The sequence below is a fragment of the Pseudomonas sp. NPDC089407 genome, assembly GCF_044900445.1.
GTDB lineage: Bacteria > Pseudomonadota > Gammaproteobacteria > Pseudomonadales > Pseudomonadaceae > Aquipseudomonas.
In genome coordinates, this window is record NZ_JBJDNB010000010.1 from 1 (window position 1) to 56,481 (window position 56,481).

Annotated in this window: 50 protein-coding genes, 1 tRNA gene and 1 pseudogene (1 of these 52 only partly in view); 28 read left to right on the forward strand and 24 right to left on the reverse strand. The window is 63.1% G+C overall.

Annotation, left to right across the window (positions count from 1 at the left end):
* The 8 genes from ACI2KG_RS09840 to ACI2KG_RS09875 all read left to right on the forward strand — a co-directional run.
* Positions 1–417, forward strand: a 417-nt coding sequence (locus ACI2KG_RS09840) for a putative PEP-binding protein (protein WP_404661740.1), incomplete at its 5' end; no start/stop codon positions are given.
* A gap of 103 nt (positions 418–520) precedes the next feature.
* Complete coding sequence (locus ACI2KG_RS09845; RefSeq protein WP_404661741.1) at positions 521–1,513, forward strand: alpha/beta fold hydrolase; 993 nt, start codon at positions 521–523, stop codon at positions 1,511–1,513.
* A gap of 219 nt (positions 1,514–1,732) precedes the next feature.
* Positions 1,733–2,224: a ribonuclease E activity regulator RraA gene (rraA, locus tag ACI2KG_RS09850; protein ID WP_021785500.1), complete on the forward strand. Its 492-nt coding sequence runs from the start codon at positions 1,733–1,735 to the stop codon at positions 2,222–2,224.
* Between the two features lie 27 nt (positions 2,225–2,251).
* Positions 2,252–3,247 carry a zinc transporter ZntB gene (locus ACI2KG_RS09855; RefSeq protein ID WP_404661742.1) on the forward strand — a complete coding sequence of 332 codons (996 nt, stop codon included), beginning with the start codon at positions 2,252–2,254 and terminating at the stop codon, positions 3,245–3,247.
* A gap of 214 nt (positions 3,248–3,461) precedes the next feature.
* On the forward strand, positions 3,462–3,734 hold the full coding sequence (locus tag ACI2KG_RS09860) for a hypothetical protein (RefSeq protein WP_028697557.1): 273 nt from the start codon (positions 3,462–3,464) through the stop codon (positions 3,732–3,734).
* Positions 3,735–3,736: 2 nt separating this feature from the next.
* Positions 3,737–4,561: a mechanosensitive ion channel family protein gene (locus ACI2KG_RS09865; protein WP_004376138.1), complete on the forward strand. Its 825-nt coding sequence runs from the start codon at positions 3,737–3,739 to the stop codon at positions 4,559–4,561.
* A 113-nt stretch (positions 4,562–4,674) separates the two neighbouring features.
* Entirely contained in the window at positions 4,675–5,241 is a 567-nt protein-coding gene (gene sigX / locus ACI2KG_RS09870; RefSeq protein WP_016500791.1) for an RNA polymerase sigma factor SigX, read from the forward strand.
* A gap of 111 nt (positions 5,242–5,352) precedes the next feature.
* Positions 5,353–6,387 carry an OmpA family protein gene (locus ACI2KG_RS09875; protein ID WP_400617604.1) on the forward strand — a complete coding sequence of 345 codons (1,035 nt, stop codon included), beginning with the start codon at positions 5,353–5,355 and terminating at the stop codon, positions 6,385–6,387.
* Positions 6,388–6,569: 182 nt separating this feature from the next.
* Here the strand turns inward: ACI2KG_RS09875 and cobA are convergent, their stop codons facing one another.
* The 5 genes from cobA to ACI2KG_RS09900 form a co-directional block, all read right to left on the reverse strand.
* Positions 6,570–7,310: a uroporphyrinogen-III C-methyltransferase gene (cobA, locus tag ACI2KG_RS09880; protein WP_404661743.1), complete on the reverse strand. Its 741-nt coding sequence runs from the start codon at positions 7,308–7,310 to the stop codon at positions 6,570–6,572.
* A 27-nt stretch (positions 7,311–7,337) separates the two neighbouring features.
* Positions 7,338–9,008, reverse strand: coding sequence for a protein kinase (locus ACI2KG_RS09885; protein WP_404661744.1), 1,671 nt, complete (start codon positions 9,006–9,008; stop codon positions 7,338–7,340).
* Between the two features lie 9 nt (positions 9,009–9,017).
* Positions 9,018–10,229 (reverse strand): nitrate/nitrite transporter, encoded by a 1,212-nt coding sequence (locus ACI2KG_RS09890; RefSeq protein ID WP_404661745.1) that lies wholly within the window; start codon positions 10,227–10,229, stop codon positions 9,018–9,020.
* A 433-nt stretch (positions 10,230–10,662) separates the two neighbouring features.
* Complete coding sequence (locus tag ACI2KG_RS09895; RefSeq protein ID WP_404661746.1) at positions 10,663–11,238, reverse strand: ANTAR domain-containing response regulator; 576 nt, start codon at positions 11,236–11,238, stop codon at positions 10,663–10,665.
* 10 nt (positions 11,239–11,248) lie between these two features.
* Positions 11,249–12,463 (reverse strand): CmpA/NrtA family ABC transporter substrate-binding protein, encoded by a 1,215-nt coding sequence (locus tag ACI2KG_RS09900; protein ID WP_404661747.1) that lies wholly within the window; start codon positions 12,461–12,463, stop codon positions 11,249–11,251.
* A gap of 166 nt (positions 12,464–12,629) precedes the next feature.
* Between ACI2KG_RS09900 and ACI2KG_RS09905 the strand changes: the two genes are divergently transcribed.
* Both ACI2KG_RS09905 and ACI2KG_RS09910 read left to right on the forward strand, forming a co-directional pair.
* Positions 12,630–14,048 (forward strand): IS1182 family transposase, encoded by a 1,419-nt coding sequence (locus ACI2KG_RS09905; protein ID WP_404661748.1) that lies wholly within the window; start codon positions 12,630–12,632, stop codon positions 14,046–14,048.
* Between the two features lie 316 nt (positions 14,049–14,364).
* Positions 14,365–15,387 (forward strand): quinone-dependent dihydroorotate dehydrogenase, encoded by a 1,023-nt coding sequence (locus ACI2KG_RS09910; protein WP_404661749.1) that lies wholly within the window; start codon positions 14,365–14,367, stop codon positions 15,385–15,387.
* A 136-nt stretch (positions 15,388–15,523) separates the two neighbouring features.
* Here ACI2KG_RS09910 and rmf read toward each other — a convergent pair whose 3' ends face one another.
* Complete coding sequence (gene rmf, locus ACI2KG_RS09915; RefSeq protein WP_003248687.1) at positions 15,524–15,739, reverse strand: ribosome modulation factor; 216 nt, start codon at positions 15,737–15,739, stop codon at positions 15,524–15,526.
* Positions 15,740–16,300: 561 nt separating this feature from the next.
* On the opposite strand from rmf, the gene rlmKL reads away from it, so the two are divergent.
* Together rlmKL and ACI2KG_RS09925 are read left to right on the forward strand one after the other, a co-directional pair.
* A complete protein-coding gene (gene rlmKL, locus ACI2KG_RS09920) occupies positions 16,301–18,493 on the forward strand; it encodes a bifunctional 23S rRNA (guanine(2069)-N(7))-methyltransferase RlmK/23S rRNA (guanine(2445)-N(2))-methyltransferase RlmL (protein ID WP_404661750.1) in 2,193 nt (730 codons plus the stop codon).
* A gap of 94 nt (positions 18,494–18,587) precedes the next feature.
* Positions 18,588–20,978 (forward strand): diguanylate cyclase, encoded by a 2,391-nt coding sequence (locus ACI2KG_RS09925; RefSeq protein ID WP_404661751.1) that lies wholly within the window; start codon positions 18,588–18,590, stop codon positions 20,976–20,978.
* 183 nt (positions 20,979–21,161) lie between these two features.
* Here ACI2KG_RS09925 and dacB read toward each other — a convergent pair whose 3' ends face one another.
* The 8 genes from dacB to ACI2KG_RS09965 all read right to left on the reverse strand — a co-directional run bounded on the left by dacB (position 21,162) and on the right by ACI2KG_RS09965 (position 30,457).
* Positions 21,162–22,619, reverse strand: coding sequence for a D-alanyl-D-alanine carboxypeptidase/D-alanyl-D-alanine-endopeptidase (gene dacB / locus ACI2KG_RS09930; protein ID WP_400617596.1), 1,458 nt, complete (start codon positions 22,617–22,619; stop codon positions 21,162–21,164).
* 187 nt (positions 22,620–22,806) lie between these two features.
* Positions 22,807–23,151 carry a YggL family protein gene (locus tag ACI2KG_RS09935; RefSeq protein ID WP_201207123.1) on the reverse strand — a complete coding sequence of 115 codons (345 nt, stop codon included), beginning with the start codon at positions 23,149–23,151 and terminating at the stop codon, positions 22,807–22,809.
* A 41-nt stretch (positions 23,152–23,192) separates the two neighbouring features.
* Entirely contained in the window at positions 23,193–26,825 is a 3,633-nt protein-coding gene (locus tag ACI2KG_RS09940) for an ATP-binding protein (protein ID WP_404661752.1), read from the reverse strand.
* Positions 26,826–26,833: 8 nt separating this feature from the next.
* Positions 26,834–27,451 carry a response regulator gene (locus tag ACI2KG_RS09945; RefSeq protein WP_400617594.1) on the reverse strand — a complete coding sequence of 206 codons (618 nt, stop codon included), beginning with the start codon at positions 27,449–27,451 and terminating at the stop codon, positions 26,834–26,836.
* 460 nt (positions 27,452–27,911) lie between these two features.
* Positions 27,912–29,243, reverse strand: coding sequence for a deoxyguanosinetriphosphate triphosphohydrolase (locus tag ACI2KG_RS09950; protein ID WP_404661753.1), 1,332 nt, complete (start codon positions 29,241–29,243; stop codon positions 27,912–27,914).
* Between the two features lie 189 nt (positions 29,244–29,432).
* Positions 29,433–29,762 (reverse strand): hypothetical protein, encoded by a 330-nt coding sequence (locus ACI2KG_RS09955; RefSeq protein ID WP_201207127.1) that lies wholly within the window; start codon positions 29,760–29,762, stop codon positions 29,433–29,435.
* On the reverse strand, positions 29,759–30,133 hold the full coding sequence (locus ACI2KG_RS09960) for a phage holin family protein (protein WP_201207128.1): 375 nt from the start codon (positions 30,131–30,133) through the stop codon (positions 29,759–29,761). The genes ACI2KG_RS09955 and ACI2KG_RS09960 overlap by 4 nt, the downstream gene beginning before the upstream one ends.
* 9 nt (positions 30,134–30,142) lie before the next feature.
* Positions 30,143–30,457 carry a YqjD family protein gene (locus ACI2KG_RS09965; RefSeq protein ID WP_404661754.1) on the reverse strand — a complete coding sequence of 105 codons (315 nt, stop codon included), beginning with the start codon at positions 30,455–30,457 and terminating at the stop codon, positions 30,143–30,145.
* A 324-nt stretch (positions 30,458–30,781) separates the two neighbouring features.
* Here ACI2KG_RS09965 and ACI2KG_RS09970 point away from each other — a divergent pair, with 324 nt between their 5' ends.
* From ACI2KG_RS09970 to ACI2KG_RS09990, 5 genes are all read left to right on the forward strand, one after another.
* Positions 30,782–31,990, forward strand: a complete 1,209-nt coding sequence (locus tag ACI2KG_RS09970) for an ammonium transporter (RefSeq protein ID WP_404661755.1) — start codon at positions 30,782–30,784, stop codon at positions 31,988–31,990.
* Positions 31,991–32,063: 73 nt separating this feature from the next.
* Positions 32,064–32,303, forward strand: a complete 240-nt coding sequence (locus ACI2KG_RS09975; protein ID WP_404661756.1) for a glutaredoxin family protein — start codon at positions 32,064–32,066, stop codon at positions 32,301–32,303.
* Positions 32,304–32,411: 108 nt separating this feature from the next.
* A complete protein-coding gene (locus tag ACI2KG_RS09980; protein ID WP_404661757.1) occupies positions 32,412–32,843 on the forward strand; it encodes a D-Ala-D-Ala carboxypeptidase family metallohydrolase in 432 nt (143 codons plus the stop codon).
* A 65-nt stretch (positions 32,844–32,908) separates the two neighbouring features.
* Positions 32,909–33,217 (forward strand): transcriptional regulator, encoded by a 309-nt coding sequence (locus tag ACI2KG_RS09985; protein WP_404661758.1) that lies wholly within the window; start codon positions 32,909–32,911, stop codon positions 33,215–33,217.
* 51 nt (positions 33,218–33,268) lie between these two features.
* Positions 33,269–34,153, forward strand: a complete 885-nt coding sequence (locus tag ACI2KG_RS09990) for a pseudouridine synthase (protein ID WP_404661759.1) — start codon at positions 33,269–33,271, stop codon at positions 34,151–34,153.
* Positions 34,154–34,316: 163 nt separating this feature from the next.
* Here the strand turns inward: ACI2KG_RS09990 and ACI2KG_RS09995 are convergent, their stop codons facing one another.
* Positions 34,317–35,882 carry a methyl-accepting chemotaxis protein gene (locus tag ACI2KG_RS09995; protein ID WP_400617587.1) on the reverse strand — a complete coding sequence of 522 codons (1,566 nt, stop codon included), beginning with the start codon at positions 35,880–35,882 and terminating at the stop codon, positions 34,317–34,319.
* 551 nt (positions 35,883–36,433) lie between these two features.
* Positions 36,434–39,175: an aconitate hydratase AcnA gene (acnA, locus tag ACI2KG_RS10000; protein WP_404661760.1), complete on the reverse strand. Its 2,742-nt coding sequence runs from the start codon at positions 39,173–39,175 to the stop codon at positions 36,434–36,436.
* A 224-nt stretch (positions 39,176–39,399) separates the two neighbouring features.
* On the opposite strand from acnA, the gene rlmM reads away from it, so the two are divergent.
* The 3 genes from rlmM to pdxB all read left to right on the forward strand — a co-directional run bounded on the left by rlmM (position 39,400) and on the right by pdxB (position 42,325).
* On the forward strand, positions 39,400–40,464 hold the full coding sequence (rlmM, locus tag ACI2KG_RS10005; RefSeq protein ID WP_404661761.1) for a 23S rRNA (cytidine(2498)-2'-O)-methyltransferase RlmM: 1,065 nt from the start codon (positions 39,400–39,402) through the stop codon (positions 40,462–40,464).
* Between the two features lie 415 nt (positions 40,465–40,879).
* Positions 40,880–41,122 carry a sulfurtransferase TusA gene (gene tusA, locus ACI2KG_RS10010; RefSeq protein ID WP_012271322.1) on the forward strand — a complete coding sequence of 81 codons (243 nt, stop codon included), beginning with the start codon at positions 40,880–40,882 and terminating at the stop codon, positions 41,120–41,122.
* Positions 41,123–41,182: 60 nt separating this feature from the next.
* A complete protein-coding gene (gene pdxB, locus ACI2KG_RS10015; RefSeq protein ID WP_404661762.1) occupies positions 41,183–42,325 on the forward strand; it encodes a 4-phosphoerythronate dehydrogenase PdxB in 1,143 nt (380 codons plus the stop codon).
* Positions 42,326–42,545: 220 nt separating this feature from the next.
* Here pdxB and ACI2KG_RS10020 read toward each other — a convergent pair whose 3' ends face one another.
* Complete coding sequence (locus tag ACI2KG_RS10020) at positions 42,546–42,719, reverse strand: PA1571 family protein (protein WP_404661763.1); 174 nt, start codon at positions 42,717–42,719, stop codon at positions 42,546–42,548.
* A gap of 209 nt (positions 42,720–42,928) precedes the next feature.
* Between ACI2KG_RS10020 and ACI2KG_RS10025 the strand changes: the two genes are divergently transcribed.
* The 3 genes and pseudogenes from ACI2KG_RS10025 to ACI2KG_RS10035 all read left to right on the forward strand — a co-directional run bounded on the left by ACI2KG_RS10025 (position 42,929) and on the right by ACI2KG_RS10035 (position 46,537).
* Positions 42,929–44,686, forward strand: a complete 1,758-nt coding sequence (locus ACI2KG_RS10025; RefSeq protein WP_404661764.1) for an ABC transporter transmembrane domain-containing protein — start codon at positions 42,929–42,931, stop codon at positions 44,684–44,686.
* A gap of 807 nt (positions 44,687–45,493) precedes the next feature.
* Positions 45,494–45,652 (forward strand): annotated as a pseudogene (locus tag ACI2KG_RS10030) (HAMP domain-containing protein); the annotation flags it as partial.
* 117 nt (positions 45,653–45,769) lie between these two features.
* A complete protein-coding gene (locus ACI2KG_RS10035; RefSeq protein ID WP_404661861.1) occupies positions 45,770–46,537 on the forward strand; it encodes a methyl-accepting chemotaxis protein in 768 nt (255 codons plus the stop codon).
* 210 nt (positions 46,538–46,747) lie between these two features.
* On the opposite strand, the gene ACI2KG_RS10040 is transcribed toward ACI2KG_RS10035, so the two are convergent.
* Both ACI2KG_RS10040 and ACI2KG_RS10045 read right to left on the reverse strand, forming a co-directional pair.
* A tRNA-Pro gene (locus ACI2KG_RS10040) sits at positions 46,748–46,824 on the reverse strand.
* An 80-nt stretch (positions 46,825–46,904) separates the two neighbouring features.
* On the reverse strand, positions 46,905–47,126 hold the full coding sequence (locus ACI2KG_RS10045; protein WP_400617581.1) for a YgdI/YgdR family lipoprotein: 222 nt from the start codon (positions 47,124–47,126) through the stop codon (positions 46,905–46,907).
* Between the two features lie 186 nt (positions 47,127–47,312).
* Here ACI2KG_RS10045 and moaB point away from each other — a divergent pair, with 186 nt between their 5' ends.
* Both moaB and glp read left to right on the forward strand, forming a co-directional pair.
* Positions 47,313–47,852, forward strand: coding sequence for a molybdenum cofactor biosynthesis protein B (moaB, locus tag ACI2KG_RS10050; RefSeq protein ID WP_404661765.1), 540 nt, complete (start codon positions 47,313–47,315; stop codon positions 47,850–47,852).
* On the forward strand, positions 47,836–49,062 hold the full coding sequence (gene glp, locus ACI2KG_RS10055) for a gephyrin-like molybdotransferase Glp (protein WP_404661766.1): 1,227 nt from the start codon (positions 47,836–47,838) through the stop codon (positions 49,060–49,062). Before moaB ends, glp begins: the two co-directional genes overlap by 17 nt.
* On the opposite strand, the gene ACI2KG_RS10060 is transcribed toward glp, so the two are convergent.
* Positions 49,051–50,298, reverse strand: a complete 1,248-nt coding sequence (locus tag ACI2KG_RS10060) for a glycosyltransferase family 4 protein (RefSeq protein WP_404661767.1) — start codon at positions 50,296–50,298, stop codon at positions 49,051–49,053. The genes glp and ACI2KG_RS10060 overlap by 12 nt on opposite strands.
* A gap of 335 nt (positions 50,299–50,633) precedes the next feature.
* On the opposite strand from ACI2KG_RS10060, the gene yegS reads away from it, so the two are divergent.
* Positions 50,634–51,521, forward strand: coding sequence for a lipid kinase YegS (yegS, locus tag ACI2KG_RS10065; RefSeq protein WP_400617577.1), 888 nt, complete (start codon positions 50,634–50,636; stop codon positions 51,519–51,521).
* Here the strand turns inward: yegS and ACI2KG_RS10070 are convergent.
* From ACI2KG_RS10070 to ACI2KG_RS10080, 3 genes are all read right to left on the reverse strand, one after another.
* A complete protein-coding gene (locus tag ACI2KG_RS10070; RefSeq protein ID WP_404661768.1) occupies positions 51,505–52,164 on the reverse strand; it encodes a response regulator in 660 nt (219 codons plus the stop codon). The genes yegS and ACI2KG_RS10070 overlap by 17 nt on opposite strands.
* Positions 52,154–53,050, reverse strand: a complete 897-nt coding sequence (locus ACI2KG_RS10075; RefSeq protein WP_404661862.1) for a sensor histidine kinase — start codon at positions 53,048–53,050, stop codon at positions 52,154–52,156. The genes ACI2KG_RS10070 and ACI2KG_RS10075 overlap by 11 nt, the downstream gene beginning before the upstream one ends.
* A gap of 365 nt (positions 53,051–53,415) precedes the next feature.
* Positions 53,416–53,925 (reverse strand): histidine kinase, encoded by a 510-nt coding sequence (locus ACI2KG_RS10080; RefSeq protein WP_404661769.1) that lies wholly within the window; start codon positions 53,923–53,925, stop codon positions 53,416–53,418.
* Positions 53,926–54,276: 351 nt separating this feature from the next.
* Between ACI2KG_RS10080 and ACI2KG_RS10085 the strand changes: the two genes are divergently transcribed.
* Both ACI2KG_RS10085 and ACI2KG_RS10090 read left to right on the forward strand, forming a co-directional pair.
* The gene (locus ACI2KG_RS10085) at positions 54,277–55,212 is read left to right on the forward strand and encodes a chemotaxis protein CheV (RefSeq protein ID WP_201207172.1); all 936 of its coding nucleotides are present in this window, start codon (positions 54,277–54,279) and stop codon (positions 55,210–55,212) included.
* Between the two features lie 55 nt (positions 55,213–55,267).
* The gene (locus ACI2KG_RS10090) at positions 55,268–56,071 is read left to right on the forward strand and encodes an MOSC domain-containing protein (RefSeq protein ID WP_404661770.1); all 804 of its coding nucleotides are present in this window, start codon (positions 55,268–55,270) and stop codon (positions 56,069–56,071) included.
* 187 nt (positions 56,072–56,258) lie between these two features.
* Here the strand turns inward: ACI2KG_RS10090 and ACI2KG_RS10095 are convergent, their stop codons facing one another.
* Positions 56,259–56,481, reverse strand: partial view of a transglycosylase SLT domain-containing protein gene (locus tag ACI2KG_RS10095; RefSeq protein ID WP_404661771.1) — the 3' end only. Its footprint extends 1,703 nt past the window's final position; only the last 223 of its 1,926 coding nucleotides appear in the window; its start codon lies off the right edge, out of view — the gene reads right to left on this strand; the stop codon is at positions 56,259–56,261.

The window sequence follows — 56,481 nt, forward strand, 5'->3', positions numbered from 1 at the left end:
GTTGTCGACCTGCTCGCCGAAAACGGCCTGGCCCGTGGCGACAACGGCCTGCGCGTGATCATGATGTGTGAACTGCCGTCCAACGCCATCCTCGCTGAAGAGTTCCTGGAATACTTCGACGGCTTCTCGATCGGCTCCAACGACCTGACCCAGCTGACCCTGGGCCTGGACCGTGACTCGGGGATCATCGCGCACCTGTTCGACGAGCGTAACCCTGCGGTGAAGAAGCTGCTGGCCAACGCCATTGCCGCGTGCAACAAGGCCGGCAAGTACATCGGCATCTGCGGCCAAGGCCCATCGGACCACCCGGACCTGGCCAAGTGGCTGATGGAACAGGGCATCGAAAGCGTGTCGCTGAACCCGGACTCGGTACTCGAAACCTGGTTCTTCCTGGCCGAAGGCCAAGGCGCGGCCTGACGCAGTAAAAATGCGGGGGGACGTCTGGCGTACCCCCGCCTGGTTTTTTCCAGGGCGAGCTCCAGCAATGGATCCCGCCCTTTTTTGTGCACCAAGCAACCTTATGCAAAGCAGCAGCACTTTATTTCCCGTGGCCTTGCTCAGTGCCGAGCGCCGCGGTGACCTCAGCGAAGACGTGTACCGGATCAAGGCCGGCAACAGCCCTGACCCCAGCGTCGAGCTGGCCGTGACCCGCCTGGGGCTGGCTGACCAAAGCCAGCCCCAGGGCGTGTCGGTCATTCTTCTGCACGGCAGTTTTTCCAACCGGCGTTTCTGGTATTCGCCCAAAGGCGTCGGCCTTGGCGCCTACCTGGCGCGCGCCGGTTTCGATGTGTGGATCCCGGAAATGCGCGGCCACGGCCTGTCGCCGCGCAACCTTGCCTGGAAGCACAACAGCGTAGCCGCCTATGCCCAGGAGGACCTGCCCCTGATCAATGCCTTTGTGCGCGAGCAGTCGGGCCAGGCGCCGCATTGGGTGGGCCACTCACTGGGGGGCACGACCCTGGCTGCAGCGCTGGGCGGTGGCTTCCTGGAGGCTGATCAAGTCGCCAGCGTGGCGCTGTTCGGTACGCAGATCAGCCGCGTGTACTGGCCGTTGAAAGTACCGCCGCTGGCCTGGGGCGCGAAGCTGGTGCTCAAGCGCTGGGGGCAGATTTCCGGGCCGCGCTTCAAGCGTGGGCCGGAGGACGAGCCGATTGGCCTGGCCCTTGAAAGCATGCGCTGGCATGGCTTGTTCGGGCGCTTTGGCGACAAGAAGCACGACTGGTGGGCCGGGCTGTCCGAGGTCGATGTGCCGCTGCTGGCGGTGGCTGGCGCGGGCGATTTGCAAGACCCGGTGTGGGCCTGTCGCAAGCTGTTCGAACAGTTTGGGGGCGAGCGCAAGCAGTTCCTGCGGCTGGGGCGTGAAGAAGGTTTCGAGGCGTTCGGGCATGTCGACATGCTGGTGAGCAAGGCTGCGCAGGTGCAGGTGTGGCCACTGGTTGAGCGCTGGCTGCGTAATCCGCTGCTGGCGGTGCATGCGTCCACTGTGGCTGCGGAGCCAGTGCCGGTCAGCTGATATGGTTCTGCCTGTACCGGCCCTATCGCCGGCAAGCCAGCTCCCACAGGATTGCCACAGAGTCGCAGACTTGTGCAGTACCTGTGGGAGCTGGCTTGCCGGCGATAGGGCCAGCACAGACAAAACACATATGACCACCCGGTCCCGGATGACTGCAACGGCCTCCAAGGTGTAGCCTTGGCCGATACCCGCTTTCGTTGTGACTGACAGGAGCTTCCCATGCAGCATTACGTAACGCCCGACCTGTGTGACGCCTACCCGGACCTGGTACAAGTGCTGGAGCCGATGTTCAGCAACTTCGGTGGCCGCGATTCGTTCGGCGGCCAGATCGTCACCATCAAGTGCTTTGAAGACAACTCGCTGGTCAAGGAGCAGGTCGAGCTCGATGGCAAGGGCAAGGTGCTGGTGGTCGATGGCGGCGGTTCGCTGCGCCGGGCCCTGCTGGGCGACATGCTCGCCGAGAAGGCTGCCAAAAATGGCTGGGAAGGCCTGGTGATCTACGGCTGCGTGCGTGACGTCGATGTGCTGATCCAGACCGACGTCGGCGTGCAGGCCTTGGCCAGCCACCCGATGAAGACCGACAAACGCGGCATCGGCGACCTCAACGTGGCCGTGACCTTCGCCGGCGTCACCTTCCGCCCGGGCGAATATGTGTATGCCGACAACAATGGCGTACTGGTTTCGCCAAGCCCGCTGAAAATGCCGGAGTGATGCGCAGCACGCGCTGATGGAGCTTTGATGTTCGAGGAAGACAACGCGCAGTGGGGGCTGGTGCATGCCCTGGTGCTCGATGGCAAAGGTGGCGCGCGCTCGATTGCCCGTACCGAACTGGACGACCTGCAACTGCAACCGCAGCAGAGCCTGTGGCTGCACTGGGACCGTAGTCATCCGCAAACCCGCACCTGGCTGCTGCACGACAGCGGCCTGAGCGAGTTCGCCTGCGAGCTGCTGCTGGAAGAAAACACCCGTCCGCGCCTGCTGCCCATGGCTGAGGAGCAGCTGTTGCTGTTCCTGCGCGGGGTCAACCTCAACCCGGGCGCCGAGCCCGAAGACATGGTTTCGGTGCGTATCTTTGCCGAGGCGCAGCGGGTGATCTCGCTGCGCCTGCGGCCGTTGCGCGCCAGTGACGAAGTACTCCAGCAACTGGAGCAGGGCAGGGGGCCGAAATCGGCGTCCGAGCTGTTGCTGCTGATGGGCGAGCTGCTGACCGAAAAGGTCCAGGGCCTGGTCAGTGACCTGGCCGAGCTGGTCGACCTGGAAGAAGAAAAGGTCGAATCCGACGAGCGGTATACGCCGGAGCACGGCAGCCTGCAGCAGATTCGCCGTCGCGCCGCCGGCTTGCGCCGCTTCCTGGCCCCGCAGCGGGAAATCTACGCCCAGTTGTCGCGCAGCAAGTGGAGCTGGTTCGCCAATGCCGATGCCGATTACTGGAACGAGTTGAACAACAGCCTGATCCGCTACCTCGAAGAGCTGGAGCTGACCCGTGAGCGCGCCGCGCTGGTGCTGGAAAGCGAAGACCGGCGGCGCAGCGAGCGGATGAACCGCACCATGTACCGCTTTGGCATCATCACCTGCATCTTCTTGCCGATGAGCTTCATCACGGGGCTGCTGGGCATCAATGTCGGCGGCATCCCCGGGGCGGAAAACCCCTTGGGCTTCCTGTTTGCCTGCATAGTCGTGCTGGGGTTGGCAGTGGGGCAGTGGTGGTTGTTCCGGCGGTTGCGGTGGGTATAGATGTTCGTTGACCTGCTCTGGCCCCATCGCCGGCAAGCCAGCTCCCACAGGGATGGCACAACGCTTGAAGCCTATGGTGTACCTGTGGGAGCTGGCTTGCCGGCGATAGGGCCAGTACAGGCAGACACTTTTCATTTTGAAACATTCGTCCCAACGCGATGTGTGACCCATCGCCCGGCCATCTCGTCTCTGACTGACACTGCGCGAGGTGCCCATGCACGATCCGTTTGAAGAATCCCTGCGCGACCTGCTCAAGGCGTCACCCTCCGGCAACGACCGGGACGACCGGGACGACGCCGCTTGCCTGGGCCGTGTACTGAAAACCGCCAACCGACAGGTCGGTGCCGGTGATCTGTTCAGCCTGCTAGGCCGCTGGTGCCAGGCGCTGCTGATCGCCGTGAACAATGGCTCGGCGCATGTCGCGCCGGTGCGTCGACACTCTTCCCGCAACGCTGCCAGCGGCAGCAAAGCAGATAAGGCCGATTGAATATGGAACTCGATCTATGGACCCAGAGCCTGGTCACCGCAATGACCGCCCTTTGGACCAAGGTAGCGAACTTCATCCCTAACCTGTTCGGCGCGCTGGTCGTGGTGCTGCTCGGTTTCGTGGTGGCCAAGCTACTCGACACGCTGTTGTCCAAGCTGTTGGCCAAGTTTGGCCTGGACCGCCTGATGGCCGGCACCGGCCTGACCAAGATGCTCGGCCGGGTTGGCATCCAGGTGCCGATCTCGACCCTGATCGGCAAGATCGTCTACTGGTTCGTGCTGCTCATCTTCCTGGTTTCGGCGGCTGAATCGCTGGGCCTGGAGCGGGTATCGGCGACCCTTGACATGCTCGCCCTGTACCTGCCCAAGGTGTTCGGCGCAGCGCTGGTGCTGTTGGCCGGCGTGCTGCTGGCGCAGGTGGCCAACGGCCTGGTGCGCGGTGCTGCCGAAGGCATCGGCCTGGAATATTCGGCGGGCCTCGGGCGTATCACTCAGGGCCTGGTGATCATCATCAGTATCTCGGTCGCCATCAGCCAGCTGGAGGTGAAAACCGACTTGCTGAACCACGTGATCGTGATCGGGCTGATTACCGTTGGTCTGGCCGTTGCCCTGGCCATGGGCCTGGGTAGCCGCGAAATCGCCGGGCAAATCCTGGCAGGCATCTACGTGCGCGAGCTGTATCAGGTCGGCCAGCAGGTGCGGATTGGAGAGGTTGAAGGGCACATCGAAGAGATCGGAACGGTGAAGACCACGCTGCTGACCGATGATGGCGAACTGGTGTCGCTGTCCAATCGCGAGTTGCTTGAGCAGCGTGTCAATAGCCGCTAACCGCACAAAAGCTGTTAATGTATGCCGCCGCGAAATTCGACCCACGGGGTCGCGCGGCGACATTGACCTGACTGTCGGCCAGATCCGTTTTGAATAAAGTTCATTCGCCGCCCATGCGTTATGACCCCCGCGAGCTCACCGACGAAGAGTTGGTGGCGCGTTCGCATGAGGAGCTGTACCACGTTACCCGCGCCTATGAGGAGCTCATGCGGCGCTACCAGCGGACCCTGTTCAACGTCTGTGCGCGTTATCTGGGGAACGACCGCGACGCGGACGATGTCTGTCAGGAAGTGATGCTGAAAGTGCTGTACGGGCTGAAGAACTTCGAGGGTAAATCCAAGTTCAAGACCTGGCTCTACAGCATCACCTACAACGAGTGCATTACCCAGTACCGCAAGGAGCGCCGTAAGCGCCGGTTGATGGATGCCTTGAGTCTGGACCCTATAGAAGAGGCGTCCGAAGACAAGGCCCCGAAACCGGAAGAAAAAGGCGGCCTGGACAAATGGCTGGTGCATGTGAACCCGATTGACCGGGAAATCCTGGTGCTGCGTTTTGTCGCAGAACTGGAATTTCAGGAAATTGCCGACATCATGCACATGGGCCTGAGCGCGACCAAAATGCGTTACAAGCGCGCGCTAGACAAGCTTCGGGAGAAATTTGCAGGCCTGGATGAAACTTAGTGGCGTGCAAATATCTCTAACGGATCGGCGAGTTCTGCTAGACTTGCCGTCGAGTTGTCCCCCTTGTTTGTGGTGGGACTGCTTAACTATCACCAGATGGGGATTTAACGGATGAAATTGAAAAATACCTTGGGCTTGGCCATTGGTTCGCTCGTAGCCGCCACTTCGATTGGCGCTATGGCACAAGGTCAAGGCGCCGTCGAGACTGAAATCTTCTACAAGAAAGAATTCTTCGACAGCCAGCGCGACTTCAAGAACGACGGCAACCTGTTCGGCGGTTCGATCGGTTACTTCCTGACCGACGACGTTGAACTGCGTCTGGGCTACGACGAAGTGCACAACGCTCGTGGCGAAGACGGCAAGAACATCAAGGGCTCGAACACCGCCCTGGACGCCGTTTACCACTTCAACAACCCGTACGACGCCATCCGTCCGTACGTATCTGCTGGTTTCTCGCACCAGTCGCTGGGCCAGACCGGCCGTGGCGGTCGTGACCACTCCACCTTCGCCAACGTTGGCGCTGGCGCCAAGTGGTACATCACTGACATGTTCTACGCCCGTGCCGGCGTAGAAGCTCAGTACAACATCGACCAGGGCGACACCGAGTGGGCGCCAAGCGTTGGTGTTGGCCTGAACTTCGGCGGTAGCCCGAAGCAAGCCGCAGCCGCTCCAGCTCCAGTTGCTGAAGTCTGCTCCGACTCCGACAACGATGGCGTGTGCGACAACGTCGACAAGTGCCCAGACACCCCGGCCAACGTTACCGTTGACGCCGACGGCTGCCCGGCTGTTGCCGAAGTCGTTCGTGTTGAGCTGGACGTCAAGTTCGACTTCGACAAGTCGGTCGTCAAGCCAAACAGCTACGGCGACATCAAGAACCTGGCTGACTTCATGAAGCAGTACCCACAAACCACCACCGTGGTTGAAGGTCACACTGACTCCGTGGGTCCAGACGCTTACAACCAGAAGCTGTCCGAGCGTCGTGCCAACGCTGTCAAGCAAGTCCTGACCCAGCAGTACGGCGTAGAATCCAGCCGTGTTGACTCGGTTGGCTACGGCGAAACCCGTCCGGTTGCTGACAACGCCACCGAAGAAGGTCGCGCTGTTAACCGTCGCGTTGAAGCGCAGGTTGAAGCTCAGTCCAAGTAATTGGCCTGAAGTTTCACGAAAAACCCGGCCTCGGCCGGGTTTTTCTTTGCCTGGGATTTGTGTTGCCTGTCCTGGCCTCTTCGCGGGTAAACCCGCTCCCACAGGTTCGACTTGCCTATGGATTTGTACAAAACCCTTGTAGGAGCGGGTTTACCCGCGAATAGGCCAGAACAGGCAAAGTATTATCCAGCTATTGCCACGAGGTCCCGAACCACCTGCTCCCCAACCACCTCCCCAATCACCAGAATCGCCGGGCTACGCAGCCCAAACCCCCGCGCATCCTCGACCATTCTCCCCACATCACTCCTGCATTCCCGCTGCTGCGGCAACGAAGCATTCTCGATCATCGCCACCGGCATCCCCGGCGCCATGCCCCCCTCCAGCAAGCCCTGGCGAACCTGCTCCAGCCGCGCCACCCCCATGTACACCACCAATGTCGTGCCGCCCTGGGCCAGTGCCGCCCAGTTCAGCTCACTGTCATCCTGGGTATGTGCCGTCACCAGCGTCACCCCTCGGCTCACACCCCTTGAGGTCAGGGAAATCCCGCACTGCGTGGCGCCGGCCAGGCCTGCAGTAATGCCGTTGACCAACTCCACCTCGATACCTTGCCCCTGCAGCCACAGCGCTTCTTCGCCGCCGCGGCCGAAGATGCACGGGTCACCGCCCTTGAGCCGGACCACGCAACGCCCTTGCCGCGCGTGGCGCAACATCAGGCGCTGGATGAACGCCTGCGGCGTAGAGCGGCAGCCGCCACGCTTGCCCACGGCAATCACCCGCGCCTGCGGGCAATGTTCCAGTGCCGCCGGGTTGACCAGGTCGTCGATCATCACCACGGCCGCCTGTTGCAATGCACGCACAGCCTTGAGGGTGAGCAGTTCAGGGTCACCAGGGCCGGCACCGACCAGCCACACTTTTGCATTCATCAGGGTTTCCTCATCGGCAAGCTGCGCTCAGCCCTTGAGCAGGGCGAGCAGCATTATCAGGTTGAGTAGCAAGGACAGCAGGGCCAGGGTGCGCCATACCTTCAATGGTTCGCGCTCCAGCAATGGCCGCGGCCGGCCGGGCAGCTCCTGGCGGTCGCCGCGTTCAAGCAGCAGCAACCAGTGTTCGGCGGTTTCGAAGCGTTGCGCCGGGTCGACCGCCACCGCCTGCTGCAGGTTGTGCTGCAACCATTCCGGCAGGTCGGGGCGATAGCGTGCGGCGTTGACCGGCTGGCCGAAGCGAGGGCGCTGGAAGGCTTCCACCTCGCCGTACGGGTAGTGGCCGGTCAGCAGGTGGTACAGCGTTACGCCCACGGCATACAGGTCCTGGCGCGGACCGGGCGGTTGGCCGTCGAACGCCTCCGGGGCGATGTAGGACGGCGTACCGGGCAATTCGTGCAGTGAGTCTTCGGACAGGCCCGGGCAATAGGCCAGGCCGAAGTCCAGCAGGCGCAGCTGGCCATCGCGGCCCAGGTGCAGGTTGTCTGGCTTGATGTCGCGGTGCAGCAGGTTGCGCCGGTGCAGCACGCCGACCGCCTGCAGCAGTTGCCGGGCAATCTCCAGCCATTGCGGCAGGGGCAGTGGGCCGTTGGCGGCCAGCAGCGCCGCCAGGCTTTGCCCGGGGTGTTCGCGCATCACGTAGTACAGGTGCTGGCGCTGGCTGGCAGCGTGCAGCTCGGGGAAGTGCCGGCCGGCGACGCGGCGCAGGAACCACTCTTCCAGCAGCAGCCCCTGGAGCGCGCCGGGCTCCTGCTCGCGTGCCGTGGGCAGGGTCTTGAGCAGCCAGGGTTGCTGCTGGCTATCGCGCACCTGGTACAGCAGGGACTGACGGCTGTGGGCATACAGCTTCTCAACCTGCCAGCCGTCGATCACCTGGCCTTCGCGCAGCGGGCCGGGTACTGGCCATTGCTGCAGTTGCGCCAGGGTATCGCCCAGGTTGGCGGTACCCAGTTGCTCGACTTGCACCAGCAAGGCGCTGGCGTTGTCCTGGCTGCCGTTGAAGTGGGCACTGGCGACCAGGGTGTCGGCGGCCAGTTGCAGGTCAGGTTGCTCGCACAGCACCGCCTGGATGTGTTGCTCGCCCAGGCTGGCCCAGACCCCGTCGCTCAGCAGCAGGTAGCATTCACCCGGTTGCAGCTCGCCCTCCAGGTAATCGACCAGCAGGTGCTGGTCCAGCCCCAGGGCGCGTTTGAGCACATGTTGCATGCCGGGCTGGTCCCACACATGGTCCTCGCTCAGGCATTGCAGGCGCCCTGCATGCCAGCGGTACACCCGGCAGTCGCCCACGTGGGCCAGGGTAAAGCGCCGGCCGCGCAACACCAGCGCGCTGAGCGTCGTCAGCAACGGCTGGCCGTTGCCCTGGGCGCGCAGCCAGCGGTTCTGTGCCAGCAGCAGGCGGTCGAGGGCCTGGGCGACGCTCCAGGTGGCCGGGGTGGCGTAGTAATCCAGCGCCAGCGCCTGCAGGCTGGCCCGCGCCGCCAGGCCACCGTCGGCACACTGGCTGACACCGTCGGCCAGGGCGAACAGGTAGCCTTTGCTGGCGGCCAGCTCCGGCGCCGGGGTGACCAGGCGCAGGGCGTCCTGGTTTTCCGCGCGCGGCCCGGTGGCGCTGGCCTGGGCGAAACTCAGTTGCAGGCTCATCGGCGTGCCTCAAACCCGCGCTGCAGTGACTGCAGCCGAGCCCCAGGTGGTGCGCCAGCGCTGTTTCACGCCATGCAGGCCGAACCAGGCCAGCAGGCCCAGGCTGGCAAACAGCCACAGCCCCAGTTGGTAATCGCCAGTGTGCTGCTTGATGGTGCCTAGCCCGGCCGCCAGCAGGAAGCCGCCGATGCCGCCGGCCATGCCGATCAGCCCGGTCATTACCCCGATCTCCTGGCGAAAGCGTTGCGGTACCAGCTGGAACACCGCGCCATTGCCGGCACCCAGGCCGAGCATGGCACTGACGAACAGTGCCAGGGCCGCCGCTGCAGACGGCAGGTTGAAGCCGACTGCGGCAATGCAGATGGCTGCCACGCTGTACATGCCCAGCAGGGTACGGATACCGCCGAAGCGGTCGGCCAGCGCGCCGCCGATCGGGCGCATCAGGCTGCCGGCGAACACGCAGGCTGCGGTGTAGTAACCGGCGGTGACCGGGCTCAGGCCGTACTGGTCGCTGAAGTAACCGGGCAGGGCGCTGGCCAGGCCAATGAAGCCGCCGAACGTGACGCTGTAGAAGAACATGAACCACCAGCTGTCGCGGTCGCCCAGTGCCTTGAGGTAGTCGGCCATGGCCTTTGGCTTGGGCCGTTGCGGGGCATTGCGCGCCAGCAGGGCGAACACCACCAGTGCCAGCGACAGCGGGATCAGCGCGAAGCCGAACACATTGTTCCAGCCAAAGCCGGCTGCCAGTGCCGGCGCCAGCAAGGCGGCGAATACCGTGCCGGAATTGCCGGCGCCGGCGATGCCCATGGCCTTGCCCTGGTGCTGGGGCGGGTACCATTGCGAGGCCAGCGGCAGCGACACGGCGAATGAGGCACCGGCGAAGCCGAGGAACACGCCTAGCAGCAATGCTTGTTCATAGCTGTGCACGCCAAGGTGCCAGGCAGCGGCCAGGGCGATGATGACGACTACCTGGCCGATCAGCCCGGCGGTCTTGGGTGACAGGCGGTCGACCAGCACGCCCATGGCAAAGCGCAGGATCGCCCCGGCCAGGATAGGCATCGCCACCATCAGGCCCCGTTGTTGTGCACTCAGTTGCAGGTCGGCGGCAATCTGCACCGCCAGCGGGCCCAGCAGGTACCAGACCATGAAGCTGAGGTCGAAGTACAGGAACGCGGCGAACAGCGTGGGCACATGCCCGGATTTCCAGAAGCTGGTACTCATCGAACACCTCACTCGGCAATGCAACGGAACGAAAAAGACGCCGCCACCCGCTCCACGGAAGGTGGAGGGGAGAGCGACGTCTTTGTCGGGATTAAATGGGGCAACCGCCGTTGGCTACCGGTGAGAATTGTTCAGCAAGAGATGGGCCAACTGTGGGCTGGGGTTGGCTTGAGATTTTCAGCGTCTGTCAGATCGAGCGCCGCCCGCGCGGCGCTTCGCGGCACAAGGCCGCTCCCACATCTGTTTCGGGCCAGTTATGCCTGCGCCATTGGCGCGCGACCCTTTGGCGTCCTCCTCGATATCGTGTCGGACCAACAAGGCGGTCTCGCGCTGGTATAGGCGATACTGGCCCGAAACAAATGTGGGAGCGGGCTTGCCCCGCGAAGCGCCGCGCGGGCGGCGCTCGATTTCACAGGCGCCGAAAATGCCATGGCTAGCCCAGCATCTCGTGCATGGCAATGATCTGCTCGGCCACCTGGATCAGCTTCTGCTGGCGGCTCATGGCCTGGCGGCGCATCAGGGTGTAGGCCTGCTCTTCATTGCAATCCTTCATTTTCATCAGCAGGCCCTTGGCTTGCTCGATGCGCTTACGTTCGGCCAGTTGCAGGTCGCGCGCCAGTAGTTGCGCCTTCAGCGCCTGGTCACTTTCGAAGCGGGCCATGGCCACATCCAGAATCGGCTGCAGCCGCGCTGCATGGATGCCCTCGACGATATAGGCGCTGACGCCGGCCTGGATCGCCTGGCGCATGACCCCGGGGTCGTGCTCATCGGTGAACAGCACGATGGGGCGTGGCTGGTCACGGCTGACCAGCACCACCTGTTCCATCACATCGCGGTCCGGTGAGTCGGTATCGATCAGCACCACGTCCGGGCGCACCGTTTCGACGCAGGCGGGCAGGTCGATGGTCAGGCCTGGGGCTTCGGTGACCTCGAAGCCGGCCTCGATCAAGGCTGCCTTGAGGCGCCCGAGTTTACGTTGGGTGTCGTCGATCAGCAGGATGCGCAACATGTTCGTTCCCTCACGCGCCAACACGGGCATCGGGCAGTTCGCCCAGCGCATGCAGGCTGAAGCTGCGGGCATAACCATAAGGGTCGCTGCCGTCCCAGCGGGTGCCGTCGATCAACAGGCTGCTGCGCATCGGTTGTTCAGGGCACGGCACGCCCAGGCTCTGCGCTGCCTCGCGGTACAGCACCAGTTGCTGGACCTGGCGGGCCACGCCGAGGTAATCCGGGTCTTCGCGCAGCAGGCCCCAGCGGCGGAACTGGGTCATGAACCACATGCCGTCGGACAGGTACGGCAGGTTGGCCCGGCCATGGTCGTAAAGGCGCAGGGCATGCGGGTCTTGCCAATGGTTGCCCAGGCCGTCCTGGTAGTGGCCGAGCAGGCGGGGTTCGATGCTGTCCAGCGTGGTGTCCAGGTACGCGCTGCCGCTGAGCAGTTGCGCAGTGCTGCGGCGGTTTTCCGGGCTTTGTTCGATGAACCGGCTGGCGGCGAGGATCGCCTTGATCAGCGCGCGAGCGCTGTTGGGGTATTGCTCGGCAAAGGCACGGCCGCAGGCCAGGACCTTTTCCGGGTGGTCCGGCCAGATCGACTGGCTGGTGGTCAGGGTGAAGCCTTGACCTTTGCCCGCGGCATCGGCTGCCCAGGGCTCGCCGACACAAAAGCCGTCAATGCGCCCGGCCTGGATGTGTGCGGCCATCTGTGCAGGCGGTACCACTACGCTGTCGACGTCGCGCAGCGGGTGGATGCCCTGGCTGGCCAGCCAGTAGTTCAGCCACATGGCGTGGGTGCCGGTGGGGAAGGTCTGGGCGAACGTCAGGCGTGCGCCGTGCTGGTGCACCAGCCGCGCCAGTGCTTCAGGGTTGGTCACGCCCTTGCGTTGCAGGGCCGGGGACAGGTTGATGGCCTGGGCGTTCTGGTTAAGGCCCATGAGCACGGCCATGTCGCTGGCAGGGACGCCACCGATGCCCAGGTGCACGGCGTAGACCAGGCCATACAGGCAATGCGCGGCATCCAGTTCGCCACTGACCAGTTTGTCGCGCAGCCCGGCCCACGAGCCCTGGCGCTTGAGGTTCAAGGTAAGGCCGTGTTGCTGGGCGAAACCTTGAGTGGCGGCAACAACCACCGAGGCGCAATCGGTCAGGGCCATGAAGCCGATGTCGAGGCTGGGTTTTTCGGGTGCGTCGCTGCCGTTGACCCAGGCCAGGGGCGTTGCTCGGGGTACAGTGTTCACAAGGTTCCTCGCCCGTACTGATAAGGCTGTGGGCTGAACCGGTGCAACCGATGTGCCATTTCCAGCCTCTGGCGTCGGCGCGGTTCCTGTGCAGGCTGTGTGAAAACCTTAAATTTTGAGCCAGCTCCTGCAAAATGCCCCGCATCAACGATGCGGGGCATTTTTCATGGCGTACATTCAGGGCGAACCACGGAATCAGACCAGCCTGTTTCCAGTCTCGATTGATGAGCTCATCCCGGCTGACCACCTGGTGCGTGTCATTGATGCGTACGTCGCCCGAATTGATTTGAAGGTGCTCGGCTTCGACAGGTCAGAGCCCAAAGTGAATGGACGTCCGCCCTACAACCCTGCCGATCTGCTCAAGCTTTACCTATACGGCTACTTCTACCAGATCCGTTCTTCCCGTCGTCTCGAAGCCGAGTGTCAGCGCAATGTCGAGGTCATGTGGCTGCTCAACCGTCTTGCTCCAGATTTCAAAACCATCGCTGATTTTCGTAGAGACAACACGGTGGCGTTCTCCGCCACCTGCCGCGCATTTGTGCAGTTTTGTCGAGGGGCGGGCTTGGTCAAGGGGGATCTCGTCGCGATTGATGGCAGCAAGTTCAGAGCCGTAGCCTCCAATCGCCGCCATGTCAGCATCAAACATCTTAAACGGGATCTGGAAAAGCTGGACCAGCGCATTGCTCGATATCTGGCGAGCCTGGATGAGTCGGATGAGAATGAAAGCGCCGAGAAGATCGATACCAACAAGGTCAAAGAGGCCTTGTCCCGCCTTCAGTCAAAGCGCGCTAACAACCTGACCGGTCAAGCACTGATGGAGGAACTGGGGCTTTCCCAGATTATCGTTGGGGAAGACGAGGCGAAGATGATGCGTGCTCCGCAGGGCAACTTTGCGGGCTACAACGTGCAATCTGCAGTGGATGAAGAGCATGGGTTAATCGTGCACCACGAAGTAACCCAGGACAGTGATGACCGCAGGCAGCTTGCCCCGATGGCAACGGCTGTCCAGCAGGTGCTGGATCAAGAAGACGTCACAGTGACTGCAGATGCAGGTTATTCAAACGGCGAGCAATTCCAGGCCTGTGACGATGCCGGTATCACAGCAATCGTGCCGCTCAACCGAGAAAACCGCTCGGCTGAAAACGCCCTCTTTCCTCAGGCTGAGTTCAAGTACGACCCTGAAACCGACAGCTATCGGTGTCCAGCGGGCCAGGTGTTGATACTGAAAAGTATCAATAAGGGATCGGCTAACTACCACGCTCAAGCATCTGCCTGTGGCGGTTGTGCTCTGAAAGGTAGTTGCACGAGGGCGCGACACCGCACGCTGAAGCGCCATCCCAATGAGGCAGCGTTTGAACGCATGACCAAACGCCTGAATGCCAATCCGGACATGATGCTCAGGCGCAAAAGTACGGTTGAGCATCCTTTCGGCAACTTGAAGCAGTGGGCACTGGGAACCGGGCGGTTCCTGCTACGCCAATTGCAGGGAGCCAAAGCTGAGATGGCGCTGGCAGTGACCAGCTACAACCTGAAGCGAACCATCAATATCCTGGGAACCCGCAGGCTGCTGGAGATGCTGGCCTGAGAGGTATCTCTCGGGTATGTGAAAATATCAATCAGAGATCAGCCCTGGCGGGCTGATCTCTGATTCTGAGTTTTCACACAGCCTGTGTAGGAGCGGCCTTGGGTCGCGAAAGGGCTGCGAAGCAGCCCCAGGGTTTCAGCGCAGGTGCACAAATTGATGGGGCTGCTTTGCAGCCCTTTCGCGACACAAGGCCGCTCCTACAAGGGACCGCGTGAACCGATCAGATGAGTGTACGAAGCAGCTCCACGATTTGCTGTCCTGCCAGCCCCGCGCTGGCTATAATCGCCCCCTCACTCACCCTGAGCCTTGCCCGCCCATGTATACCCTGGCCCGCCAGCTGCTGTTCAAGCTTTCCCCGGAAACTTCCCACGACCTGTCCCTGGACCTGATCGGCGCCGGTGGCCGTCTCGGCCTCAATGGCATGCTGTGCAAGCAACCGGCGGCATTGCCGGTTTCGGTCATGGGCTTGAACTTCGCCAACCCGGTGGGTCTGGCCGCTGGCCTGGACAAGAATGGCGCAGCCATCGACGGCTTCGCCCAACTGGGCTTCGGGTTTGTCGAGATCGGCACGGTCACCCCGCGTCCGCAACCGGGCAACCCCAAGCCACGCTTGTTCCGCCTGCCCGAAGCCACGGCCATCATCAACCGCATGGGCTTCAATAACCAGGGCGTCGATCACCTGCTCGGCCGTGTGCGCGCTTCGCGCTACAACGGCGTACTGGGCATCAACATCGGCAAGAACTTCGACACCCCGGTCGAGCGCGCCGTCGATGACTACCTGATCTGCCTGGACAAGGTCTACACCGCCGCCAGCTATATCACCGTCAACGTCAGCTCGCCAAACACCCCGGGCCTGCGCAGCCTGCAGTTCGGTGACTCGCTCAAGCAACTGCTCGATGCCCTGGCCGAGCGCCGTGAGCAGTTGACCGCAACCCATGGCAAGCGCGTGCCGCTGGCGATCAAGATTGCCCCGGACATGAGCGATGAAGAAACTGCCTTGGTGGCCGCTGCGCTGATGGAGTCAGGCATGGATGCGGTGATTGCCACCAACACCACACTGGGCCGTGAGGGTGTCGAAGCGCTGCCGTTTGGTGGCGAGGCGGGCGGCCTGTCGGGCGCGCCGGTGCTGGAGAAGAGCACCCACATCGTCAAGGTGCTGGCCGGTGAGCTGGGTGGCAAGTTGCCGATCATTGCCGCCGGTGGCATTACCGAAGGCCGTCATGCTGCCGAGAAGATTGCGGCGGGGGCGAGCCTGGTACAGATTTATTCAGGCTTCATTTATAAGGGGCCGGCGCTGATTCGCGAGGCGGTAGACGCTATCGCTGCTATGCCGCGGTAAACCTGACAGGGCCTCTTCGCGGGTGCAATAGACAAGATCTGCCAGGGCATAAAAAAGGGCCCCTTCAAGGGGCCCCTGGGCCTTCGCCCGCCGCCCGGATAGGGCGTGCATGGTAAATCGAATTCAGTGTCCTCGATCAGCCAACGGCGTGATTTTCGTTGAGTCTATGGATGCCAGCGGTGCCAGTCATTCCGTCCCAGTTATCACCGCGACCTTCGCGCCAGCCGTTAATCCAGGCTTGGCGAACAGAAGGAAGATTGAACGGGCAAAGTTCGCGGGATTTGCCGGTGACCCCGTATTGGTAGCCACGTGAATATGCTCTTTCCAACGGATCACGCTTAAGTCTTCTCATAGGGTGTTGCCCTCACTTGTTGACTGTAATGTCCCGTCGGCCTCTCCGAGGCCGGGCAGAGTCTTTCTGCCGGTTTGCGCTCGCTGCCGGCGTGGCGAGCTGAAAGTGCCGCCTCGTTGCGAAGCGGCCTGAGACCAGTTCTATCGAATGCGAGTCACGGTGTGAATGATCGATTTGTCATAAGGGCGTAACGTTTGTGAGGGTGAGGGGATAAGTAAATAAATGCGACTCAACCTTGTTTGGCCTTGAGGCCGCTATGATCGGGGTTTGCCGATCATTGACGTCATTTCGCCAGCGTTGCCGGTGAGTGACAGAAATAATTTGAAATGCGACGAAGGGTCACATCGTCCCCGGCATCGCCAGAATTTTTAGTACTGCCTGATGATCTAAGCTGTCTTTGCCACCCGGCCAAGCGCAGATCGGTCAGGTGGCCCGGCCTTTTGCGGCACATGGGTGTGCCGCAAATCGCCACCCGCACGCCTGCTGGAAAGGGGTGCGGGCAAACATCGCGGGGCGATGCGTCGCCTCGTCAGTCAAATAGCCCAAGGCTCTGGAATACTCATGTCGGACCGTTTCGAACTTTACCTCACCTGCCCCAAAGGCCTTGAAAGCCTGCTTGCCGAAGAGGCCAAGGGCCTTGGCCTTGACGAAGTGCGTGAGCACACATCGGCCATTCGCGGCGAAGCCGACATGGAAACCGCCTACCGGCTGTGCGTCTGGTCGCGCCTGGCCAACCGCGTACTGCTGGTGCTCAAGCGCTTCTCCATGAAGAACGCCGATGACCTGTACGACGGTGTCAATGCTGTCGACTGGGCCGACCACCTGGCGGCCGATGGCACCCTGGCCGTGGAGTTCAGCGGCCATGGCTCGGGCATCGACAACACCCATTTCGGCGCCTTGAAGGTCAAGGATGCGATCGTCGACAAGCTGCGCAACCGCGAAGGCCTGCGCCCGTCGGTGGAAAAAATCGACCCTGACGTGCGCGTGCACCTGCGCCTGGACCGTGGCGAGGCGATCCTCTCGCTCGACCTGTCCGGGCATAGCCTGCACCAGCGTGGCTACCGCCTGCAGCAAGGCGCTGCACCGCTGAAGGAAAACCTCGCGGCAGCCGTGCTGATCCGCGCTGGCTGGCCTCGCATTGCCGCTGAAGGTGGCGCGCTGGCCGACCCCATGTGCGGTGTGGGTACCTTTCTGGTGGAAGCGGCAATGATCGCCGCCGATATTGCGCCCAACCTCAAGCGTGAACGCTGGGGCTTCAGCGCCTGGCTGGGCCATGTGCCAGCCCTGTGGCGCAAGGTGCACGACGAGGCGCAGGCACGCGCGCAGGCCGGCCTGGCCAAGCCACCGCTGTGGATCCGTGGCTACGAAGCCGACCCACGGCTGATCCAGCCAGGCCGCAACAACGTCGAGCGAGCCGGCCTGGGTGACTGGGTGAAGATCTACCAGGGCGAGGTCAGCACCTTCGAGCCGCGCCCGGACCAGAACCAGAAAGGCCTGGTTATCAGCAACCCGCCGTACGGCGAGCGCCTGGGTGACGAAGCCAGCCTGCTGTACCTCTACCAGAACCTTGGCGAGCGCCTGCGCCAGGCCTGCATGGGTTGGGAGGCGGCGGTGTTCACCGGCGCGCCGCAACTGGGCAAGCGCATGGGTATTCGCAGCCACAAGCAATACGCATTCTGGAACGGCGCGTTGCCCTGCAAGCTGCTGCTGTTCAAGGTACAGCCAGACCAGTTCGTGACCGGTGAGCGTCGCGAAGCCCAGGCTGACAACGCCGAAGTCCGCCAGCAAGTGCCAGGGGCCAGCGAACCGGCGCGCCTGTCGGAAGGTGCGCAGATGTTTGCCAACCGCCTGCAGAAGAACCTCAAGCAACTGGGCAAATGGGCCCGGCGCGAGCAGATTGATTGCTACCGGCTGTACGACGCCGACATGCCCGAATATGCCCTGGCGGTCGACCTCTATCAGGATTGGGTTCACGTACAGGAATACGCAGCTCCCCGTTCGATCGACCCGGAGAAGGCCCAGGCGCGTCTGCTCGATGCGCTGGCAGCCATCCCGCAGGCACTGGGCATTTCCCCTCAGCGCGTGGTGCTCAAGCGCCGCGAGCGGCAAAGCGGTACCCGCCAGTACGAACGCCAGGCTACTGAGGGACGCTTCCAGGAGGTGAACGAAGGCGGCGTCAAGCTGCTGGTCAACCTCACCGACTACCTCGACACCGGTCTGTTCCTGGACCACCGCCCGATGCGCATGCGCATCCAGCGCGAGGCTGCCGGCAAGCACTTCCTCAACCTGTTCTGCTACACCGCCACGGCCACCGTGCATGCAGCCAAGGGCGGCGCCCGCAGCACCACCAGCGTCGACCTGTCGAAAACCTACCTGGACTGGGCACGGCGCAACCTGGCGCTGAATGGCTTCTCCGAGCGCAACCGGCTGGAGCAGGGCGATGTGATGGCCTGGCTGGAAGCCTGCCGCGAAAGCTACGAGCTGATCTTCATCGACCCGCCAACCTTCTCCAATTCCAAGCGCATGGAAGGGGTGTTCGACGTGCAGCGTGACCACGTGCAGTTGCTGGACCTGGCCATGGCCCGCCTGGCACCCGGTGGTGTGCTGTACTTCTCCAACAACTTCCGCAAGTTCCAGCTGGACGAACACCTGATGACGCGTTACGCGGTGGAAGAAATCACGGCCCAGACCCTGGACCCGGACTTCGCCCGTAACAATCGCATCCACCGTGCCTGGCGTCTGCAATTGCGCTGAGGCGACGAGGTACATTGCACGGCTAATGGCCAATAGCTATAACTGAGTGCAGGGCAAGATAATCCGCAGGACGCTGACGTGACGAGATGGGTGTATGTCAAAGTGTGGCGTGCGTGCGGGGTTACTTGGCCTGCGTACAGAGGCGGTGTCCGCCTGGGCGATGGCGTTGGTTGCATTGGTGGCGGGCGGCCTGTTGACAGCCGCCCTGGCACTGGCCGCGCAAACCTTCTACAAGCAGCAGTTGCGCCAGCGCTTCGAGCTGCTGGCAAGCGAGCGCTTCAGCCGAATAGCCGAGCGCTTTGACGAACAACAGCAGCGCCTGGACGGGCTGCGGCGGTTCTTCAGCTTTTCCAACGACATTACCCCCCGCGAATTCGACGGTTACGCCCGGCCATTGCTGCAGCGTACCCTGGCCTATGCCTGGGCGCCGCGCGTCGAGGCTGCACAGCGTGCCGAGTTCGAACGCCAGGCCAGTATCCATTCCGGCCCGGGCTATGTGATTCGCGATCAGGATGAGCTTGGCCAATGGCAGCGTGCGCCGTTGCGCGACCATTATTTTCCCGTGCTGTATACCCAGTCCGGCGAATCGCCTGGGCTGCCGTATGGCCTTGACCTGGCTGGCCAGGGCGCGCCGCAGGCGGCGCTCGCGCGGGCGCTGGGGCCGGGCAGTATGGCCGTGTCCGAACCGCTGGCCATGTTCGATAGCCACTCGGGCGCGCGCGGCCTGCTGATGGTGGCGCCGGTGTTTTCCGATGCCAACCCCAACGGCGCAGCGGCGGGTTATGTATTGGCCTTGTTGAGCCTGCGGCAGCTGGTCAGCGACGGTCGTCCGGTCGCGGCGGATGACAACCTGGTGGTGCGCATTGTCGATCCGTCGGGGTTGCATGGCCCTGAAGTGATGTTCGATTCGCAGAACCCGGTCGCGCCGTTGGCGCTGGCCAGCCATCAGCTGTTGCACCTGGCCGACCACCCTTTCCAGCTGAGTATCCAGCCGAGCCTGGCCTTCGTGCAGGCCAACCGTTCTTCGGCGGTGCAGGCGGTGGGCTTGCTGGGGGGCTTGTTGAGCGTGCTGCTCAGCGTGCTGTTGTACAGCCTGTTCAGCCAGCGCCAACGTGCCTTGGCCCTGGTCGAGCAGCGTACTGCCGAACTGCAGGTCAGCGAACAGTCGCTGCGTGGCACCCACAACCAGTTGCGCAGCGTGCTGGATGCCGCGACCCAGGTGGCGATTATCGCCACCAACCTCAAAGGGGTGATCAGCACCTTCAACGCCGGCGCCGAACGCATGCTCGGTTACCCGGCCAGCGAGGCAATTGGCCAGTTGCACCTTGAACACCTGGTGCTGCCCGAAGAGCTGAACCTGCGTGCCCATGCCTTGAGCGTGCGCTTTGGACGGCCCATTGCCGGCGGCCAGGCGATGTTTGCCGAAACGGTGCAGGCGCAAGGTGCCGAGCCCGGTGAGTGGACCTTGCTGCGCGCCGATGGCAGCCAATTGGTGGCCAATATGCTGGTCACTGCCATGCTCGACGAGCAGGGGTTGTGGGTAGGTTACCTGGCCATCTGCATTGATGTTACCGAGCGGCGCCGGGTGCATGAAGCCTTGGCGGCGCGTGATCGTTTGCTGGAGAAACTCAGTGCCGAGGTGCCGGGTGGCATTTACCAGTATCGCCTGGATGCCAACGGCCATTCGTGTTTCCCGTATGCCAGCATGGGGCTGTACGACATCTACGAAGTCGACCTGCAGCAGCTGCGTAAGGATGCCACGGTGGTGTTCGAACGTATTCACCCTGATGACCTGGAGCGCGTGCGCCGCTCGGTGCGCTACTCGGCCGAGCACTTGTCGCCGTGGCGTGAGGAGTACCGGGTCTGCCTGCCGCGGGCCGGGCTGCGTTGGGTACGTGGCGAGGCAACGCCGGAAGTGGGTGAGCAGGGCTGCACGCTGTGGCACGGCTATCTGACCGACATCTCCGACCTCAAGGGGGTGGAGGAAGAGTTGCGGGCGCTGTCGGTGACCGACTCGCTGACCGGTATCCATAACCGTCGCTACTTCCAGGAGCGGCTCAAGGTCGAACTGGAGCGGGCCCAGCGCGATGGCCAGGCACTGGCGGTGATCATGCTCGACATCGACCATTTCAAGTGCATCAATGATCGCTTTGGCCATGCTGTGGGCGACCGGGTGCTGCGCAGCCTGTGCCAGCGCATCGGTCAGCGGTTGCGGCGCACCGATGTGTTCTGCCGGTTGGGCGGGGAAGAATTCATGGTGCTGTGCCCGGGCAGCGATGCCGAGCAGGCACGGCTGCTGGCGCTGGAATTGTGGCAAGGCGTGCGTAATGCGCCGGTAGACGGCGTGGGCAAGGTGACGGCGAGTTTCGGTGTGGCCGGTTGGCGGCCGGGTGAGGGTGCTGATGCCCTGCTGTTACGCGCCGATGCCGGGGTGTATGCGGCCAAGCAGGCCGGGCGGGACCGGGTTGAGGGCGAGTCGGCCTGACAGGGTGACTGTAGGGCAGCTCGGTCGGTGTAGGAGCGGCCTTGTGTCGCGATGGGCTGCGCAGCAGCCCTGGGGTTTCAGCTTCGCAGCAAGCATTGCCGGGGCTGCTGCGCAGCCCATCGCGACACAAGGCCGCTCCTACACCGACCGCGTCAGCCGGTCATGTCGTGAGGGGCGGTAAAGTCAGTTGGCTGCGGTGCTGCCGGCCAGCTTCGGCTGGCGATACAGGTCCAGCAGCACCTGGTCCAGCACCTGCGAGGCACCCCACGGTTTCGGGTCGTTGAGGATGGCCGCCACGGCCCAGGTATGGCCGTTGCTGTCGCGGCTGAAACCTGCAATCGCCCGCACGGTGTTCAGTGTGCCGGTCTTGATATGCCCTTCACCGGTCATGGCCGTGCGCTTGAGGCGCTTGCGCATGGTGCCATCCATACCCACCAGCGGCATCGAGCTCATGAACTCGGCGGCGTAGGGGCTCTTCCAGGCGGCCTGCAGCATCTCGGCCATTTCCCGGGTGCTGACCCGCTCGGCACGTGACAGGCCTGAGCCGTTTTCCATCACCAGGTGCGGCGCGGTGATGCCCTTTTTCGCCAGCCACTGGCGCACCACGCGCTGGGCAGCACGGGCATCGTCGCCATCGGCATCGGTGCGGAACTGCGCGCCCAGGCTCAGGAACAACTGCTGGGCCATGGTGTTGTTGCTGTACTTGTTGATGTCGCGGATCACTTCCACCAGGTCAGGCGAGAAGGCGCGGGCCAGCAGGCGGGCACTCTTCGGCACGTTCTCGATGCGGTCGCCACCCTGGATGGTGCCGCCCAGCTCGTTCCAGATGGCACGCACGGCACCGGCGGCGTAGGTTGGGTGGTCAAGCAACGACAGGTACGTTTGCGAGTTGCAGCCGTCACCCAACTGGCCGCTGACCGTTACGCTGATACCGTCGCCCTGGGGTACCGGGTTGTAGCGCACGTCACCGGTGCACTGTTTCGACGCCACGGCCTTGACCTGGTTGTCGATGCGGATGCTGGCAATCGGCGGCTCGACCGCGATGGTGACCTTGCCGCCATCGTTGCGGGCCACGAAGCGCAGGGCCTTGAGGTTGACCAGCAGCGAGTCGGGCTTGACCAGGAAGGGCTTGTTGACGTCGCCGCCGTCGTCGTTGAACTGCGGCAGGTTGGGTTGCACGAAATGGCTGCGGTCCAGCACCAGGTCACCCGTGACGGTGCGCACGCCATTGGCGCGCAGGTCACGCATCAGCAGCCAGAGCTTTTCCATGTTCAGCTTCGGGTCGCCGCCACCCTTGAGGTACAGGTTGCCATTGAGCACGCCGTTGCTCAGGGTGCCGTCGGTGTAGAACTCGGTTTTCCACTGGAAGGTCGGGCCAAGCAGTTCGAGGGCCGCGTAGGTGGTGACCAGCTTCATGGTCGAGGCCGGGTTCACCGAGACATCGGCATTGAACACGGTCGGGGTGCCGGGGCCGTCCAGCGGCAGCATGACCAGCGACAGCGCGGTGTCCTGCAGTTTGTTGGCCTTCAGTGCCTGCTGCACTTTGGCAGGCAGGGTGGTATTGACGGCGGCGGCGTGGCTGGGCAAGGCGAGTGGCAACAGCAGGCCGGCAAGCATGAGGGGACGAAGCGTTTTGATCATAGTGAGTAAGTACCCTGCAGCGAGGGAAAAGGGCTTTGGGGCTGTAAGAGATGATGGCCCCAAGACGTAAAGAGTACGCATTATGCCCCAAGCGTAGCGACGATGCGCCACGTTCGACGGAAAAGCATCGCCAATAAAAAAGCCACCGCGAAGGGTGGCCTTTTCATCAATCAAACCAGGCTGGGTATTACTCAGCCTTGTTGATTGGCTTTTCCGGGTACCAGGCGTCCAGCAGCGGGCTGACTTCAACCTTGGTCAGTTCGCTGCGGCCTTTGAGCCAGGCTTCAACGGCGGCGCGCTGTTCTTCGCTGACCGAGCCGCGTTTGACCGAGCACACCAGGCCGTAATCGTCACCGCCTACATAGTCCAGGCCGTTGGCGTCCATGGCGTCTGCCAGGAACGCGTCGAGGAAAGCATCGATTGCCTGGTCATCCAGATCTTCCTTGAATTCCAGGTTCAGCTCGAAGCCCAATTCCTGAAACTCGTCGACACACAGCTTCTTGCGCAGACGACGGGAGCGGTTTGTGGCCATGAAACAATCCTCTTAGGTAATAACGCCGCGCAGTCTACCAGTTAACACGCCTGGCTGCCTGCCTGAGTATCGTTGCGGGTGGCCAGTTCCTTGGCCAGGGCGCGTTCCACTCGGCACATGTGCCGTGCCAGTGCCTGGCGCCGCAGGCGCACCTGGGCGGTGGACAGGCCGCCGACCTCAAGCGCTTCGCAGGCTGCCATCAGGCAGGGCGCCTCCAGCATGCGTGCGGCACTGAGCACCTTGTGAGCCTGATCGGCAATGGCACCGCTGTCATGCTGCGGATGCAGCGCCATCAGGTGGGTCAGGTCGGCCTGCAGGCTTTGCTGCAAGGCCTGCAGGAAACGCTGGCGATCGTCCGGGTCCGGCCCGACCACTGCGGCCAGGCCATCCAGTTGGTACAGCTTGCGTCGGGGGCGCAAACGGCGGCGCGGGCGAATGCCGGCCAGGCGCTGGCTGAGGGTACTGAGGCTGATAGGCTTGAGCAGGCAGTCGTCCATCCCGGCGCTCAGGCATTTGCGGTGTACCTCCGGCTGCGCGTTGGCGGTGTAGCCGAGGATGGTGCAGCGCGGCCGCTTGCCATGCCGTTCTTCGGCGCGCACGGCAGTCGCCAGCTGGTAACCATTCATGTGCGGCATGTTGCAGTCGAGTACCAGCACATCAAAGTCGCCGGCTCGCCAGATCGCCAGGCCCTCACGGCCGTCGCGGGCGCTGGCGTGTTTCAGGCCCAGGTAGCCAAGCTGTTGCGCCATCAATTGCAGGTTGGCCGGGTGGTCATCGATCACCAGTACGCTCAGGCGTGGGTCGGGCGCGTCGAGGCGCTCGGGCAGCGGTGTGGGTTGCGCAGCCGCATCGACCCGATGCAGTGGCATTTTCATGCGTACCTGGGTACCTACATCTTCCAGGCTCTTGATCGACAGGCTGCCACCCATCATCTCGCACAGGTTGCGGCAGATAGCCAGGCCCAGCCCTGTACCTGCGCGGGCACCCGGGCTGTGCGGGTTGGCCTGGATGAACGGGTTGAACAGGCGTTGCAAGTCGTCGGCATGGATGCCAATGCCACTGTCGCGCACCTCCAGCTCCAGCACGGCGGGTGTGCTGGTACCCTCATCCAGCAGGCAGACGCAGATACGCACCTGGCCATGCTCGGTGAACTTGATGGCGTTGCTCACCAGGTTGGACAGCACCTGCTTGAACCGCAAGGGGTCGAGCAAGGCGTGGCAGCGCGCGGATGGGTCGATTGTAACCTCCAGGGCCAGGCCTTTCTGGCGTGCCTGGCCATCGAAAATGCGCCCCACCGATTCGACCAGGGCAGCCAGGTCGACCACCTCCGGGGCCAGCGACAAGTGCCCGGACTCGATGCGCACGATATCGAGAATATCGCCGATCAGGCCTAGCAGGTCCTTGGCTGAATGGTGTGCCAGCTCCAGCGCGCCAGGGTCCACCCGGCCTTGGTCGGCATGCTTTACCGCCAGTTCGAGCATGCCGATCACGGCGTTCATCGGCGTGCGGATTTCGTGGCTGATGGTGGCCAGGAAGGTGCTCTTGGCCCGGTTGGCATCGTCGGCCTGCTGTTTGGCCTGGCGCAGCTCCATGACCAGTTGGCGGCGCTCGCTGATATCGATCCAGCCACCGATGATGCCCTGCACTTCGCCGAGCGAGTCGCGATAGGGCAGGATCCAGTGGTAGATGGTCAGCTCCCGGCCCTTGATTCGCAGCGGTCGGTCTTTGATCAGCGGCGAGCCTGCGGCCATGACCTGCAGGTAGTCGGCCTGGATTTGCCGGGTCTGTTCGCAGTCGGTGAACAGGCTGGCTTCAAGCTGTTTGCCGATAACCTCTTCGGAGCGGGCCTGCACGGCTTCCAGGTAGCTGTAGTTGCAGCTTTTCAGGCAGCCTTCGCGGTCGCGTACGTACATCGGGTGGGGGGTGCCGTTGAGCAGGGCGCGCATGAATGCCAGTTGATCGTTCAGCGCGCGTTCGGCGCGCTGGCGCTGGCGAATCTGCAGCCGCAGCCGAGCGTTCCAGAGCAAAGCCAGGAGCAACAGCCCGGCTGTGCCCATCACCACTTGCAAGGCCAGGCGGCTGTAGCCCTTGGTGTTGTTGCCCTTGTGTTGGCCATACCCGCGCCAGCGGTTGTTGATTACCCCCAGCTCCTCCGGTGAAATGCTCAACAGGGCTTTGTCGAGGATCGACACCAGCGCCGACGATGCGGCGGAGGTAGCCATGGCGAAGGTGGCAGGTTCGCTGCCGACCGAAGCACGGATGACCAGTTCGCGGTTATTTGCCAACGCGTAGTTGGCATCGATCAGGGTGGTGATGACGGCATCGACCGCGCCGCTGTTGAGCAATGCCATGGCATAGAACGCGCTTTCGGTTTCAACCCAGCCGACCTGCGGATATTCACGGGACAACATGGCGTCCATTGTGCTGTAACGGGTAATGGCAACGCGATGCCCCGCCAATGCTTCCAGAGAAACTGGCGCCTTGTCGTCCTTGCGGCTGACCAGCACATAGGCGCTTTCCAGATAAGGGCGGCTGAGTTGCAAGTCGTCCTCTGCCAGCCCGGTGCTGGTCAGCGCGGTGATGACATCGGTCCGGCCATCTTTCAGGCGGGCGATCATGTCGGCGATGCCGCTGGCATGTTGCACTTCGAAACGTAAACCGGTGCGCAGGCGTATGAGTTCGAGCAGATCGGCGGTAATGCCGCGAAAATGCCCCGAACCGTCGAAGAAGGATAACGGCGCCGCCGTGTCATCGATGGCCACACGCATGACCGGATGATCCAGGAGCCATTGTTCCTCGGCTTCGCTCAGTTGCAGTTTACGGTCGCTCAGCAACAGGTCGCTGCCTGCGCTCCAGCGTTTGAAGATACTGGAGCGCATGGCCGGGGTCTGGCTGTCGAGGATGCTGTTCACCAGCTCCAACAGCAGCGTGTCTTGTTGGCGCAGGGCAAAGCCGAAGCCGACGGCCTCGTGTTTGCCGAAGTGGGTCATGCGCAGGCGTGGCAGGTGGCCGCGGTTTAGCTGGTAGTGGGTTGAAATGGTATCGCCGATGAACACGTCGGCCTGGCCAAAGGCCACGGCATTCAGGGCCTGGCTGGTGGAGCCGAACGCCAGCAGTTCGGCCTTGGGGTAGGCGCCAAGCACTTCCTGTTTGGGCAGGTAGTGATAGAGCATGGCCAGGCGCAGGCCCTTCAAGCCGGTATCCAGTGGCCGGGTCTCGTCTTCACGGGTGACCAGCACGGGCTGGTCGACAGCATAGGGGTGGGACAAGGCCAAACCGTCGCTGGCTGCTTCGTAGCCATTGGCACTGCCCAGCAAGTCGATGTCACCGAGCCTCAGCGCCTCCACCGCTGCCTCTCGACTGGAGAAACGCAGCACCCGCACCGGCAACTGCAAGGCGTTGCCGACCATGTTTGCGTATTCGGCGGTCAGACCCTGATAGTCGCGGCCACCGCTGGTGATGTCGAACGGCGGGTAGTCGGGGGCGGATGTCCCCAGCACCAGCTCATCGCGGTTTTCGAGCCATTGCCGTTGCTCGTCGGTTAACAGGTAATGGGGCGGCCCGCTCGAAGATCGAGGAAGCAGGGTGAAGGATGAGGCCTCGGGCAGGGTAGCCCGTGCCACACTGCAGAACAGCAGCAGTGCGACGAACAGGCAGGCGATAGGGCGAGCCATGACCATGCTCAGACCAGCGCGTTGCGCTTGGCCATCTCGATCAGGTCGACCAGTGTACTTACCTGAAGTTTGTGCATGAGGCGCTTCTTGTAGGTACTGACGGTCTTGCTGCTCAGGAACATGCCCTTGGCAATTTCCTTGTTGCTGCGGCCTTGAGCGAAGAGTTGCAGCACCATCAGTTCGCGGTCATTCACCTGGCGAAAAAGTTGCAAGTCGGCATCTACCGCCTGATTGTGCTTGATTGCCTGGCTGGGGAAATAGTTGTAGCCGGCCAGTACCGCCTTGATTGCACTGAGCAGCTCGCTCAGGTCTTCCTGCTTGCACACGTAGCCGGCAGCGCCCGAGTGCATGCAGCGTATGGCAAACAATGCCGGCGATTGTGCGGTCAGTACCAGAACCTTTATGGGCAGGGCCATGGCCTGAAAGCGGGCAAGTACCTCCAGCCCGTCTAGCTTGGGGATGCTGATGTCGAGAATGACCAGGTCGGGGTTGCTCTCGCGAATCATCTGCATGGCGTCCACGCCGTTGTCCGATTCGCCGACGATCTTGTAGTTCTGGTTTTCGAGCAGCATACGGACGGCCAAGCGGATGACCGGATGGTCGTCGACAATAAATATGGAGTGCATGTTCAACTTCCCTGCGGGCGACTGAGGGTGACAGCCGGCACCTTATCGCAGTTGGAAGTCGTCGGGCACGGGAGGAAGGGCTGTTAGCCGTTTATGGGAAATGGCTTACAGGATAAAACAAAACGGGCTACGAAATAGGCGTGTTTAACCCGGTGTCAAAGCGTGTTTGGTAACTTTTCATTGATTTTTATACGTGCTGTTTAGTTTGCCGTCAGTATATGTAGGAAGTTTCCTTCAATATGCGGTGCAGCGCCGGGGTAAGCCTTAATGCCAGTCAGTTAAAGGCTACGGGGGCTGCTGCGCAGCCCATCGCCGGCAAGCCAGCTCCCACACCGATTGCGCTGAACTCAAGCCATGCGCCGTACCTGTGGGAGCTGGCTTGCCGGCGATGGGGCGCAACGCGGCCCCAAATTGCTTAACTGACTGGCATTATGGCAAGCCCGGCCTGCACCGCTGCAGGTCAGGTCGGGCTGGAGCGCCCGGTCATTTCCCGGGCCATTTCGCTGGCGTAGCTGTCGGTCATGCCGGCAATGAAGTCGATCATGCGCAGGAACGCGCCGTGCAACGAGCCGTGCGGGTCTGGCGCATTGTTGCCGATCAAGTCGAGTACGCGCCGGCTCTTGAACGACGGCGTGCGCCCGCCGTGCTGTTCAAGTGCAGCGCCGCAGAAGGTGTTGAGCAGAATTTCCAGGGTGGTGTAGGCACCGATTTCGTGCAGGGTCTTGCGCTTGTCCTGGAAGATCTTGTTGCGTGCCATGTCTTTGGCCTGCAGCACGCAACGCTTGGCCGGGCCGTGCATGTGCTCGACCAGGTCACCTGCCAGCTGCCCGGCCAGCAGCGCCCGCTGCTGCTCGACGAAGGCGTGGGCGGCGGCGTTGGTCAGGTGTTCGATGGCCTTGCCCCGCAGGATGGCCAGCTTGCGCCGGCGGGAATCGCCCGGCCCGAGTTGGCGGTAGGTTTCCGGCAGGTCGTCGCCGACCAGGTCGAGCAGCAGGGCTTCGACTTCGGCGTATTGCAACAGCTCCATCTCCAGGCCATCTTCCAGGTCGATCAGTGCATAGCAGATGTCATCGGCCGCTTCCATCAGGTAAACCAGCGGGTGGCGTGCCCAACGCTGGTGCTCCAGCTGTGGCAGGCCGAGCTTGCGGGCGATCTGCTCGAGCAGCGCCAGCTCGCTCTGGTAGCTGCCGAATTTGTGCTTCTTGTAGCCGAGGGCGTCGGCGTGACGGGCGCTCCAGGGGTACTTGAGGTAAGTGCCGAGGGTGGCGTAGGTGAGCCGGGTACCGCCGTCGAACTGGTGATACTCCAGCTGAGTGAGCACACGAAAGCCCTGGGCGTTGCCTTCGAAGTTGAGGAAGTCGGCCCGCTCGTCGTCACTCATGTCATCGAGCCAGCCACGACCGGCTGCCTGCTGGAACCAGTGGCGGATGGCATCTTCGCCGGAGTGGCCGAACGGCGGGTTGCCGATGTCGTGGGCCAGGCAAGCCGACTGCACGATCATCCCCAGGTCGCTGGGGGCGCACCAGTCCGGCAGGCTGTCGCGCAGGGTTTCACCCACGCGCATGCCCAGTGAGCGACCGACGCAGCTGACTTCCAGCGAGTGAGTCAGGCGCGTGTGGATATGGTCGTTGCTGGAAACCGGGTGTACCTGAGTCTTACGCCCGAGGCGGCGAAAGGCACCGGAAAAGATGATGCGGTCATGGTCTTTGTGGAAGGGGCTGCGCCCGAGTTCATCGGCGCTGTACAGGGCTTTGCCCAGGCGTTCGCGGGTGAGCAGGGTGTGCCAGTCCAAGGCGCGGTCTCCTGTGGATCGAAGGTTATAGCTTCCGGTGTCCTGAAAGGCAGTGCAAGGGGTAAGCCTGTAATGGCCCTGTCGCCGGCAAGTCAGCTCCCACAGGTACTGCCTGGGCCATGAGGCATGCGCGGTACCTGTGGGAGCTGGCTTGCCGGCGAAAGGGCCGGTGCAGTAGGCAGAAAATGTTCAGGGGCGGCGGTTGCCTTGCAGGTACAGGCGCACCAGCGGCAGCAGGCTGCTGCCCAAGCGCACCAGCCGCGCCAGGTTGCCGCTGCGTACGCCCTTGCCGGTCAGGAAGCCCAGCGCCACCACGGCACCGATCCCCCACAGTGGCGCATGCTTGATACCCAACCCCTCGTGCAGCGAGCTGCCCATGCCGCGCACGCGGCGCAACGGCTCCAGCAGTTGCCCGGATTCATGGCGAATTTCCTGGCGGTGCATCTCCATGCGCAGACGCAGCAGCGCCTTGCGCAGCTCGCGCGGGTTACGCGTGTTTGGCAGTTCTGGCAGGCTCATGGCAATAGGCGCTCCCGGTCCTTGGCAAGTTCTTCGAGGGTGGCGCCGAACGGTGACGACTCGTCGAACACCGCCGCCTTCAGGCGCAACCCGCAATACAGCGCTGCAATGCCATAGAACACGCATAGGCCGATGATGCCGGCCAGGCGATAGCTGTCCCACAGCAATACCAGCAGCAACCCGGAAAGCGCCGTCAGCAGCAGCAGGGCGAACACCAGTGCCAGACCGGCGAACAGCAGCAGGCGCAAGGTGCGACCCTTCTGCTCCTGCAACTCGATACCGAACAGTTCGATATGGCTGTGCAGCAGCCCCAGCGCGGCCGCGCCGAGGCGCCTGCCCGAGGGGCCGGCGCCGTTGGCTTCATTCTCCATGGGAACCCCTTAGCGCCGGTTGGCCAGCAGGCCGATCAGCAGGCCGACACCCGCGGCGATGCCGATCGCCTGCCACGGGTTTTCCTGCACGTACTGCTCGGCACTGCCCAGTGCCGCCTGGCCACGGTCGCGCACCGTGTCCTGGGTCAGTTGCAAGGTTTCGCGGGCCTGGGCCAGGCGGTCGTGAATCTGTTCGCGCAATTCGTCGGCCTGGTCGCCGGCCAGGTTGGCGGTGTCAGCCAGCAGTTTCTCGGTGTCGCGCACCAAGGCCTGGAAGTCAGCCATCAATATCTCTTGAGCAGTCTTTGCCGATTTGCTGGCCATGGGTCTCTCCCTGTCGATGAATGTTGGTAGTTCGAGTGACAGCACGCGTGGAAGGTTCAAGTGCCGGTGCTGGTACCTGTGCTGGTATGGGCCTTGCTATGTCTTTGCCACGTTGCGGGGCACCACTGGCGGGTTTTGCGCCGATTCAGGGCGTCAGCGCAGCAAATACCGTTAAACCTTAACCCAATCCACGACAAACCCAAGAAAAAACCACGCAGGCCCCAGCCAGGTTATTGAAACAGGGCAGGGGCTGGCACCGATTCGGTGCAGGGATGCAGGTTCTTGAGCTGTCCTGGTGCCTTTTTCAGCAGGTCTGCCTATTTCATGGATAACATGCACAGCGCGATGGACTCCCTGGTCCACGGTTCCAACACCCTGTTCATTCTCATGGGCGCCATTCTGGTGCTGGCCATGCACGCCGGCTTCGCGTTCCTCGAAGTGGGCACCGTGCGCCACAAGAACCAGGTCAACGCCTTGTCGAAGATCCTCAGCGACTTTGCCATCTCGGCGCTGGTGTACTTCGTTATAGGCTACTGGATCGCCTATGGGGTCAACTTCTTCCAGCCTGCAGCAACGCTGGCGGCCGACCATGGCTATGCGCTGGTCAAGTGCTTCTTCCTGCTGACCTTTGCCGCAGCGATCCCGGCGATCATCTCCGGGGGTATCGCCGAGCGCGCGCGCTTCGTGCCGCAACTGTGTGCCACGGCATTGATCGTGGCGTTCATCTACCCGTTCTTCGAGGGCGTGGTGTGGAACGGCAACCTGGGCGTGCAGGCCTGGCTGCAGGCGCGCTTTGGTGCGCCGTTCCATGACTTTGCCGGCTCGGTGGTGGTGCATGCCATGGGCGGCTGGCTGGCGCTGGCGGCGGTGCTGCTGCTGGGCGCACGCCGCGGGCGTTATCGCGACGGCCGGCTGGTGGCGTTTGCGCCGTCGAGCATTCCGTTCCTGGCGCTGGGCTCGTGGATCCTGATCATCGGCTGGTTCGGCTTCAACGTCATGAGCGCCCAGACCTTGCAAGGCGTCAGCGGCCTGGTGGCGATCAACTCGCTGCTGGCCATGGTTGGCGGCACCTTGTCGGCTTTGCTGGCCGGGCGCAACGACCCGGGCTTCCTGCACAACGGCCCACTGGCCGGGCTGGTGGCGATTTGCGCCGGCTCCGACCTGATGCACCCGTTGGGTGCGCTGGCGACCGGGCTGGTGGCGGGCGCGCTGTTCGTCTGGACGTTCACCGCAGCGCAGAACCGCTGGAAGATCGACGACGTGCTGGGTGTGTGGCCATTGCATGGCCTGTGCGGTGTGTGGGGTGGGATTGCCTGCGGCATCTTTGGCCAGGTTGCGCTCGGCGGCATGGGCGGTGTCAGCCTGTTCAGCCAGTTGCTGGGCAGCCTGATGGGGGTGGTGGTGGCACTGGCCGGTGGCTTTGCCGTCTACGGTACCCTGCGCGCGGTGCATGGCCTGCGCTTGAGCCATGAGCAGGAGTTCCAGGGTGCCGACTTGTCGCTGCACCGTATTGGCGCCACCAGCCAGGATTGATCCAGGCCAGGTGCATGACGGGCGCGGTCGACCTAGAATAGGCTTCTCTGCATGCCAAACCGGGACCTGCCCCATGCTGCCTGAATGCCAACTGTTCGGCACCCTCGGCTGCCACTTGTGTGAAGTGGCCGAGGCGGTGCTGATGCCCTTCGTCGACCATGGCCTGCTGGTGGAACTGGTCGATGTCGCCGAGAGCGAGACCCTGTTCGAGCGCTACGGCCTGATCATTCCGGTGCTGCGGCGCTGCGACAACGGTGGCGAACTGCATTGGCCGTTCGATGCCGAACAGGTGGTGGCATTTCTTGGGCAATGATGGCTGCAGAGGAGTTGCAACCCTGCTCCATGGCGGTTGATGCGAGCTGATGATCAGGTGCCGGCGCACGAGTGCCGGCGTCCTTCTTCATCATCGGAACAGTTCGCCATGTTGATCACTCCCCATTTCACCTTCGCTGAAATGACCGTCTCCCAGCTCGCTGCCAGGGACGGTTTCGATAACACCCCCCCTCCCGAAGCCAAGGCCAACCTGCAGCTGCTGTGCTGTGCCCTGGAACAGGTTCGCGCATTGTTCGGTATGCCAATCATCGTCAGTAGCGGTTTTCGCAGCGAGAAGGTCAACCGGCTTATCGGCGGTTCCCCGAACAGCCAGCATGTACAAGGGCTGGCAGCAGATTTCACGGTGGTCGAAGTGAGCCCACGGGAAACCGTGCGCCGGATCCTGGAAAGTGCTGTGCCCTTTGATCAGCTGATCCTGGAGTTCGATGACTGGGTGCATTTGTCCGTGGCGCGTGGTACGCCGCGCCGGCAGGTGTTGACCATCCATAAAGGCGGCCGCTATCTGCCGGGGTTGCAATGAAGCGCATTGACGGCAACACGGGGATGTTCGTATGCTGTATATAAATACAGTGTCGAGGTAAAGCCATGCTCAACGTCGAGCAACTCAAGTACAGCGTCAACCGCATGCCTGTGGAGCGGGTGGCCGACGCCGTTCTGGAACTGCGCCTCGAAGGCCTGGTGACCGACGACTGCACGCCGTTCGGCAAGGTCCACTTCAATACCTGCTTCGCCGAGATCGAAGCCTTGTTCCAGCGTGCCGGCTACCACCGTGGGCTGGATGTGGTGGGTTACCAAGGGTTGCTCTATGCCCTGTACGACCCCGGCCGCTGGGAGCCGGTGCAAGTGCTGCGCTGGCTGAAGGCGCGCAGCGAGGCGATGGCCCAGGCTGGTTGAGTGCGCGGGCTTGGGGGATAATGCGCGGCCGTGAACGTTTCGAGCCCTGCCATGACCACACCTTTCGACCCCGCCCGCCAGCAAGCCAGCACGGTGTGCCTGCCCCCCGGCAACTGGGCGACAGTGCTCGATTGCTTGTGTGACCATTTCAAGGCCATCGACCGCGCCCAATGGCTCGACCGCTTTGCCCGTGGTCGCGTGCTGGATGCCGAAGGGCGGGCCATTGCCGCCGAGCTGCCGTACAAGCGGGGCATGCGCTTGCACTATTTCCGCGAAGTGCCAAATGAGCGGCCGATCCCCGTGCATGAGGCCGTGCTGCATGTGGACGAGCATCTGGTGGTAGCCGACAAGCCGCATTTTCTGCCAGTGACACCGACGGGTGAGTACGTTGAGCAGACCTTGCTGCGCCGGCTGATCCGCCGCCTGGATAACCCGCACCTGGTGCCGTTACATCGCATTGACCGGCACACTGCAGGGCTTGTGTTGTTTTCCGCCAACCCGCACACGCGCAGCGCCTATCAGCGGCTGTTTCCTGAGCGACGCATCGACAAGCGCTACCAGGCCATCGCTGCCGCCATGGCGCAGCATCAGTTCCCATTGGTGCACAAAAGCCGCCTGGTGCATGGCGAGCCGTTTTTCCGCATGCATGAGGTAGAAGGCGAGGCCAATAGCGAAACCCTGGCTGAGGTGTTGGAGAAGAATGGCGAGCTGTGGCGCTACGGGCTGTCGCCGGTGACCGGCAAGACCCATCAGTTGCGCGTGCACATGGCGGCCTTGGGAGCGGGGATCAGCAATGACCCGTTCTATCCGCAGTTGCTCAACGGGGAAGACGATTACCAGCGGCCGCTGAAACTGCTGGCGCAGAGCTTGCGGTTCGAGGACCCGTTGAGTGGGGAAGAGCGCTATTTCGAGAGCCGTTTGCGGCTGGATTGGTAATGCCGCCAATCAGGCTGCGCGTTTCTTGTAGGAGCGGCCTTGTGTCGCGAAAGGGCTGCGAAGCAGCCCCAGCAATTTATGCATATGCCCTGAAATCCTGGGGCTGCTTCGCAGCCCTATCGCGACACAAGGCCGCTCCTACAAAGAACGCGCAAACCTGTACTTAGCGGTTAAACCGCTCCACCAACGAATACTGGCTCCCCGCGGTGCTGGTCAGCTCTTCGCTCAGCAGCGCCGAATGCTGCGCCTGCTCGGCGGTCTGGTCGGCCAGCTGGGCGATGGTGCTGATATTGCGGCTGATCTCGTCGGCCACCGCTGTCTGCTCTTCTGTCGCGGCCGCAATCTGGGTAGCCATGTCGGTGATGTTGGCTACCGCTTCGCTGATTCCCACCAGCGCCTCGTCGGCCTGCATAACCCGATCGACACCTTCCTGCGCCTGGCGGTGGCCGGTTTCCATGGTCAATACGGCATTGCTGGCGGTTTGTTGCAGCTTGGCGATCAGGCCGTGGATCTGCCCGGTGGATTCGGCGGTGCGCTGGGCCAACTGGCGCACCTCGTCGGCCACCACGGCAAAGCCGCGGCCCATTTCACCGGCACGCGCCGCTTCGATGGCCGCGTTCAGTGCCAGCAGGTTGGTCTGGTCGGCGATGCCTTTGATCACGTCGACCACACCACCAATCTCGTCGCTGTCCTTGGCCAGTTGCGTAACCGTTTGCCCGGTTTCGCCCACCGCCGCCGACAGGCGCTCGATGGCCTCGCGGGTTTCCCCTGCAATCTGGCGGCCCTGGCTGGTCAGGCGGTTGGCTTCCTGAGTGGCGTCGGCCGTGCGCTGCACATGGTTGGCCACTTCCTGGGTGGTAGCCGCCATCTGGTTGACGGCGGCGGCGACCTGTTCGGTCTCCACCCGCTGGCGCTCCAGCCCCGAAGAGCTCTTGTGTGCCAGGGCATCGGACTGGCGCGCCTGGTCGCTGAGGTGTTCGGCACTGTCCTGCAGGCGGGTCAGGCAGGTTTTCATGCGGGCGTCCTGGCTGAGCATGGCCATTTCCAGGCGCGCCTGTACGCCACGGCTATCGGTAAACATCTGCGCGATCAGCGGGTCGGAGGTGGTCTGCTCGGCCAGGCGCAGCAGGCGCTTGAGGCCGCGCTGCTGCCAGCTCAGGCCGAGCAGGCCCAGCGGTACCGAGAGCCCGGCGGCCAAGGCAAAGCCCCACGAATGGCCCAGCCAGTTGCCAATCAGAAAGCCTACCTGGCTGATCAGGATGAATGGCAGCCAGTCCTGCAGCACCGGCAGCCATTTGTCACGGCGCGGTACCGGCGGCTTGCCCTGGTTGATGCGCTGGTACAGGGCTTCGGCGCGGCGGATCTGTTCGGCAGTGGGCTTGACACGCACAGACTCGAAGCCGACCACCTGATTGTTATCGAAGATTGGCGTGACGTACGCGTTCACCCAGTAATGGTCGCCAGACTTGCAGCGGTTCTTGACGATACCCATCCATGGCTGGCCCTGCTTGAGCGTTTGCCACATATGGGCAAACACTGCAGGCGGCACGTCGGGGTGACGTACCAGGTTGTGCGGTGCGCCAGTCAGCTCTTCGCGGGTGAAGCCACTGATATCGATGAAGGCATCGTTGCAATAGGTGATCACGCCCTTGGCGTTGGTGGTGGAGATCAACCGCTGCTGGGCAGGGAAAGTCCGTTCTCTCTGGGTAATCGGCTGGTTGTTACGCATGGGTTGATAGTCCGCAGGGCTTTCGACAGGTATCGGCAAGCCACTGGTTTTATTGAATGATTATTTAAAATGCTTGATCTGTGGCAATGAGCCATCAGTCGCTTTGGTTTAGGCGAAATGCACGTTCGAAACCGTTGGCGTCATTATTGCGGTTTTACTGCTGTTTAATGACGGGTAAGTCGGATGATGACCGAATGCATGGCAAAGAGCCAGTGCTGGGTGGTTGGGTGGGAGGGCGTTAGAGGGTTGGCGCCTGTTCGATCGAGCGCCGCCCGCGCGGCGCTTCGCGGGACAAGCCCGCTCCCACAGTCTGTTTCGGGCCAATTTCTCCTGTGCAATTACCGGTGGCCGCCTTGGTGCATGACTGGAGATCAGTGGACAACAGTTGCGTTCACCTCGATATCAAAGGGAACAAACAAGGCGGACAGTGAAGACCTCACAGGAGTGACTGGCCCGAAACAAACTGTGGGAGCGGGCTTGCCCCGCGAAGCGCCGCGCGGGCGGCGCTCGATCTCACAGGCGCTACACTTCTCCAGCCGGACTCACAGCCCTCACCCCGCAATCAACTGCCGCAACACATAATGCAGAATCCCCCCGGCCTTGAAGTACTCCACTTCATTCAGGGTATCGATGCGGCACAGCACATCGATCTGCTCCTGCCGGCCATCCTCGCGGGTAATGCGCAACGGCAGGCTCATGCCCGGGCGAATCTGGGCCCCGTCCAGGCCCAGCACGTCAATCTGCTCCTTGCCGGTCAGCCCCAGTTGCTTGCGGTCATGTCCGGCCTTGAACTGCAGCGGTAGCACGCCCATGCCTACCAGGTTGGAGCGGTGAATTCGCTCGAAGCTTTCCGCAAGCACCGCTTTCACCCCCAGCAGGTTGGTGCCCTTCGCCGCCCAGTCGCGGCTGGAGCCGGTGCCGTATTCCTGCCCGGCGATGACCACCAGCGGCGTGCCTTCCTGCTGGTAACGCATGGCCGCGTCGTAGATCGACAGCTTCTCGCCCGTGGGCACGTGCAAGGTGTTGCCGCCTTCTTCACCCGCCAGCATCTCGTTGCGGATACGGATGTTGGCAAAGGTGCCGCGCATCATCACTTCATGGTTGCCGCGTCGCGAGCCGTAGGAGTTGAAGTCGCGGGGTTCCACGCCTTGCTCGCGCAAGTAGCGCCCGGCCGGGCTGTCCGCCTTGATGTTGCCGGCCGGGGAGATGTGGTCGGTGGTCACCGAGTCGCCCAGCAGTGCCAGTACCCGCGCGCCGTGGATGTTGGCGATAGCGGGTGGCGGCCCACCAATGCCGTCGAAGAACGGTGGGTGCTGGATGTAGGTGGAGTCGTCCTGCCACACGTAGGTGGCGGCCTGTGGCACTTCGATGGCCTGCCATTGCGCATCACCGGCGAACACCTCGGCGTATTCCTTGTGGAACATGGCCGTATCCACCTTGGCCACCGCTGCAGCAATTTCCTGTTGGCTAGGCCAGATATCGCGCAGGTAGACCGGTTGGCCGTCCTTGCCGGTGCCCAGCGGGTCGCGGGTCAGGTCCACGCGCACGCTGCCGGCCAGGGCATAGGCCACTACCAGTGGCGGCGAAGCCAGCCAGTTGGTCTTCACCAGCGGGTGTACGCGGCCTTCGAAGTTGCGGTTGCCCGACAGCACCGAGGCGACGGTGAGGTCGGCACTGCCAATGGCTTTCTCGATCGCTTCATCCAGCGGCCCGGAGTTGCCGATGCACGTGGTGCAGCCGTAGCCGACCAGGTCGAAACCGAGCTGGTCGAGGTAGGGCGTGAGCCCGGCGGCATTGAAGTATTCGGTGACCACCTTGGAGCCAGGCGCTAGCGAGCTCTTGACCCAGGGTTTGCGTTGCAGGCCTTTTTCCAGGGCCTTTTTCGCCACCAGCCCGGCCGCCATCATCACGCTGGGGTTTGAAGTGTTGGTGCACGAGGTGATGGCGGCAATGACCACGGCGCCATCGCGCAAGGTGTGGTTCTGGCCCTGGTGGCTGTAGTCGATCTCACCGGCCTGGTCGGCATTGCCCACCGCCACACCGCCGCCACCTTCGCTTTCCAGGCGGCCAACTTCCTTGGCCAGCGGTTTGGGTTGCAGTTCGATGAAGTGGTCAAAGGCCTGGCTGACCTGGCCCAGCGCCACACGGTCCTGTGGCCGCTTGGGCCCGGCCAGGCTGGCTTCGACCTCGTGCATGTCCAGCGCCAGGGTATCGCTGAACAGCGGCTCTTGGCCGGGCAGGCGCCACATGCCCTGGGCCTTGCAGTACTGCTCGACCAGTTGCACGGTCGCTTCGGGGCGGCCCGACAGGCGCAGGTAGCCCAGGGTGACGTCATCGACCGGGAAGAAACCGCAGGTGGCGCCGTATTCCGGGGCCATGTTGGCAATAGTTGCGCGGTCAGCCAGAGGCAGCTCGGCCAGGCCGTCGCCGTAGAATTCGACGAACTTGCCCACCACACCTTTCTTGCGCAGCATCTGCGTCACCGTCAGCACCAGGTCGGTGGCGGTAATGCCTTCGCGCAGCTTGCCGGTCAGCTTGAAGCCGATCACTTCCGGGATCAGCATCGACACCGGCTGGCCAAGCATGGCCGCTTCTGCCTCGATGCCCCCGACACCCCAGCCGAGTACGCCCAGGCCGTTGATCATGGTGGTGTGCGAGTCGGTGCCGACCAGCGTGTCGGGGAAGGCGTAAGTACGGCCATCGGCTTCACGGGTCCACACCGTGCGGCCGAGGTACTCCAGGTTGACCTGGTGGCAGATGCCGGTACCCGGTGGTACCACGCGGAAGTTGTCGAAGGCGCTCTGGCCCCAGCGCAGGAAGGCATAGCGCTCTCCATTGCGTTGCATTTCGATGTCGACGTTTTCGCCAAACGCTTGCGGCGTGCCGTAGCGGTCAACCATGACCGAGTGGTCGATCACCAGGTCGACTGGCGACAACGGGTTGATGCGCTGCGGGTTGCCGCCGGCCTTGGCCATGGCGGCACGCATGGCGGCCAGGTCGACCACCGCCGGTACGCCGGTGAAGTCCTGCATCAGTACCCGCGCCGGGCGGTACTGGATTTCGCGGTCGGAGCGGCGCTCGCCCAGCCACTGGGCAAGGGCGAGCAGGTCGTCGCCGGTGACTGTTTTCCCGTCTTCCCAGCGCAGAAGGTTTTCCAGCAGCACCTTCAGTGACATGGGCAAGCGCTGCAGGTCGCCCAACTGGCTGGCGGCTTTGGTGAGGCTGAAGTAGTGGTAGGTCTGGTCGCCGACCTTGAGCGGCGTGAGGGTGTTCAGGCTATCGAGCGAGGGCATTGCCAACTCCTTCTGCGCCGGTGCCCGGCAATTACTCATGGTTTACCGGTGGCACCGCTCTGTATCGGTCCGCACGGCACGGACCTGGCTGAATGGTCAGGTTAGACCGGTTTGTGGCCCCTGACCCTTTTCTGGACCGGCGGGGCGTGTCGCTGGTTCCGAACTTCCTTTATTATCGCCGCCCTGCCGGCGCCTGTTGCGCGCCCGCCGTAGTGGAGTGAGAGATGAATACCCTGTTCATGCATTGCCGGCCCGGTTTCGAGGGTGAGGTTTGCGCTGAAATCAGCGAACATGCCGCCCGCCTGGGTGTTGCCGGCTATGCCAAAGGCAAGCCGCAAAGTGCCAGCGCCGAGTTTGTCTGCAGCGAGGAGGGCGGAGCCGAGCGGTTGATGGGTGAGCTGCGCTTCAATCAGCTGATTTTCCCGCGGCAGTGGGCCCGCGGTGGTTATGTCGAGCTGCCGGAAAGTGACCGCATCAGCGTGTTGTTGGCGCACCTGGCCGACTTCCCGGTGTTCGGCAGCCTGTGGCTGGAAGTGCTGGACAGCAACGAAGGCAAGGAGCTGTCTACCTTCTGCCGCAAGTTCGAAGTGCCGCTGCGCAAAGCGTTGGAAAGGGCCGGCCGCCTGGTCGACGACGCCAGCCGCCCACGCTTGCTGCTCACCTTCATCAGTGGCCGACGGGTATTTGCCGGCGTAGCTGCGGCCAACAACAGCGCATTGTGGCCCATGGGCATCCCGCGGCTGAAGTTCCCCCGCGAAGCGCCTAGCCGCTCGACGCTCAAGCTGGAAGAGGCCTGGCACCAGTTCATCCCGCGTGAGCAGTGGGAGCAGCGGCTAGGTGATGACATGACCGGCGTCGACCTGGGCGCTTCGCCGGGAGGCTGGACCTACCAGTTGGTGCGGCGCGGCATGCTGGTGACGGCCATCGACAACGGGCCGATGGCCGAGAGCCTGATGGATACCGGGCTGGTTCAGCACCTGATGGCCGATGGTTTTACCTGGCAGCCGAAGCAGCCGGTGGACTGGATGGTCTGCGATATCGTCGAGAAGCCGGCGCGTACTACCTCGCTGATCGAGACCTGGTTGGGAGAGGGGCTGTGTCGCGAGGCGGTGGTCAACCTGAAGTTGCCGATGAAGCAGCGCTATGCCGAGGTGCGGCGGTTGCTTGATCGCATGGAAGCGACGTTCAAGGCACGCAAGATTCGGGTTTCGATTGCTTGCAAGCAGCTGTATCACGACCGTGAGGAAGTGACGTGTCATCTGCGTAGGTTGGACTTGAAGCCGCGCTGAGGTTTTAGCGCAGAGCTGGATTCTGTGTGGCTGCAGGTGCATGGCTGGAGTTTTGGGTTGGTGTTGAGATCGAGCGCCGCCCGCGCGGCGCTTCGCGGGACAAGCCCGCTCCCACAGTCTGTTTCGGGCCAATCTCTCCTGTGCTATTACCGGTGCCCGCCTTGGTGCATGACTGGATATCAATGGAAAGCAGTTGCGCCCACTTCAGATATCGAAGGGGGCAAACAAGGCGGACAGCGGTGGCCTCATAGGACTGATTGGCCCGAAACAGACTGTGGGAGCGGGCTTGTCCCGCGAAGCGCCGCGCGGGCGGCGCTCGATCTCAATGCACACACAAACCTGAAGGCATATGCCAGAGGCCCCTTGGTCGAAACAACGCTATGCGCGACAATAGCGAACATTTTCGGAGCCCCCCATGACCGATTTCACCCCCGACGCCGTCCTCGACGCCACCGGCCTCAACTGCCCTGAGCCAGTGATGATGCTGCACCAGCACGTACGCAACCTGGCCGCCGGCGGCCTGCTCAAGGTCATCGCCACCGACCCGTCGACCCGCCGCGACATCCCCAAATTCTGCAACTTCCTCGGCCACGAACTGCTGCAACAGCAAGAGGACGCCGGCACGTTCCTCTACTGGATTCGCAAAAAAGCCGACTGAAGCGCTCTGGAACACGCCCGGCGTTGCGCCTACACTGCGTTCCCCAGACAGGAGAGCGCCATGCTGATAGTTGCCGACGAGAACATCCCGCTGCTCGATGCCTTCTTCCAGGGTTTCGGTGAAATTCGCCGCTACCCCGGCCGAAGCCTCGATGCCGCCTGCGTCAAGGACGCCGATATCCTGCTGGTGCGCTCGGTGACCAAGGTCGACCGCCAGTTGCTCGAAGGCAGCCGTGTACGCTTCGTCGGCACCTGTACCATAGGTACCGATCACCTGGATCTGGACTACTTTGCCGAAGCCGGCATTCGCTGGAGCAGTGCACCAGGTTGCAATGCCCGCGGCGTGGTGGATTACGTGTTGGGTAGCTTGTTGACCCTGGCCGAACTGGATGGTGTGGCGCTGACCGAGCGCGTCTACGGCGTGGTCGGTGCAGGTGAAGTGGGCGGGCGCCTGGTGCGCGTGCTGCACGGCCTGGGCTGGAAGGTGCTGGTGTGCGACCCGCTTCGCCAGGCTGCCGAAGGTGGTGACTATGTCAGCCTCGAAACCATCGTCCAGCAGTGCGATGTGATCAGCCTGCATACCCCGTTGCAGCGCGGTGGCGAGCACCCGACCTGGCACCTGCTGGGCCAGGCGCAGCTGGCGCAGTTGCGCCCAGGCGCCTGGCTGGTCAACGCCAGCCGTGGCCCGGTGGTGGACAACGCCGCCTTGCGCGAGCTGCTGCTGGACCGTGAAGACGTGCATGCGGTGCTGGACGTTTGGGAGGGCGAGCCGCAAGTCGACCTGCAACTGGCCGACCTGTGCACCCTGGCCTCCCCGCACATCGCCGGTTACAGCCTGGACGGCCGCCAGCGTGGCACGGCGCAGATCTACCAGGCGCTGTGCCGCTTCCTCGGTGTGGACGAGCAGGTGCAACTGGCCGACCTGCTGCCCCGGCCACCGCTGGCTCAGATCGAACTGGATGCCAGCACCGACCCGGCCTGGGCCTTGGCCACCCTGTGTCGCGCCGTGTATGACCCGCGCCGCGACGATGCCGATTTCCGCCGCAGCCTGAGCGATGACCCGCAACAGCAGCGTGCGGCGTTCGACCAGTTGCGCAAGCAGTACCCGCCACGGCGCGAAATCGAGGGGCTGGCCGTGCGCCTGCGTGGCGAGGCGCCGCAGCTGGCGCAGTTGGTGAGTGCCCTGGGTGCAGTGTTGGTCTGATAGTCCCCGCTCCGGGACCATGCGATCCCTTTGTAGGAGCGGCCTTGTGTCGCGATCGGGCCGCGGAGCGGCCCCAGGTTTTCAGCTTCGCAACCTCTGTTGCCGGGGCCGCTTTGCGGCCCGATCGCGACACAAGGCCGCTCCTACAGGGCTATGCGCACGTCGACTGCCAGGCAAATAAAAACCCGGCGCAAGCGCCGGGTTGCAAGGAATTCGTCGATCAACCTTTGCGTACGCGCTCGACCCGGCTTTCTTCCAGGACCTTGCAGGCCTGCTGGATCATCTGCTCGGTGATCGGTACTTCGCGCCCCTGGCCGTCGATCAGCGAACCGCACACCTGCGGTTGCGGGTTGGTCTGGGGCTTCTGGTTGTCCTTGCCATGCTGCAAGCTCATGCACTTTCTCCTCATCAGGTTCAAGCTCAGGTTAGACCTGCGCCGTGACCGGCCTGTGACAGCTACCGTGTCTCGGCAGGCACAGTCCAACAGAAACGGTGTGAAAGCTCCATAGTCTGGTTAGACCAATGGGCTATAGCAACCTACGGGCACTTCCCCCGGCAGGATGAATGGTAGTCTGCGGTTTCCCTGTGACTATGGTCGTCGCCATGCCCGAATCAGTCTCCCCGCGCCAACGCCGCGCCTTGCGTCAGGCCTGGCGGTTCATCCGCCCCTATCGCCGGCAGGTCATGCTGGCCTTGCTCGCGCTGGTGGTCACCGCCGGCATTACCCTGTCCATGGGCCAAGGCATCCGCCTGTTGGTCGACCAGGGCTTCATGACCCGCTCCGCGCACCAGCTCAACCAGACCATCGGCTTGTTCCTGCTGCTGGTGTTGGCGCTGGCAGTGGGCACCTTCAGCCGCTTCTACCTGGTGTCATGGATCGGTGAACGCTGCGTGGCCGATATTCGCCGTGCCGTGTTCGACCACCTCATCGGCCTGCATCCGGGCTTTTTCGAAGACAACCGCAGCTCTGAGATCCAGTCACGGCTGACCGCAGACACCACCCTGCTGCAATCTGTGATCGGCTCGTCATTGTCGATGTTCCTGCGCAATGCCTTGATGGTCATCGGCGGCGTGGTGTTGCTGTTCATCACCAACCCCAAACTCACCAGCATCGTGGTGGTGGCGCTGCCGCTGGTGCTGGCGCCAATCCTGCTATTTGGCCGCCGGGTGCGCAGCCTGTCGCGGCAGAGCCAGGACCGGGTTGCCGATGTGGGCAGCTACGTGGCCGAGACGCTGGGGCAGATCAAGACCGTGCAGGCCTACAACCACCAGGCGCATGACCGTGAACTGTTCGCCGGTACAGTCGAGGCGGCGTTTACCGTGGCCCGCAAGCGCATTGCCCAGCGTGCCTGGCTGATCACCCTGGTGATCGTGCTGGTGTTGGGGGCGGTGGGGGTGATGCTGTGGGTGGGTGGCATGGATGTGATCGCCGGGCGTATCTCCGCTGGCGAACTGGCGGCGTTCGTGTTCTACAGCCTGATCGTCGGCAGCGCCTTCGGCACCCTCAGTGAGGTGATCGGTGAGCTGCAGCGTGCCGCAGGTGCCGCCGAGCGCATTGCCGAACTGTTGGCAGCACGCAGCGCTATTCTGCCACCTGCCGTGGCGCTGCCACAGCAGCGGGCCAGTGGGCGTATCGAGCTGCAGTCGCTGGTGTTTGCCTACCCGTCACGGCCCGGCGTGGCGGCGGTCGATGGCTTGAGCCTGGCCATCGAACCTGGGCAGACCGTCGCCCTGGTAGGCCCCTCGGGGGCAGGCAAGTCCACCTTGTTCGATCTGTTGCTGCGCTTTCACGACCCGCAGCAAGGGCGCATCCTGCTCGACGGCCAGCCGTTGACCGAACTGGACCCTGACCTGTTGCGCCGGCAGTTCGCCCTGGTGGCGCAGGACCCCGCGCTATTTCGTGGCACGGTGGAGGCCAACATCCGTTATGGCCGCCCCGAGGCGACCCAGGCCGAGGTTGAAGCAGCGGCCCGCGGCGCACATGCCGACGAATTCATCCGGCAGCTGCCGCAAGGCTACCAGACCCCGCTGGGCGAGGGCGGCATCGGCCTGTCCGGTGGCCAGCGTCAGCGCCTGGCGATTGCCCGGGCATTGCTGGTCGATGCGCCGATTCTGCTGCTGGACGAAGCCACCAGCGCCCTCGATGCGCAAAGCGAACACTTGATCCAGCAAGCGCTGCCCAGCCTGATGGCCGGGCGCACCACGCTGGTCATCGCCCATCGCCTGGCCACGGTGCAGCATGCCGAGCGCATTGCGGTGATTGACCAAGGCCGATTGGTGGCGGTGGGTAGCCATCGCCAGTTGATCGAGGAAAGCCCGCTGTATGCACGGCTGGCGGCCTTGCAGTTCACCAGTGGGTAAGGTGTCGCGGCGTTGTAATATTTCTGTAGCAATTGCCTGAGAGTATCTGCCTCGACTGTTGCGTAAGTGCTCGACCTGGCTGCCATTGCTTGATGGCAGCTTTTTTTTGCCTGCCAGTCATGGGGGCTGCGTTGCAGCCCATCGCAGGCAAGCCAGCTCCTACACGGGTTATTGGCTTGCCTGCGATGGGCCGCACAGCGGCCCCAGTCTTTCCCTCTGGTTTCGAGACCCTCGATGTTGCGTAAATCCCTCAGAGTGCAAATTCTCTCGCTGCTCGGCGGCAGTGTGGTCGCGATGCTGCTGATCGCCTTGGTGTGTTTCCAGTTTCTGTCGTCCAGTGTGCGCGGTTATGCCGAGCTGGTAGACGGGCCGCTGCGCGCCTCGCAGTTGATCGACGAAGCAAACCTGCAGTTCAAGATCCAGGTGCAGGAATGGAAGAACGTGCTGCTGCGCGGGCGCCAGCCGGCAGAGATGGACAAGTACTGGCAGCAGTTCCAGGCTCGTGAGCAGCAGGTGCAGCAACTGCTTGGGCAACTGATTGACAGCAGCGATGCCAGGCTCAAGGCACCACTGCAGCAACTGCGAGATAGCCACCGGCAGCTGGGCCAGGCCTATGCACAGGGGCGTCAGGCTTTCCTGGCGGCAGGCGGTGATCCGGTAGCCGGCGACCAGGCGGTCAAAGGCGTGGACCGCGCTGCCAGTGAGCAGATGAGCGAACTGGTCGAGCAACTGCGTGCCGATGCCCGCCAGCGAGCGACCAGTATCAATACCAGTGCCGAGCGCACGGTATGGCTGGGCGTGCTGGTGATGTTGGGGTCGGCGCTTCTGGTGGGCCTGTTTAGCCTGTGGCTGCTGAACCGCAACCTGATCGAGCCGATCCGCCAGCTGATCGAGTATGTCGCTCAGCTCAGCCAGGGCCGTTTTGCCGCCCGGGTCGACAGCCGTCGCGAGGATGAACTGGGGCGCCTGGCGCGGGCCGCCAACACCCTGCGCGATTTCCTGGCCGACACCGTTGGCCGGTTGCAGGACAATGCCCAGGAGCTGGAAGGCGCCAGCGGCCAGCTGCGCAGCATTGCTGGCGACATGGCCCGCGGCACCCATGACCAGTTCCAGCGGACCGACCAGGTGGCCACGGCCATGCATGAAATGTCTGCCACCGCCCAAGAGGTCGCCCGGCATGCCGCCGAGGCCGCCCGCGCGGCAGACGACGCTGACCACAGTGCCCAGGCGGGCGAGCAGGTGATGCAGCAGACCATCGATATCATCGGCGTGGTCAACCGCGAGATTGCCGGCACGGCGGCGGTGATTCGCGACCTCGAGCATGACAGCACGCGCATTGGCAAAGTGCTGGAAGTGATCCGCGGCATTGCCGAGCAGACGAACCTGCTGGCGCTCAACGCAGCCATAGAAGCGGCCCGCGCTGGCGAGGCCGGGCGCGGTTTTGCGGTGGTCGCCGATGAGGTGCGCAGCCTGGCTCAGCGCACGGCCGCGTCGATTGCCGAAATCCACCAGATCATCGAAGCGGTGCAGTCGGGGGCGGTGGAGGCGGTGAAGGCCATCGATAGTGGTCAGCAACGCAGCCAGGAAGGGGCGGAACAGGTGGAACAGGCCGGGCAGATGCTACAGCGCATTACCCAGGCCGTGGAGGCGATTCGCGACATGAACCGGCAGATTGCCACTGCGGCTGAAGAACAGACCAGCGTGGCCGAGGACATCTCGCGCAACCTGATCGAGATCACCCGCATTGCCACGGCCAACCAGGAGGCCGTGCAACACACCGAACAGGCCGGCCAGCGCCTGCATGGCTTGTCGGGGCAACTGGGCGAAGTCACCTCGCGCCTGACTGCCTGAAACACCCTCATGGTTGATACTGTCCCTGTAGGAGCGGCCTTGTGTCGCGATCGGGTCGCGAAGCGGCCCCAGTATCTCAGCTTCGCTGCCTATATTGCCGGGGCCGCTTTGCGGCCCGATCGCGACACAAGGCCGCTCCTACAGGAGCAAAAAACCCGTTGAGACTCGGGATGCGAAAAGCCCGCACAAGGCGGGCTTTTCATGAGGATCTGGTCGGAGAGACAGGATTCGAACCTGCGGCCTTCTCGTCCCGAACGAGACGCGCTACCTGGCTGCGCTACACTCCGATGAACAAAATCCTACTGCATCCGGTTTTGGCCAGCAAGCCCTTGTTGTTGAAAGGGCCTTTGCCAAAACCGGGGCCAGATCAGAGCTCTTTGACGGTGCGGATCTGGTCTTTGTTCAGGCGCGTACGTTTGCCGTCCAGTTGCTCGAATTCGTAGAAACCGGAGTCTTCATCGAAACTCGGCGTGTCGGTGGCCTGGATCTCGCGACCGTCGTTCAGGGTAATGACGGTCGGCGAGGCACAGCCGGCGAGGGCGCCCAAGCCAAGGACAAGCAGAAAGGCGGGAAGGGTCCGTTTGATCATCGTTGTTCTCCAATTGCGATGGTGCTGGATGACAGTTATGACGCAGCACGTTAGTGCAAGTTCACTCCAAGTGCAGCATAGCGACAAATCCGTGCCGTTGACCTAGGGCAAACCGGAGGGGCGCAACGTCGCAAAAGCCGCGCTGTGATATAAATGCGGCCATCCCTCTTCTGGTGACCGACACCCATGAAAGCCAAGGCAGATACCCCCTTCGCGCCGCTGAACATCGCCGTGCTCACGGTCAGCGACACCCGCACGTTTGATACCGACACCTCCGGGCAGATGTTCGTCGACCGCCTGAGCGCCGCCGGCCACCGCTTGGCTGAGCGTGTGCTGCTCAAAGACGACCTTTACAAGATTCGCGCCCAGGTCGCCGCCTGGATTGCCGATGACCGCGTGCAGGTCGTGCTGATTACTGGCGGTACCGGCTTCACCGGCCGCGACAGCACCCCCGAGGCGGTGGCCTGCCTGCTGGACAAGCAGGTGGATGGCTTTGGCGAGTTGTTCCGGCAGATCTCCGTGCCTGATATCGGCACATCCACCATACAGTCGCGTGCCTTGGCCGGGCTGGCCAACGGCACCCTGGTGTGCTGCCTGCCGGGCTCGACCAATGCCGTGCGTACCGGCTGGGACGGCATCCTGGCCGAGCAGCTCGACGCCCGCCATCGCCCGTGCAACTTCGTACCCCACCTGAAGCAGGCAGCGGCCTGTGACAGCCGTGGCTGAGGTCCGCCCGGCCCGGCCGTTGATGCCGGTGGAACAAGCCCTGGAACAACTGCTGGCATTGGCCGAGGCGGCGCCGATTCGCGAAACCGAAAACCTGCCACTGGCCGAGGCTGAAGGCCGAGTGCTGGCCACCGACCTGGTGGCCTCGCTCGACCTGCCGCCTTGGCCGAACAGCGCTATGGACGGCTACGCCTTGCGCCAGGCCGACTGGCAGGGCCAGCCGTTGCCGGTCAGCCAGCGGATTTTCGCCGGCCATGCGCCACAGCCGCTGCAACCGGGTACCTGCGCGCGCATTTTTACCGGCGCACCCGTGCCGGAAGGTGCCGACTGCGTCGAGATGCAGGAAAACACCGAAGTGCTTGAAGACGGCCGGGTTCGCTTCCTTGAGCCGCTGCACGCCGAACAGAACATTCGGCCTCAGGGCCAGGAAACCCGCAAGGGTGAGCAGGTGATGAACGCCGGCACCCGCCTTGGGCCGATCGAGCTAGGCCTGGCGGCGACGCTGGGCCATGGCCGCCTGGACGTGGTACGCAAGGTCAAAGTGGCCGTGCTGTCCACTGGCGACGAACTGGTCGAGCCCGGCCTGCCGCTGGGGCCTGGGCAGATCTACAACAGTAACCGCAGGCTGCTGGCCAGCTGGTTGCAGCGGCTGGGCTGCGAGGTGGTCGATGCCGGTATCCTGCCGGATGACCTGGCGCGCACCCGCGCCTGCCTGGCCGGGCTGGGCCATGTCGACCTGATCCTGTCCACTGGCGGGGTTTCGGTGGGCGAGGCCGATTACCTCGGCGCTGCCCTGCGCGAAGCCGGCGAGCTTGTGTTATGGAAGCTGGCGATCAAGCCGGGCAAGCCGCTCACCTTCGGCCACTTCCAGGGCGTACCGGTGATCGGCCTCCCAGGTAACCCGGCCTCGACCCTGGTCACCTTTGGCCTGCTGACCCGGCCCTATCTGTTGCGGCGCCAAGGGGTGGCCGATGTTACACCACTGCGTTTCGACATGCCGGCGGGCTTTGACTGGCCCAAGCCAGGCACGCGCCGCGAATACCTGCGCGCGCGCATCGAGCACGGCCAGGTGCGCATCTACAAGAACCAGAGTTCGGGTGTGCTGCGCAGCGCGGCCTGGGCCGAGGGGCTGGTGGAGGTGCGCGAAGGCAGCACGCCGAAGCCGGGTGACAGCGTGCCGTTCATTCCTTTCAGCGAGCTACTTGGCTGAGCGCCCCACCCAAGCCCCGGCCAGCTGCGCTGCTTTGGCCGGTGCCGCCTGGGTCAGGCGCATGTGCACGGTTTCCAGTTGCTGGGCAGCCACGCTCCAGTCGTGGCGTTGACGGACGAACTGGCGCCCACCCGCGCTCAACTGGCTCATGCGCCAAGGCTGGTTGAGCAGCTGGGTGATCAACAACGCCAGTTGGTCGCCGTCATCACTGCCCAGGTAGTGTTCGCCATTGTTCGCTGCCAGGCCGGAAACGCCTTTGCCGGTGGTGATGACCGGCAAGCCGGCGGCCATCGCTTCGAGGATTTTCACCTTTGAGCCTCCGGCATAGCGCAGTGGCGCAAAAAACAGCGCGGAACGCTGCTGCAGTTCACGCAGGTCGGGGCGGTAGCCGAACCATTCGATGCGCGGGTCATTCCAGTGCAGCTTCCAGCTGGTCGGCATGGCATGCCCGGCTATCGCCAGGCGCACGGCCGGGTTGCTCATCCACACCTGAGGCATGATGTCTTCCAGTGCCCACTCTATGGCCTCCAGGTTGGCACCATACTCGAAGTTGCCGACAAACAGCAGGCGCTGGCTGTGCAGCGACGGTTGCACGGGCTCATAGAAATCACAATCCACGCCATTCACCACCACGTTCACCGGGCGCCCGCTGATCTGCCCGATCAGTTCGGCATCGTGGGCGCTGACTGCTACCAGTTCGGTGGGCTGACGCAGCACCCGGTGTTCCCAGCGCCGGTAGCGCCAGCGGTCAAAGGCATTGAGCGGGCGTAGCCACAGCGGCAGGCGATCGTGGCAGGCACTGCCCGTCACCGACTCCAGGTTGTGCTCGCTGAGCATGTAGGGCAGGCCGCGGGCCTGTAGCGCTTTTTCGAACGGTTGGAAGCTATAGCTGTGCTCGATCTGGATCACGTCCCAGGGTTCGTCCAGCAATTGCTCGAAGCGGTGCCGCAGGCGCGAGGACAGGCCATTGATGATCGCCCGCATGGGGTAGTCGATGATCGGTGATGCCAGCAGGTTCAGCGGGTTGTGCAGCGGCCGGCGCGGCAGCACGATCAGGCGTTCGAGCAGCGGTTCCAGGGCCTCTCGTGCGGCATCACTGAGGGGGATTTTCGATTGTACCAGCAGGGTTATCCGGTGGCCGCGCTGGGCCAGTGCGCGTATCAGGTGATATTGCCGGGTCTTGCAGCCGCTGGTGGTCGGCCAGGGCAGGTAAGGCAGTGTCCAGAGAATGCGCATGGCCTGTGGCCCTCGCTGACGGCTGCAGATGGCAAGACGCGCCCGACGGCAGTGTGCAACGCACTGCCGGGAGGCGCGTCCTTGGCTAGGGGTAAGGCGGGCCTGGGCATTCAGAAGTCAAAAAGCTGACTCATCTGAAGGTGTTTCCTGCTCAGGTCAAAAACGTGTCAAAAGTTCATTAGCAGAGCATAGTCGGGCATTGTCGACTGTGTGAAGAATGCCATCATTTTCTCAAACCGACGGCGGGTGCTATCCCTGTTTTTGGGCGGGCATGCAACGATCTATGTAAGCCTGTGGTCGAGATCAGGGTTGGCCAATTTCACGGAGACGCGCACATGCAAGAGCGCAAGGCGATGCTGGTCCTGCACGGCAAGCAGGCGATGAACGAAGAACTGCGCAGTGCCGTGGGCGACCTGCGCGACACTGGCTGGGTGCTGGATGTGCGGGTGACCTGGGAGGCGGGCGACGCGCAGCGCCTGGTTACCGAGGCACTGGCGGCGGGCTACAGCCATATCGTCGCGGGTGGCGGCGACGGCACGTTGCGCGATGTGGCGCAGGCCATGGGGCAGGCCGCTACCAACGCCAGCCTGGCGCTGTTGCCATTAGGCACTGCCAACGATTTTGCCAGGGCCGCCGGCATTCCCCTCGAACCGGCCGCGGCGCTGGCCTTGCTGAATGTCGAGCCACAACCTATCGACCTTGGTCAGGTCGGCGATCAGCTGTTCCTCAACATGGCGACGGGCGGCTTCGGCAGCCAGGTCACCGCCAATACTTCCGAAGACCTGAAGAAAGTACTGGGCGGTGCCGCCTACCTGTTCACGGGGTTGTCTCGCTTCAGCGAACTGCAGGCCGCTTCGGTGGAGCTGCAAGGGCCGGACTTTCACTGGCAGGGGCCGCTGCTGGCGCTGGGTATCGGCAATGGCCGCCAGGCCGGCGGCGGGCAGGTACTGTGCCCGGAAGCCGTGGTCAACGACGGCTTGCTCGACGTTGCCATCCTGCCTGCGCCACAAGAGGTGGTCGGAGCGTTGCGCGACCTGCTGGCGGGCGACGGCCTGTTCGTACGGGCCAGGTTGCCGTGGGTGGAGATCAAGAGTTCGCAGGGGCTGGACATCAACCTTGATGGCGAACCCTTGCAGGCCGACAACCTGCGCTTTCAGGCCAGGCCCGCTGCCTTGCAGCTGCACCTGCCGCCCGGGTCACCGTTGCTCAGTCGTCCAGGCTGATGATTTTTTCGCGCACGGCAAACAGCACCAGGCCAGCCACATCGTGAATCTGCAGGCGCTTCATGATCTGCGAGCGATGGGTTTCCACCGTCTTGATCGACAGGCCCAGGCCCGCTGCGATTTCCCGAGTGGATTTGCCACGCACGATCAGGCGCAGGATTTCCAGCTGCCGCGCGGTCAGGTTGTGCCGCTCGCCAGTGCCGTGCTTGCCTTGCCTGGAGTGCTGTAATGCCTGGTTGATGACGGTGTGGGCGATGGCCGGGCTGAGGTAGCGTTCGCCGTGGCGCACCGCCTCCAGGGCTTGCTCCAGCTCGGTGGCACTGGTGTCCTTGAGCAGGTAGCCGTGGGCGCCACTTTCCAGGGCGCGCATGATCAGGTCCGGGTCGGTATGCATCGACAAGACCAGCACCTTGCAGGTGCTGCCGCTGGCCCGCAATTGAGTGAGGGCGTCCAGGCCGCTGGTTGAACGCATGGAAATGTCCAGCAGGACAATATCGGGCGCCAGTGTGCGCACCTGTTCGAGCAGCTGGCTGCCATCGTCGGCTTCACCGATCACACCGTAGCCGGGGATGTCGCAAACCAGCGCACGTACCCCGGCACGGATCAGCGAGTGGTCGTCTACCAGCAGCAGTCTACAGGTCATGGGTGGCAGTACTCCTGGCGCGTTGCTGGGTGCGCGGTGGCCACGGGAACACCGCTTCTATCTGCGTGCCCAGGCCAAGCTGGCTGGTGATGTCGAGGCTGCCGTGCAAGGCGGTGACCCGCTCGTGCATGCCGGCCAGGCCGCGCTGGCCAGCTTCAGCCGGGTGGCGGGCGGGCACAAAGCCACGGCCATCATCACGGATCGACAACGCCAGGCCCTCGGGGGTGCGTTGCAGGCGGATGACCAGGTTGTGTGCCTGGGCGTGACGCAGCATGTTGGTCACGGCTTCCTGAGTGATGCGGAACACCGCCATGGCCACGGCTTCGTCGATGCCCCCCAGGCGTTGGTTGCATGCCAGGCTCCATTGCACCCCGCTGCTGGCCAGGGTGCGCACCAGGTGTGCGCGCAGGCTGGCTTCGAGCCCCAGGCTGGCCAGTTGCCGCGGGTTGAGCAGGGAGGACACATCGCGCACGGTGCCTAGGGTGTCATCCAGCGTGCTGCGCAGGGCATCGCAGTGGCCCTGCAGTTCGTCGGGCATGCGCCGTTGCAGCCATTGCAGCTGCAGTTTGGCAGCGGTGAGCAGCTGGCCGATGTCGTCGTGCAGCTCCCGGCTCAGGTGCTGGCGCTCGTCTTCCTGCACCTTGAGCATGCGCTCGGCGAGCTCGGCCGGGCGCAGGCTGATCGACCTGGCGCCCAGGCCCAGTTGCACGGCCGCACCCAGCGTTGCGGCGAATTGCAGCACCAGCAGGCTGGCGGGGATTGCCAGGTTGGCCAGGTACAGCAGCAGGTGGGTGACCAGCGAGGCCACACACAGCCCGACTGTCAGCCAACGCAGCAGGGCAGCGCGGGAACAGCAACGCATGGGAATCTTCAAGCGTGGGAACATAAATAAGGAAGCCACTGAAGTATTGCTGATGGAGGCCTTGCACAATGCTGGTCAGAGGCTTTGGCGCAGTACTTTCGATGTTTTTTCGAACACATGATGTGCAACCTTTTTTGCGGTCGCAAACATGTGTGGGGGCGCATATTACCACTTCGCCTGGCATCGGTCGCGGCTGGGTAACGCTTTGAAACGCCTGCAGGTCGGGCCGTAGCGGGTAGCAAAGTGCCACTTTTTAATCGCACTGATCGAACTTGTGCAGCAACTATGCGGTAATGTTTCAACAGGGCCCGTTGAAAACGTGGGGAACTTTCCAAGTTTGACCCCGATAGGGCTTGGATAATCGTGCTTAGTTGCACTTTGGCTCAGTTTTAGTGCGCAGGTTTAGGCCGGCTTCTGCGGCTGCCGGAGATCATGGTGTCATGTGGGTGAATGCACACGTTGCCTTCTTCATCGCAGGATGCGCAGGCGGGTGCAAAGGGCTGCTGCACGAACTTGGCCAGCTCACCCAGCAGTACCAGTTGCTCGCCGATGTCCAGGTTAAGCCGCCCGGTACGGGTATCGAGCAGTTCCAGTTGCCAGGCCATCAGGGTCAGGCAGGCCCCTATCGCGGGTAGGGCTTGACGGGGCAGACAGCCGCCGTGACAAGCCGGGGCAAGTAACTGTTGCAGGGCGGTGGCGTAGTGGGCGACTTCACGCAGGCCCAGGCGTGTGGCCTGCCGGGCGAGGCTGTCGAGGGCGTTGTCCAGGCAACGGCAGGCATCCGGGTCATTGTCGATCAGCTCCAGATGCTGCAGGCATTCCTGGGCCTGGGACAACAGTACCTGGGCATCTAGCAGGAAGCCCTGCAGGGCGTCATCGAACGGTAAGGCAGTGTCCATGATCAGGTCCCCGCGCGTGGGGTAGGCGCAAGGGACGGGCACGCCGAAACGATAGCTAACAAAAGCCTGACTCCATTCATGCAGTGAGAATGGCGTCACATTAATGGCTAAAGGATATCGCGAACATCAGGTTGCACCCGATTGCTCCTAAGGGTTTCCCTGATACGAGGCTAGGGTGGGGGAACTTTTGGCCTGTCGTTGTTTTGTCACGGAGTGCCCGCAGTAAAGCATGATGGTAAAGTGATATCAATTGCCTGCTGGGCATTTTCCCGCATGGGTCAAGGTGTGCGGGAAGCCGCCGATACAGGGTAGATGTTTCACCTTTTTCGACTCAAGCCTGGGGGTTTTCCAATGGCTGGCATTCTCGACACGGTAGACCAACGCACGCAACTGGTAGGTGAGAACCGCCTGGAGATCCTGATGTTCCGCCTGGCCGGTCGCCAGTTGTTCGCGATCAACGTGTTCAAGGTTCAGGAAGTGCTGCAGCTGCCCAAGCTGACCCTGATGCCGCAGCGTCATCCCTTTGTCTGTGGTGTGGTCAACCTGCGCGGGCAAACCCTGCCGGTGATCGATCTGTCCCAGGCAATCGGCATGCGCCCGCTGCAACCGGGGCCGGACAGCACCATCATTGTCACCGAGTACAACCGTTCAGTGCAGGCCTTCCTGGTGGGCGGCGTCGACCGCATCGTCAACATGAACTGGGAATCGATCATGCCGCCGCCTTCCAGCGCCGGGCGCCAGCACTACCTGACTGCAATCACCAAGGTCGATGACCAGTTGGTGGAGGTGATCGACGTAGAGAAGGTGCTGGCTGAAATCGTGCCATACAACGCCCGCGTCTCTGGCGAAAAACTCGCCGACCCGGTGCTGGCCCGGGCTCGGGGGCGTGAGGTGCTGCTGGTGGATGACTCCAGCGTGGCCCTGGCGCAATTGCGCGACACCCTGTCCCAGCTGGGCGTGAAGCTGCACGTGGCCAGTGACGGCCTGAAAGCGCTGCGCATGCTCAAGGGCTGGGCCGATGCCGGCGAAGACGTGTGCGAAAAACTGCTGATGGTGTTCACCGACGCCGAAATGCCGGAAATGGACGGCTACCGGTTGACCACCGAGATTCGCAGCGATGCGCGCCTGCGCCAGCTTTACGTGGTGTTGCACACCTCGCTGTCGGGCAGTTTCAACGAGTCGATGGTGAAGAAGGTCGGCTGTGACAACTTCCTGTCGAAGTTCCAGCCCGATCGCCTGGTCGACGTGGTCAAACAACGCCTGCTGCTGGATACCGCCACTGCGTGATCGCCGGGGCCGCCAGGTATAAGCTTGGCTTTTGGCATGACGCGAGGCGGCAGGGATGTTTCTCAGTGAGTTGTATCGATACCCGCTAAAGTCGGGGCAGGCACAAGGTCTGCAGGCTTCAGCGGTGGGTTTGTTGGGGTTGCAGGGCGACCGGCGCTGGATGGTGGTGGAGGAGGAAAACGGACGCTTCCTGACCCAACGCGCCTTGCCACGGCTCGGCCAGATCACGGCGCGCGATGACGACAGCGGCCAGTTGCTGTTGCAGGCGCCTGGTCAGGCGCCGTTGTGGGTGGCGGTGCCGCCTGCCGATGACGCCCTGCGCGGGGTGACCATATGGCGCGATACCCTGCGTGTGCCGGACGCTGGTGATGCGGCGGCGGCCTGGTTGAGCGAGCTGCTGGGCAAGCCCGTGCGCCTGGTTCATTGCCCGGAACAGCGTGCGCGCTACTTGCCCAACGGTTATGGCTTCAACAGTGACCGGGCGGCGTTTCCCGATGGCTTCCCCTTGCTGCTGATTGGCCAGGGCTCGCTGGACGAGCTGAGCCGGCGCGTTGGTCGGCCGATGGAGATGCTGCGCTTTCGGCCCAACCTGGTGGTGCAGGGCGCTGAACCGTTTGCCGAAGATGGCTGGAAGCGCATTCGTATTGGCAGCTTGGAGTTTCGTGTGCTCAAGCCCAGTGTGCGCTGCGTCTTCACTACCATCGATCCGGCTACCGGCGAGCGCAGTGAAGACCGCGAGCCGATGGCGACGCTGAAGACCTTTCGTGAAAAGGAGGGGGATGTGCTGTTCGGGCAGAACCTGGCGGTGGATGGCAGTGGCAGATTGGAGGTAGGGATGCAGGTGGAAGTGCTGGAGTAGATATGTTGTAGGTACCGCAAGATTGCCGGCTTGCACGGGCCCCTGTAGGAGCGGCCTTGTGTCGCGATGGGCTGCGCAGCAGCCCCCGGCAATGTATCTGTGCTGAAACCCTGGGGCTGCTTCGCAGCCCATCGCGACACAAGGCCGCTCCTACAGGTCCTGTGAATGCGCTTAGGTTCGGCAAACCTCACATGTCATCAAAATACCGCTCATGCCAGTCTACCAGCGGCTGCGGCGCGTTCAGTTTCTGGCCATAGATCACCGAATACGACAGCACGTTCTGCACATACTGGCGCGTTTCGTCGAACGGGATCGACTCTACCCATACATCGAAGCTCAGGTGCTTGGCGCCTTTCAGCCACTGGCGCACGCGCCCCGGCCCGGCGTTGTAGGCTGCCGAGGCCAGTACC

Coding starts and splice junctions, on each gene's coding strand:
- ACI2KG_RS10090 (WP_404661770.1), top strand. CDS start 55,268: ATGTTTCTCAGTGAGTTGTATCGATACCCGCTAAAGTCGGGGCAGGCA.
- ACI2KG_RS10020 (WP_404661763.1), bottom strand. CDS start 42,719: ATGAGCTTGCAGCATGGCAAGGACAACCAGAAGCCCCAGACCAACCCG.
- ACI2KG_RS09970 (WP_404661755.1), top strand. CDS start 30,782: ATGGATAACATGCACAGCGCGATGGACTCCCTGGTCCACGGTTCCAAC.
- rlmM (WP_404661761.1), top strand. CDS start 39,400: ATGAATACCCTGTTCATGCATTGCCGGCCCGGTTTCGAGGGTGAGGTT.
- sigX (WP_016500791.1), top strand. CDS start 4,675: ATGCGTTATGACCCCCGCGAGCTCACCGACGAAGAGTTGGTGGCGCGT.
- ACI2KG_RS09955 (WP_201207127.1), bottom strand. CDS start 29,762: ATGAGCCTGCCAGAACTGCCAAACACGCGTAACCCGCGCGAGCTGCGC.
- ACI2KG_RS09940 (WP_404661752.1), bottom strand. CDS start 26,825: ATGGCTCGCCCTATCGCCTGCCTGTTCGTCGCACTGCTGCTGTTCTGC.
- moaB (WP_404661765.1), top strand. CDS start 47,313: ATGAAAGCCAAGGCAGATACCCCCTTCGCGCCGCTGAACATCGCCGTG.
- ACI2KG_RS09935 (WP_201207123.1), bottom strand. CDS start 23,151: ATGGCCACAAACCGCTCCCGTCGTCTGCGCAAGAAGCTGTGTGTCGAC.
- ACI2KG_RS10035 (WP_404661861.1), top strand. CDS start 45,770: ATGGCCCGCGGCACCCATGACCAGTTCCAGCGGACCGACCAGGTGGCC.
- ACI2KG_RS09905 (WP_404661748.1), top strand. CDS start 12,630: ATGGCGTACATTCAGGGCGAACCACGGAATCAGACCAGCCTGTTTCCA.
- ACI2KG_RS09960 (WP_201207128.1), bottom strand. CDS start 30,133: ATGGAGAATGAAGCCAACGGCGCCGGCCCCTCGGGCAGGCGCCTCGGC.
- dacB (WP_400617596.1), bottom strand. CDS start 22,619: ATGATCAAAACGCTTCGTCCCCTCATGCTTGCCGGCCTGCTGTTGCCA.
- ACI2KG_RS09860 (WP_028697557.1), top strand. CDS start 3,462: ATGCACGATCCGTTTGAAGAATCCCTGCGCGACCTGCTCAAGGCGTCA.
- ACI2KG_RS09865 (WP_004376138.1), top strand. CDS start 3,737: ATGGAACTCGATCTATGGACCCAGAGCCTGGTCACCGCAATGACCGCC.
- ACI2KG_RS09945 (WP_400617594.1), bottom strand. CDS start 27,451: ATGCACTCCATATTTATTGTCGACGACCATCCGGTCATCCGCTTGGCC.
- ACI2KG_RS09975 (WP_404661756.1), top strand. CDS start 32,064: ATGCTGCCTGAATGCCAACTGTTCGGCACCCTCGGCTGCCACTTGTGT.
- ACI2KG_RS10075 (WP_404661862.1), bottom strand. CDS start 53,050: ATGTTCCCACGCTTGAAGATTCCCATGCGTTGCTGTTCCCGCGCTGCC.
- ACI2KG_RS10025 (WP_404661764.1), top strand. CDS start 42,929: ATGCCCGAATCAGTCTCCCCGCGCCAACGCCGCGCCTTGCGTCAGGCC.
- ACI2KG_RS09980 (WP_404661757.1), top strand. CDS start 32,412: ATGTTGATCACTCCCCATTTCACCTTCGCTGAAATGACCGTCTCCCAG.
- ACI2KG_RS09890 (WP_404661745.1), bottom strand. CDS start 10,229: ATGAGTACCAGCTTCTGGAAATCCGGGCATGTGCCCACGCTGTTCGCC.
- rraA (WP_021785500.1), top strand. CDS start 1,733: ATGCAGCATTACGTAACGCCCGACCTGTGTGACGCCTACCCGGACCTG.
- yegS (WP_400617577.1), top strand. CDS start 50,634: ATGCAAGAGCGCAAGGCGATGCTGGTCCTGCACGGCAAGCAGGCGATG.
- ACI2KG_RS09910 (WP_404661749.1), top strand. CDS start 14,365: ATGTATACCCTGGCCCGCCAGCTGCTGTTCAAGCTTTCCCCGGAAACT.
- ACI2KG_RS09885 (WP_404661744.1), bottom strand. CDS start 9,008: ATGAGCCTGCAACTGAGTTTCGCCCAGGCCAGCGCCACCGGGCCGCGC.
- ACI2KG_RS09965 (WP_404661754.1), bottom strand. CDS start 30,457: ATGGCCAGCAAATCGGCAAAGACTGCTCAAGAGATATTGATGGCTGAC.
- ACI2KG_RS09995 (WP_400617587.1), bottom strand. CDS start 35,882: ATGCGTAACAACCAGCCGATTACCCAGAGAGAACGGACTTTCCCTGCC.
- pdxB (WP_404661762.1), top strand. CDS start 41,183: ATGCTGATAGTTGCCGACGAGAACATCCCGCTGCTCGATGCCTTCTTC.
- ACI2KG_RS10045 (WP_400617581.1), bottom strand. CDS start 47,126: ATGATCAAACGGACCCTTCCCGCCTTTCTGCTTGTCCTTGGCTTGGGC.
- ACI2KG_RS09985 (WP_404661758.1), top strand. CDS start 32,909: ATGCTCAACGTCGAGCAACTCAAGTACAGCGTCAACCGCATGCCTGTG.
- ACI2KG_RS10070 (WP_404661768.1), bottom strand. CDS start 52,164: ATGACCTGTAGACTGCTGCTGGTAGACGACCACTCGCTGATCCGTGCC.
- tusA (WP_012271322.1), top strand. CDS start 40,880: ATGACCGATTTCACCCCCGACGCCGTCCTCGACGCCACCGGCCTCAAC.
- acnA (WP_404661760.1), bottom strand. CDS start 39,175: ATGCCCTCGCTCGATAGCCTGAACACCCTCACGCCGCTCAAGGTCGGC.
- ACI2KG_RS09925 (WP_404661751.1), top strand. CDS start 18,588: ATGTCAAAGTGTGGCGTGCGTGCGGGGTTACTTGGCCTGCGTACAGAG.
- ACI2KG_RS09855 (WP_404661742.1), top strand. CDS start 2,252: ATGTTCGAGGAAGACAACGCGCAGTGGGGGCTGGTGCATGCCCTGGTG.
- ACI2KG_RS10060 (WP_404661767.1), bottom strand. CDS start 50,298: ATGCGCATTCTCTGGACACTGCCTTACCTGCCCTGGCCGACCACCAGC.
- rmf (WP_003248687.1), bottom strand. CDS start 15,739: ATGAGAAGACTTAAGCGTGATCCGTTGGAAAGAGCATATTCACGTGGC.
- ACI2KG_RS09990 (WP_404661759.1), top strand. CDS start 33,269: ATGACCACACCTTTCGACCCCGCCCGCCAGCAAGCCAGCACGGTGTGC.
- ACI2KG_RS09895 (WP_404661746.1), bottom strand. CDS start 11,238: ATGTTGCGCATCCTGCTGATCGACGACACCCAACGTAAACTCGGGCGC.
- ACI2KG_RS09875 (WP_400617604.1), top strand. CDS start 5,353: ATGAAATTGAAAAATACCTTGGGCTTGGCCATTGGTTCGCTCGTAGCC.
- ACI2KG_RS10085 (WP_201207172.1), top strand. CDS start 54,277: ATGGCTGGCATTCTCGACACGGTAGACCAACGCACGCAACTGGTAGGT.
- ACI2KG_RS10080 (WP_404661769.1), bottom strand. CDS start 53,925: ATGGACACTGCCTTACCGTTCGATGACGCCCTGCAGGGCTTCCTGCTA.
- ACI2KG_RS09845 (WP_404661741.1), top strand. CDS start 521: ATGCAAAGCAGCAGCACTTTATTTCCCGTGGCCTTGCTCAGTGCCGAG.
- rlmKL (WP_404661750.1), top strand. CDS start 16,301: ATGTCGGACCGTTTCGAACTTTACCTCACCTGCCCCAAAGGCCTTGAA.
- cobA (WP_404661743.1), bottom strand. CDS start 7,310: ATGAATGCAAAAGTGTGGCTGGTCGGTGCCGGCCCTGGTGACCCTGAA.